Origin of the sequence: Aquisphaera insulae (assembly GCF_011064615.1) — a bacterium.
In the GTDB taxonomy this organism is placed as follows: Bacteria; Planctomycetota; Planctomycetia; order Isosphaerales; family Isosphaeraceae; genus Aquisphaera; species Aquisphaera insulae.
The window spans coordinates 1-57,671 of sequence record NZ_JAALJH010000056.1 but is presented as its reverse complement, the minus strand read 5'-3'; the positions used below and the strand labels follow the sequence as shown (position 1 = coordinate 57,671).

Annotated in this window: 40 protein-coding genes (1 of these 40 running past the window's edge); 22 read left to right on the top strand and 18 right to left on the bottom strand. The window is 69.1% G+C overall.

The features are described 5' to 3' along the window. Positions 1-5,139, top strand: partial view of an FG-GAP repeat domain-containing protein gene (locus tag G6O54_RS24845; protein WP_165229176.1) — the 3' portion only. It extends 1,338 nt beyond the left edge of the window; 5,139 of the gene's 6,477 nt are visible here — the last part of the coding sequence; its start codon lies beyond the left edge, outside the window; its stop codon occupies positions 5,137-5,139. Between the two features lie 114 nt (positions 5,140-5,253). On the opposite strand, the gene G6O54_RS24840 is transcribed toward G6O54_RS24845, so the two are convergent. Further along, complete coding sequence (locus tag G6O54_RS24840) at positions 5,254-5,940, bottom strand: DUF429 domain-containing protein (RefSeq protein WP_165229174.1); 687 nt, start codon at positions 5,938-5,940, stop codon at positions 5,254-5,256. A gap of 426 nt (positions 5,941-6,366) precedes the next feature. Here G6O54_RS24840 and hisD point away from each other — a divergent pair, with 426 nt between their 5' ends. From hisD to G6O54_RS24755, 17 genes are all read left to right on the top strand, one after another. Then, the gene (gene hisD / locus G6O54_RS24835; protein ID WP_165229172.1) at positions 6,367-7,692 is read left to right on the top strand and encodes a histidinol dehydrogenase; all 1,326 of its coding nucleotides are present in this window, start codon (positions 6,367-6,369) and stop codon (positions 7,690-7,692) included. A 40-nt stretch (positions 7,693-7,732) separates the two neighbouring features. Beyond that, positions 7,733-8,287: a hypothetical protein gene (locus G6O54_RS24830; RefSeq protein ID WP_165229170.1), complete on the top strand. Its 555-nt coding sequence runs from the start codon at positions 7,733-7,735 to the stop codon at positions 8,285-8,287. A gap of 64 nt (positions 8,288-8,351) precedes the next feature. After that, positions 8,352-9,692 carry a DUF5009 domain-containing protein gene (locus G6O54_RS24825; protein ID WP_165229168.1) on the top strand — a complete coding sequence of 447 codons (1,341 nt, stop codon included), beginning with the start codon at positions 8,352-8,354 and terminating at the stop codon, positions 9,690-9,692. A gap of 44 nt (positions 9,693-9,736) precedes the next feature. Continuing rightward, a complete protein-coding gene (locus tag G6O54_RS24820; protein ID WP_165229166.1) occupies positions 9,737-10,915 on the top strand; it encodes a PDDEXK nuclease domain-containing protein in 1,179 nt (392 codons plus the stop codon). 77 nt (positions 10,916-10,992) lie between these two features. After that, entirely contained in the window at positions 10,993-11,520 is a 528-nt protein-coding gene (locus G6O54_RS24815) for an RNA polymerase sigma factor (protein WP_165229164.1), read from the top strand. Beyond that, complete coding sequence (locus tag G6O54_RS24810) at positions 11,517-13,097, top strand: LolA-like protein (protein ID WP_165229162.1); 1,581 nt, start codon at positions 11,517-11,519, stop codon at positions 13,095-13,097. The genes G6O54_RS24815 and G6O54_RS24810 overlap by 4 nt, the downstream gene beginning before the upstream one ends. Before the next feature lie 173 nt (positions 13,098-13,270). Beyond that, on the top strand, positions 13,271-15,997 hold the full coding sequence (locus G6O54_RS24805) for a PSD1 and planctomycete cytochrome C domain-containing protein (protein WP_165229188.1): 2,727 nt from the start codon (positions 13,271-13,273) through the stop codon (positions 15,995-15,997). A gap of 49 nt (positions 15,998-16,046) precedes the next feature. Continuing rightward, complete coding sequence (locus G6O54_RS24800; RefSeq protein WP_165229160.1) at positions 16,047-17,501, top strand: DUF1501 domain-containing protein; 1,455 nt, start codon at positions 16,047-16,049, stop codon at positions 17,499-17,501. 525 nt (positions 17,502-18,026) lie between these two features. Next, a complete protein-coding gene (rpsL, locus tag G6O54_RS24795) occupies positions 18,027-18,422 on the top strand; it encodes a 30S ribosomal protein S12 (protein ID WP_165229158.1) in 396 nt (131 codons plus the stop codon). A gap of 59 nt (positions 18,423-18,481) precedes the next feature. After that, positions 18,482-18,955, top strand: coding sequence for a 30S ribosomal protein S7 (rpsG, locus tag G6O54_RS24790; protein WP_165229156.1), 474 nt, complete (start codon positions 18,482-18,484; stop codon positions 18,953-18,955). A 51-nt stretch (positions 18,956-19,006) separates the two neighbouring features. Then, the gene (locus G6O54_RS24785) at positions 19,007-20,281 is read left to right on the top strand and encodes a glycosyltransferase (protein WP_165229154.1); all 1,275 of its coding nucleotides are present in this window, start codon (positions 19,007-19,009) and stop codon (positions 20,279-20,281) included. Between the two features lie 4 nt (positions 20,282-20,285). After that, on the top strand, positions 20,286-21,545 hold the full coding sequence (locus tag G6O54_RS24780; protein WP_165229152.1) for a glycosyltransferase: 1,260 nt from the start codon (positions 20,286-20,288) through the stop codon (positions 21,543-21,545). Between the two features lie 104 nt (positions 21,546-21,649). After that, the gene (locus G6O54_RS24775; RefSeq protein ID WP_165229150.1) at positions 21,650-24,784 is read left to right on the top strand and encodes a PSD1 and planctomycete cytochrome C domain-containing protein; all 3,135 of its coding nucleotides are present in this window, start codon (positions 21,650-21,652) and stop codon (positions 24,782-24,784) included. Positions 24,785-24,793: 9 nt separating this feature from the next. Then, on the top strand, positions 24,794-26,248 hold the full coding sequence (locus G6O54_RS24770) for a DUF1501 domain-containing protein (protein ID WP_165229148.1): 1,455 nt from the start codon (positions 24,794-24,796) through the stop codon (positions 26,246-26,248). 63 nt (positions 26,249-26,311) lie between these two features. Further along, positions 26,312-26,800: a hypothetical protein gene (locus G6O54_RS24765; protein ID WP_165229146.1), complete on the top strand. Its 489-nt coding sequence runs from the start codon at positions 26,312-26,314 to the stop codon at positions 26,798-26,800. Between the two features lie 133 nt (positions 26,801-26,933). After that, positions 26,934-28,118: an Mrp/NBP35 family ATP-binding protein gene (locus G6O54_RS38565; protein ID WP_165229144.1), complete on the top strand. Its 1,185-nt coding sequence runs from the start codon at positions 26,934-26,936 to the stop codon at positions 28,116-28,118. Positions 28,119-28,230: 112 nt separating this feature from the next. Continuing rightward, entirely contained in the window at positions 28,231-28,593 is a 363-nt protein-coding gene (locus G6O54_RS24755; protein ID WP_165229142.1) for a hypothetical protein, read from the top strand. A gap of 31 nt (positions 28,594-28,624) precedes the next feature. Here G6O54_RS24755 and G6O54_RS24750 read toward each other — a convergent pair whose 3' ends face one another. The 6 genes from G6O54_RS24750 to G6O54_RS24725 all read right to left on the bottom strand — a co-directional run bounded on the left by G6O54_RS24750 (position 28,625) and on the right by G6O54_RS24725 (position 35,750). Beyond that, positions 28,625-29,011, bottom strand: coding sequence for a type II toxin-antitoxin system VapC family toxin (locus G6O54_RS24750; RefSeq protein ID WP_165229140.1), 387 nt, complete (start codon positions 29,009-29,011; stop codon positions 28,625-28,627). Then, complete coding sequence (locus G6O54_RS24745) at positions 29,008-29,241, bottom strand: type II toxin-antitoxin system Phd/YefM family antitoxin (RefSeq protein ID WP_165229138.1); 234 nt, start codon at positions 29,239-29,241, stop codon at positions 29,008-29,010. Before G6O54_RS24745 ends, G6O54_RS24750 begins: the two co-directional genes overlap by 4 nt. A 186-nt stretch (positions 29,242-29,427) precedes the next feature. Next, on the bottom strand, positions 29,428-30,075 hold the full coding sequence (locus G6O54_RS24740; RefSeq protein WP_165229136.1) for a DNA-3-methyladenine glycosylase family protein: 648 nt from the start codon (positions 30,073-30,075) through the stop codon (positions 29,428-29,430). Between the two features lie 17 nt (positions 30,076-30,092). Further along, positions 30,093-31,355: a pyridoxal phosphate-dependent aminotransferase gene (locus tag G6O54_RS24735; protein WP_165229134.1), complete on the bottom strand. Its 1,263-nt coding sequence runs from the start codon at positions 31,353-31,355 to the stop codon at positions 30,093-30,095. A gap of 34 nt (positions 31,356-31,389) precedes the next feature. Next, positions 31,390-32,133 (bottom strand): nuclear transport factor 2 family protein, encoded by a 744-nt coding sequence (locus G6O54_RS24730; RefSeq protein WP_165229132.1) that lies wholly within the window; start codon positions 32,131-32,133, stop codon positions 31,390-31,392. Positions 32,134-32,366: 233 nt separating this feature from the next. Then, entirely contained in the window at positions 32,367-35,750 is a 3,384-nt protein-coding gene (locus G6O54_RS24725) for a hypothetical protein (protein WP_165229130.1), read from the bottom strand. Positions 35,751-35,807: 57 nt separating this feature from the next. Between G6O54_RS24725 and G6O54_RS24720 the strand changes: the two genes are divergently transcribed. Together G6O54_RS24720 and G6O54_RS24715 are read left to right on the top strand one after the other, a co-directional pair. Beyond that, entirely contained in the window at positions 35,808-36,245 is a 438-nt protein-coding gene (locus G6O54_RS24720; RefSeq protein ID WP_165229128.1) for a RidA family protein, read from the top strand. Between the two features lie 1,140 nt (positions 36,246-37,385). Beyond that, complete coding sequence (locus G6O54_RS24715) at positions 37,386-38,762, top strand: ELWxxDGT repeat protein (RefSeq protein WP_165229126.1); 1,377 nt, start codon at positions 37,386-37,388, stop codon at positions 38,760-38,762. 177 nt (positions 38,763-38,939) lie between these two features. Here G6O54_RS24715 and G6O54_RS24710 read toward each other — a convergent pair whose 3' ends face one another. Together G6O54_RS24710 and G6O54_RS24705 are read right to left on the bottom strand one after the other, a co-directional pair. Continuing rightward, positions 38,940-39,746, bottom strand: coding sequence for a PEP-CTERM sorting domain-containing protein (locus tag G6O54_RS24710; RefSeq protein ID WP_165229124.1), 807 nt, complete (start codon positions 39,744-39,746; stop codon positions 38,940-38,942). Between the two features lie 727 nt (positions 39,747-40,473). Then, positions 40,474-40,962 carry a c-type cytochrome gene (locus G6O54_RS24705; protein WP_250847062.1) on the bottom strand — a complete coding sequence of 163 codons (489 nt, stop codon included), beginning with the start codon at positions 40,960-40,962 and terminating at the stop codon, positions 40,474-40,476. Positions 40,963-41,124: 162 nt separating this feature from the next. Between G6O54_RS24705 and G6O54_RS24700 the strand changes: the two genes are divergently transcribed. After that, positions 41,125-43,413, top strand: a complete 2,289-nt coding sequence (locus tag G6O54_RS24700; RefSeq protein WP_165229122.1) for a hypothetical protein — start codon at positions 41,125-41,127, stop codon at positions 43,411-43,413. 22 nt (positions 43,414-43,435) lie between these two features. Here the strand turns inward: G6O54_RS24700 and G6O54_RS24695 are convergent, their stop codons facing one another. Together G6O54_RS24695 and G6O54_RS24690 are read right to left on the bottom strand one after the other, a co-directional pair. Continuing rightward, on the bottom strand, positions 43,436-47,455 hold the full coding sequence (locus tag G6O54_RS24695; RefSeq protein WP_165229120.1) for a hypothetical protein: 4,020 nt from the start codon (positions 47,453-47,455) through the stop codon (positions 43,436-43,438). A 128-nt stretch (positions 47,456-47,583) separates the two neighbouring features. Next, positions 47,584-48,306, bottom strand: coding sequence for a hypothetical protein (locus G6O54_RS24690; RefSeq protein WP_165229118.1), 723 nt, complete (start codon positions 48,304-48,306; stop codon positions 47,584-47,586). Between the two features lie 269 nt (positions 48,307-48,575). Here G6O54_RS24690 and G6O54_RS24685 point away from each other — a divergent pair, with 269 nt between their 5' ends. After that, on the top strand, positions 48,576-49,754 hold the full coding sequence (locus tag G6O54_RS24685) for a serine hydrolase domain-containing protein (RefSeq protein WP_165229116.1): 1,179 nt from the start codon (positions 48,576-48,578) through the stop codon (positions 49,752-49,754). A 57-nt stretch (positions 49,755-49,811) separates the two neighbouring features. Here the strand turns inward: G6O54_RS24685 and G6O54_RS24680 are convergent, their stop codons facing one another. The 7 genes from G6O54_RS24680 to G6O54_RS24645 form a co-directional block, all read right to left on the bottom strand. Beyond that, complete coding sequence (locus tag G6O54_RS24680; RefSeq protein WP_205679029.1) at positions 49,812-50,837, bottom strand: vWA domain-containing protein; 1,026 nt, start codon at positions 50,835-50,837, stop codon at positions 49,812-49,814. After that, positions 50,831-51,745, bottom strand: a complete 915-nt coding sequence (locus G6O54_RS24675) for a vWA domain-containing protein (RefSeq protein WP_165229114.1) — start codon at positions 51,743-51,745, stop codon at positions 50,831-50,833. The genes G6O54_RS24680 and G6O54_RS24675 overlap by 7 nt, the downstream gene beginning before the upstream one ends. After that, positions 51,742-52,638, bottom strand: coding sequence for a hypothetical protein (locus G6O54_RS38050; RefSeq protein WP_165229112.1), 897 nt, complete (start codon positions 52,636-52,638; stop codon positions 51,742-51,744). The genes G6O54_RS24675 and G6O54_RS38050 overlap by 4 nt, the downstream gene beginning before the upstream one ends. Positions 52,639-52,640: 2 nt before the next feature. Further along, a complete protein-coding gene (locus G6O54_RS24665; RefSeq protein WP_250847061.1) occupies positions 52,641-53,516 on the bottom strand; it encodes a DUF58 domain-containing protein in 876 nt (291 codons plus the stop codon). A gap of 96 nt (positions 53,517-53,612) precedes the next feature. Then, positions 53,613-54,677: an AAA family ATPase gene (locus G6O54_RS24660; RefSeq protein WP_165229110.1), complete on the bottom strand. Its 1,065-nt coding sequence runs from the start codon at positions 54,675-54,677 to the stop codon at positions 53,613-53,615. A 77-nt stretch (positions 54,678-54,754) separates the two neighbouring features. Beyond that, positions 54,755-57,232 carry a DUF1559 domain-containing protein gene (locus tag G6O54_RS37425; RefSeq protein WP_205679027.1) on the bottom strand — a complete coding sequence of 826 codons (2,478 nt, stop codon included), beginning with the start codon at positions 57,230-57,232 and terminating at the stop codon, positions 54,755-54,757. A gap of 240 nt (positions 57,233-57,472) precedes the next feature. Further along, a partial coding sequence (locus G6O54_RS24645; protein WP_165229108.1) for a tetratricopeptide repeat protein occupies positions 57,473-57,671 on the bottom strand: 199 nt, incomplete at its 5' end.

Here is a 57,671-nt window from a genome sequence, read left to right as displayed (position 1 = left end):
ACGGTGACGGTCCTCGTCGGGAATGGCGACGGGAGCTTCCAGGCGACGAGCCGCCCGCCGCGGCCGTCGTCTCCCAGCGCGGTGGCGAGGGCGGATTTCAACGGCGACGGCGTCCCGGACCTGGCGCTCGCGGACGAGTCCCGCGACGCCGTGCAGGTGATGCTCGGCCGCGGGGACGGCACGTTCCGCGCCCCGATTTCGGTGGATTGCGGGCGGGGGCCTTTCGACCTGGCCGCGGGCGACTTCGATGGTGACGGCCGCCTCGACCTGGCGGTCGCGACCTACATGTCGAACGAAATCGTGACCCTCCGCGGCCTGGGCGACGGGACCTTCGCCCCGATCGGCCGATTGGCGGCGGGCGCCTGGCCGTGCTACCTGGCCGTGGCGGACCTCAACCGAGACGGCCGGCTCGACGTGATCGCGGCCAACTGGGCGTCGAACGACCTCTCGGTGATGCTGGGCCGGGGCGACGGCACCTTCCGGGACCAGGTCGTCTACCGGACGGGTGCGACCCCCGATGGCGTGCTCGTGGCCGACGTGAACGGCGACGGCCTCCTCGACGTCGTGACGCCGAACACCGGGTCCGACGACGTCTCGGTCTTTCTCGGCCGGGGGGACGGGACCCTCGGCGCCGAGGCGCGCTGGGCCGCGGGCCCGGGCCCCTGGTCCGTGGCCGCCGGCGACTTCAACGAGGACGGCCGCCTCGACCTCGTGGTCTCCGACCACGTGTCCAAGGCCCCGTCGTTCGTCTCGATCCTGTTCGGCCGCGGCGACGGGAGCTTCCTGCCCCCGGCCGCCGTGGCCGTGGGGGCGTCGCCTTATCCCATCGCGGTCGACGACTTCAATCGCGACGGCCACTCGGATCTCCTCGTGGGGAACGACGGCTCCGACGACCTCTCGTTGCTGCTGGGCCGGGGCGACGGCACCTTCCTGCCGGAAGCCCGACTCCCCGCCGGCAAGGGGCCGAGCGCGCTCACGGTCGGCGACTTCAACGGCGACGGCCTCCTCGACGCGGTCGCCGCGAACTACAGCTCGGGAGACATCACGGTCCTGCTCGGCAACGACGACGGGACGTTCCGGAGCCCGACCGTCCAGGGGGTCGGCCCCGAGACGCTGCTCATGGTCTCCGCCGACTTCAACGGCGACGGGCACCTCGACGTGGCCGTCATCGACCCCGGGATCGGCGCCGTGACGATCCGCCTGAATCAGGGGGACGGGGTGTTCCGCGACCTGGCCCCGACCCGAGTGGGCGAGGAGCCCTCCGCGATGCTGGTCGCGGACATCAACCGGGACGGCCGGCCCGACCTGGTCGTGGCCAACGCGGGCTCGAACGACCTGTCGATCCTCCTGGGCCTGGGCGACGGGACGTTCCTCTCGGAGCGGCGAGCAGCCTCGGGCCCCCGCCCCGGCTCGCTGGCCACCGGCGACTTCAACGGCGATGGGAGGATCGAGGTCGCCGTGGCCCACGCGGGCAGCAACCGCATCACCCTGCTGGGGGCCAACGGCGACGGGACGTTCTTCCCGTGGCGCGAGCTCGTTGTCGGCACCGAGCCCGTCGCCCTGATCGCCGCGGATCTCAACGGGGACGGGATCCTCGACCTGGCGACCGCGAACCGCTCATCCGCCGACGTTTCGCTCCTGCTCGGCGACGGCAGGGGCGGGTTCTTCCAGCGCAAGATCGAGCTCCCCGGAGCCGGCCCCAGCGGCCTGGTCCCATTCGGCGGGGGCCCGGGCAGCCCCCCCCTTCTGGTGGTCCAGGACGACCTGGGGCGGCGAGTCTGGCTCGTGCAGCTCGCGGGCCTGGGCGGCAGCATCGATCGCATCCTCAGGTCGTACGTGACTTCCGGGGAGCCCGGAACCTACTCCCAGGTGGATTTCAACGGCGACGGCCTGCCGGACCTGGTCGGTGGGACGCGGGGATCCTCGCTCCTGCAGGTCTACCTCGGGCAGCCGGACGGCGAGTCCGCCATACTGGATCCATTCGACGCCGGGATGAACGTCGACGGGCTCCTGGCGGGGGATTTCAACGACGACGGCATCTTCGACCTCGCCGTCGGCTCGCTCGCGACCGGCACGGTTCGCGTCTGGATCGGCGTCGGCGACGGACGCTTCCTCGCGCCCGTCTCCACCTCTTCCGCGCAGGGCCGCAAGCTCTGGCTCGGCGACCTGAACGGAGACGGTGTCGATGATGCCCTGGTGCTCGACGGCAGCGGGCATCCCCTCCTGCGCCTGGGACGCCCCGACGAGCCGGGGCAATTCGGCGCCCCCCAGCTCATCGCCCCGATGTATCCCGGCGCCATCCGGGATTTCACCTTCGTCGCATCCGCGACCGGCATCACGACGGCCATCCTCACGGTCCAGGGGCCGGGGCTCGTCGTGGCCACCTGGAATGCGGACAATACCCAGTCGTACGACCTGATCCCGCTCGATCCCCGATGGCTCGCGTCCCGGGTGATCGCCGGCGACCTGGACCGAGACGGCCGAGAGGACCTGGTCGTCCTGGCCCGCGCGACCGGTCAGGCCCTGATCCTGTTCCAGGGATCGGACGGCCATTTCACCCGGGTCCATTCAGCGATCGACGTGGGGGTCAGCCCCTCGGACGCCATCATCATGCTGACGCCCGGGGCGGCTTTTCCCGAGATCGTGATCACGAACGAAGGCTCCGGAGACGTCAGCGTCGTGAACTGTCTCGCGCTCCGCGCCTTCGCCACGCCGATCCGCCTCTCGGCAGGGCTGAGCCCGGCCGGCCTGACCTGGCACGGAGGCCGCCTCGAACGCACCAGCCCCGATCAACCGACGACGCTCGTGGCCAGCGACTTCAATGGCGACGGCAATCCCGGCCTGATCATTCTCGATCGCGGCTCCAACCGGGTCTGTGCCCTCCCCGGGCTGGCCGGTGGGCAGTTCGGCGATCCGGAGCTCGCCCTGAGTATCCAGGCGGGGTTCGATCCGATCAGGGTCCTCCTGGGCTCGTTCAACGAGGACACCGATCTCGACCTCTTGATCCTGAACCGGGGGAGCCAGGACCTGTGGATCCTGCTGAACGACGGCTCGGGGCACTTCGTGCAAGGGCAGCGCATCTCCGTGGGCAGCCAGCCGAGCGATGTGGCCTCTCGGGACATCAACGGCGACGGCCGGGCGGATCTCCTGGTCTCCAACGATGCCGGCGACCTGTTGATCCTGCTGGGCCGGGGCGACGGGACGTTCGCACCCTACCAGCGGGCCAACGAGGTGGTGACGCTGGCGGTCGGTGACATCACCGGGGACGGCCGGCCGAGCTTCGTCCTGACCAACGAGGCCCGGGATGAGCTGGTCGTCACGAGCCCGCAGGCGGGCCAGACCTTCCTCCAGGGACGCGGCGAGGGCCTGCTCGCCCCCAGCGACGTCAAGATCGCCGACCTGAACGGGGACGGCATCTCGGACCTCCTCGTGGCCAACAGCGGCGGCAACAGCCTGCTCATCTACCTGGGAGTCGGCGGAGGCGTGTTCGCGTCGCCGCTGAGGGTCTTCACGGGGACGAACCCGGTGGAGGTCCAGGTGGGCGGCGTCGACGAATACGGGAGCCGCCAACTGTTCGTCACCAACTCGGGCTCCAACGACGTCAGCGTCTTCATCACCCACGTCGGCGCCGCGGGCTTCCAGATCGAACGGGGACCCCGCCTCGCCGCGGGATTGTCCCCGATCTCCACCACCCTGGGCGAGTTCGAGGGCGACGATCGCCCGGACGTGCTGGTGGTGAACCAGGGCAGCAACACGGTGAGCATGTTGTTCGGAGAAGGGGGCGGGTTCTTCACCGACCGGACGGCGCGCACCTACGCGAGCGGCGACGGGCCGATCCGTGCCTACATGGGCCAGTTCACCGGCGGTCCCGAGAATGACCTGGTGATCGTGAACTCCGTCTCCAGCACCCTGTCCATCTACCCGGACTTCCTCGATCCGCGGACGCAGGCGGTCACCATCCCCACCGGCGGGCTGAATCCGATCGCGGCCGTCGCGGGCGACTACAACGGCGACGGGTTCCTCGACCTGGTCGTCGCGAACAACGGGGATTCCCGGATCTCGCTCCTGAACGGCGGGTGGGCCGGCATCGCCCTGGCCGAATCGTTCGTCCTGGCCGACTCGGGGCGGCCGACCGGCGTCGTGGTCGACGGGCGGCAAGGCCAGGCCCTCCGCTTTTATGTCAGCACCGAGGGGAGCAATGCCGTCCTCGACGTGACCTTGATGCTCGGGCTGGGCGGCTCGCCCCCCGCACAAGCCAACTCGCCGTCGTCCTACGGGTTCGACGTCGGATCGACCGGTGCCATCGCGTCGGTCGAGTTCATATCGACCGCGTGGTCCACCATGTCGACGAGCAATCCGGCGTTCTTTTCCATGTCCCAGAACATCGCGTCGGGCATGCTGTCCGGCCTCTCCAACGTCGCCGGAATGTTCAGCTCCTTCGTCGCCGGACAGTCCGGCATGCCACAGGTCTTGCCCGCGATGGTCGGGGGCTCATTCGCGACCGCGATCTCCAACTTGATGGTCGTGAACTGGCAAGAAACCTCGAACGTGCTCCCGCTGAAGAACGATACGATGCCCGCGGTGGCCGTCCTGCTGCCGACGGCCGACGATTCCGAGGACCCGCTCGTCGGAGACCTCGACCATGAGCCGCGGGCGAGCGCGTCCAATCCGGCGACAATCGACGGGTCCGGGACGGATTCGGGATGGCACCGCGAATCCCCGACAGACTCCCTGTACCGCTTCGTCTCCGGCATCGAGGATCGTCTCGATCGGGTCGGCCAGGCACTGGACGAGGACGGCCCCCCGGACGGCGACAGCGGAGGGATCGAGGCGGCCACCTCCCCGCTATCGCCCCGGCACGCCGGGCCCCGGCGAGACGCGACGCCAGACTCGACCCGCGCCGAACCTGCATCGGGCTTGTTCCTCCTGTGGGCCTCGATCCTCCCGGTCCTCGCGATGCGGAGGCCCCCAGGATCGTCTACCCGCCGGTCGGCCCGCGAACCGCAGGTGAATGACGGCGAAGCCGCGACGAGACGACGTGGGAAAGGCCTCACGGCCGCGATCCGCATCCTCGTCAGGGCACTGATCGCCGGAAGGCGGGATCGCCGCATCCGGCCCCCGCGCGCGATATCCGGGTGACCCGACGAGTGGGGCCGGTAGGCCGGAAGGCGCAAGCGCCCTACCTCGAGACAACGGGATCAACGCGCCGTTTACGCCGGCCCCATGTCCGCTCTGACAACCCGCGATGTCCCATCAACCGCCAAGCCCAGGGCCTCTCAGGCCGCCGCAAAGATCCGGGTCCGGGATCGTCATGACCCCTTCCTCGGGAAGGCCGACACCGCGGGTGCGCCTCTGCCGCCACAGGGATGCCGTTAGCGCACAGACGATGGCGTCGAGCTGGTGCTCGCAGGCGTGCTGACGTTCGAAACCTGGCACCAGGGGCTTCAGGGCCCGGCGAATGCGACGACGCCCGGCCGCGGTGCGCTTGGCCCGCCAGGGCAGGCCGAGGAGCTTGAGGGTGGCGAAAGGGTAGACCTCCAGCGGTTCGTACCCCTCGGCCTTGAGGGCGTCCGCGAGTCGGATCCCCCGGCGAGCGAGGATTTTTATGAGAGCCGTTGCCAATGCCGGGACCCCCATGCGTGCCAGCTCACGTTCGAGGTGGCGACTGCGGGTGCCCGGATCGGTACGGCAGACGCAGTCGTCGTCCAGACAGCAGCGGCCCAGGGGCCGGTTCAGCGGGGCGTTGATCGCGACCGTCCCCCACCGACCCGCCATTCGCGCCAGCTCCAGGATCTCCTCATCCGGCCCGGCCGTCGTCAGTACCTCCAGTCGGCCCGCCCGGAGGATGGCCACGCCGGTCTCCCGGTGCGCGACCCCGGCAAGGTCGATCCCGACGCAGACACCCGGGGCACGCGGCCTTGGTCTCGATCGTCTGCTCACCCGCCCCTCCGACCCGGACCGTCGACATACTGGACATAAGTCCAGAATAAGCACCATTATAGTCTCGGGTCCACCCGAGATGTCGGATGAAGCCCTCCAGGGTGGTCCCCGATTGGGCTCTTGGTGCTCTTGAATTGACGCCGAGGTCACAGCATCGCCGCAGATCCTCTCGCCCGAACGAACGGGATGGCACGACGGCCGGCAAGTTCCGCCCGCCGGGCATACCGGCGCACGAGGGCGACGGCCCTGAGCGAGGCTCCTCCGCGACGCGGCGAGGGGCAAACTTCGAATCCGGACCGGTCGGGCCTTCCCCGGGATGGCTCATCCCCTTAGCCTGTCTCCATTCTCCTCCACGACGGCACCTCGGGACCGTGCGGATCTTCCCCGAGGACGCCTTGACCTCGCGATCGGCAAAGGGGGCCCGCGGTGGAACGCTGGCTGAAGCGGGGCGTCGATCAGGCGGAAACCGCCGCCGTCGACGCGAAGGTCCGCGAGACCGTCGAGCGGATCCTCGACGACGTCTCGAGCCGCGGCGATCTCGCCGTGAGGGAGCTCTCCGTCCGGTTCGACGGCTGGGATCGGGACGATTATCGGCTCTCGGCCGCGGAGATCGAGGCGTGCGTGGGGGGCATCACGCGGCGCGACCTCGAGGACATCGCCTTCGCCCAGGAGCAGGTCCGCACCTTCGCCCGGCACCAGAGACAGGCGATCCACGACGTCGAGGTGGAGACCCTGCCGGGGGTCGTCCTGGGCCACCGGAACATCCCGGTGGGCTCGGCCGGGTGCTACGTGCCGGGCGGCAAGTACCCGCTGCTGGCCTCGGCGCACATGTCGGTGATCACGGCGAAGGTCGCGGGCGTGCCCCGGGTGGTGACGTGTGCGCCCCCCCACCGCGGGGCGCCGGCCGCGGCGATCGTCGCGGCCCAGCACCTGGCGGGCGCGGACGAGATCTACTGCCTGGGCGGCGTCCAGGCCGTGGCCGCGATGGCGCTCGGGACGCCGTCGATCGCGCCGGTCGACATGCTCGTCGGGCCGGGGAACGCGTTCGTCGCGGAGGCCAAGCGACAGCTCTTCGGGCGGGTGGGCATCGACCTCCTGGCCGGGCCGACGGAGACCCTCGTGATCGCGGACGATTCCTCGGACGCCGAGATCTGCGCGACCGACCTGCTCGGGCAGGCCGAGCACGGGCCCGACTCCCCCGCCATCCTGCTCACGAGCTCGGACGCGCTCGCCCGCGGGACCATCGCCGAGGTCGAGCGGCTGCTTGAGGTACTTCCCACGGCCCCGATCGCCCGCCAGGCGTGGGACCGCCACGGCGCCGTCTGCGTGGCGGACGACGACGCGGAGATGGTGCGGATCGCCGACCGCATCGCCTCCGAGCACGTCCAGGTCATGACTCGCGACCCCGACTACTTCCTGGAACATCTGCGCAATTACGGCGCCCTGTTCCTGGGCCCGCGCACCAACGTCGCCTACGGCGACAAGGTCATCGGCACGAACCACACCCTCCCCACCCGCAGGGCCGCCCGATACACGGGCGGCCTCTGGGTCGGCAAGTTCCTCAAGACCTGCACGTATCAGCGAGTCCTCACCGATGCGGCCGCGGCGAGGATCGGCGGTTATTGCTCGCGGCTCTGCGCCCTGGAGGGCTTCGTCGGGCACGCCGAGCAGGCCAACCTCCGGGTCCGGCGGTATGGAGGCCGCGACGTCCCCTATGGCGGCGTGGTGGAGCCCGACGGTCCCACCGGTTGACGCGATCTCGACCCTCTCTACGCGGAAGGATGATGACGACATGGCGGAAGGCAAGCCCCGTTTGGAGACGCTCCACTTCGGCCCCGGCGGCCGGGTCCCCAACAGCCGGTTCCCGGTCCTGCTCTACCGCGGCGGAGTGTCGCCGTCGGTCGAGGGGGGCGACCTGGCCGACGCGATCGAGGCCACATTCCGGCGCCACGACTGGCTGAACAACTGGCGCGAGCTGGGGGTCTACGATTATTACCACTACCACTCCACGACCCACGAGGTCCTGGGCATGGCCCGCGGGCGGATCCAGCTCCGGCTCGGCGGCGAGGGGGGCAAGATCGTCGACCTGGCCCCCGGCGACGTCGTGGTGCTGCCGGCCGGGACGTCGCACACCCGGCTGGACTGCTCGGCCGACTCCTGGATGGTCGGCGGCTATCCCGAGGGCCGGGACTGGGACCTGATCCGCGACGACCGGGTCTCCGAGGCGGAGTTTCGCGCGGCCGTCAAGCTGATCGGCAGCCTGCCGATCCCGGCCCGCGATCCCGTCACGGGCGAGCCGATGACGCTCTGGCGCGACGCCCCGCGGACCTACGGAATCCCGTTCTGATCCGACCATCCCCGGCCTGTCCTTGTCGGGTGACGCGAGCGGGGGGATGCGGTACGATCGTGCCATGACGACACTCACCGCCGACCTGCCGACCCTCGACGAGCCCGCCCCGACGCCCCGCGAGATCCCCGCCTCGCGGGTGGCCTCGGTGGACGTGCTCCGCGGGCTGACGATCTTCCTGATGGTCTTCGTGAACGACCTCGGCGACGGATCGCCCGCGTGGATGAGGCACATCCACCCCTCGAACGCGGACGGGATGACTCTCGCCGACATCGTCTTCCCGATGTTCCTGTTCATCGTCGGCGTCTCGATCCCGCTGGCCTTCGATCGGGCCAGGGAGGCGGGCCTCTCGCTCGGGTCCCGGCTGGGGCACATCGCCACCAGGACCGCTGCGCTCCTGCTGATGGGCGTGATGTCCGAGAATTACCAGCGGGTGACCACCATGGCACCGCGGACCTGGGGCCTGCTCGGCTTCATCGCCCTCCTGCTCGCGTGGTGCTCGCCGCCGCGGGAGGAAGGCACGCGCCGGAAGGTCTTCCTCGGGCTCAAGGTCCTGGGCATCGTCGGCCTGCTCACCCTGCTGGCGATCTACCGCCGCAAGCCAGCCGAGACCACCCTGCCGTTCTACGGCCACGTCGAGGCCTGGACCTGGATGCGGGCCGGCTGGTGGGGGATCCTCGGCCTGATCGGCTGGTCCTACCTGGCGGCCAGCCTGATCGTCCTGGCGATCGGCCGCCGCCGCGAGTGGCTGATGGGGGCGATGGCCCTCTGCATGACCATGCACCTGGCGATGCACCACGGCGGCCTCTTCACCCACCTGGACAGCAAGTCCTGGCTCGCCCCCGCCCGCGGGGCGGTCGATGCGGTGGCCGGCGTCGTCAACGCCGTCGGCAACTACGTCAGCCTGGGTGATTCGTTCGGCTCGCTGGCCGCGATCGTGATGGCGGGCACGCTCCTCGGCTCGATCCTCAAGCGGGACAGCGACGTCGTGACGCCCCGCGACCGCACCTCCTGGGCGGCGATGTTCGCGGCCGGACTCTTCCTGGCCGGCCTGCTGATGGACAACTTCGAGGGGATCAACAAGAACGCCGCCACGCCGACGTGGTGCTACTGGTGCGCCGCCATCGCCTCCGGGCTCTGGATCGTCCTGTATCGGATCATCGACGTCGGCGGCTTCCGCGGCTGGGCCTCGCTCTTCTCCTTCGCGGGGGCCAACCCGCTGGTGGCCTACTTCCTCCACCCGATCCTGACCTGGCTCCTCGGGGTGGTCGGGCTGGGCGTCGTCCACAGCTACACCGGCTCGTCCGATCCGGTCGTGTCCGTGGCCGGTTCGCTGGGGATGGCGGCCGTCGTCTGCGCCCTCACGGGGTTGCTGTCGTGGTCGGGCCTTAGGGTGAAGGTCTAACCCGACAGGGGTATTCCAAGATTCTTTATTAGGTCGAGCGGATCATGGCAAAGAAGCCGCGTTCGACGTCGAACGAGCCGATTCTCGTCTATTCTGCGGACAACTACCACGAACTCATCTCCGGCATCGGATCGCTGCTGGAGGAGGCGAGACGAACGTCGGCACGCGCCGTCAACGCGGTGCTGACCGGAGCCTACTGGGAGATCGGGCGACGGATCGTTGAACACGAGCAAGGAGGGGAGAAGCGTGCCGGCTATGGTGAGGCTCTCCTCATCCGCCTTTCCGCGGATCTTTCCAGGACGCACGGCAGAGGGTTTTCGAAGTCTAACCTCTTCCAGATGCGGGCTTTCTATCTCGGCTGGGAGATATTCCAGACACCGTCTGGAAAATTGACGGCCAGGGCAAGGCAAACCGAGGGGTTGCCTTCCTCCGAACTACCTGCAAGGTCGCCCGACCAACCGCCGCTGCTCGGCGAATCCCTCCTTGGCCTGTTCCCCCTCTCCTGGTCCCATTATGTCCGACTGATGACGGTTGAGAGCGACCAGGCCCGGACCTTCTACGAGGCGGAGGCAATCCGCGGGGCATGGTCGGTCCGACAGCTCGACCGGCAAATCGCCACGCAGTTCTACGAGAGAGTCGCGGCGTCGCGGCGGAAGGATGCGATGCTGGCGAACGGGCAGACTCCGAAGCCAGAGGACGTGGTGACCGTCCAAGAGGAGATACGTTCGCCCTATGTGCTCGAATTCCTCGGCCTGAAGGACGAGTACAGCGAATCCGACCTCGAGGAGGCCCTCATTCGGCACCTCGAGGCATTCCTCCTCGAACTCGGCAAGGGCTTCACTTTCGTGGCCCGGCAGAAAAGAATCCCCATCGACGACGTGTGGTATCGGATGGACCTCGTCCTCTTCCATCGGCGTCTCCGCGCCCTCGTGATCGTGGACATCAAGTTGGGGCGATTCACTCATGCCGACGCCGGACAGATGAATCTCTACCTGAATTACGCTCGCGAGAACCTCGCGGAACCGGGCGAGGGCGAGCCGATCGGCATCATCCTGTGCAGCGAAAAAAGCGACACGGTGGTCCGCTATGCGACCGGCGGAATGAACGCGCAGGTCTTCGCATCTCGATATCTCACCAGCCTGCCGGACGAGGAGGAACTCCGCCGCGAGATCGAGAAGACGCGTCTCGCATTGAACAGTCCGGACCGCCCGAATTCCGCATGAGGGACACCTCGGCTCCTTGTCGCATTTCCGCCGCGACGCGCCTCTCTATGGGGGGATGAACCCCGGGAGAGAGACCGATGCAGAGCGATGGCGAGATCGTGCGGGCCGTGCTCGACGGCCGGCGGGAGGCGTTCGCCGCACTCGTGGCGCGGCATGAGCGCGCGGTCTGGGCCACGGCCTGGCGCGTGCTCCGCGACGGCCACGCCGCGGCGGATGCGGGGCAGGAGGCCTTCCTCCAGGCGTATAGACGGCTGCGCGACCTTCGGGACCCCGACCAGTTCGGGGCCTGGCTGGTGCGGATCGCCGGGCGAGAGGCGACCCGCCTGGCCCGACGCCGGGCCCGCGAGCCGGTCCGGTCGGAATCGCTCGATGGGTGCGGGGCAGGGCCGGCCGACGGCCTCTCCTCGGACTCGGAAGAGCTGCTGGAGGCCGTCGCCCGGCTGCCGGAGCACGAGCGCGTGGTCGTCTCGCTACGATACCTCGAAGGCCAGTCCGTCGCCGAGGTCGCCGCGGCGCTGGGCCGGCCGGTCGGCACCGTGACCAAGCAGCTCTCCCGCGCGATCGAGAGGCTGAGAACTCACGTGAACAAGGGGGTGACGCGATGAGCGACGAACTGGAGGCCCGCTTCGACCAGCTCCGCAAGGAATGGCCGGCCCGGTCCATGGTTGATGACGTGATGAGCCGGATCGCGGTCAGTCCGCCGCACAGGCCCCGCTGGCGAGGCCGGCTGCTCGCGGGGACCGCGATGACCGGGCTGGCGGCCTCGCTGATCCTGGCCTGGCTGCTCCTCCTGAGCACGCCGAAGGACCTGCTGGCGGCGGTCCAGGACGACCTGAGGAAGGCCCAGACGGCGCACCTGGTGACCACCACCTGGGACGATCAAGGCAAGGAGCTCGGCAAGTTCGACCTCTGGTACGGTCGCGACAGGGGCCTACGGGCCGAGCTCCCGGGGCAGATCGTCGTCGAGGACGGCACGACCCAATGGTCGTGGCGGACTGCCGAGCCTCAGGGCGAACAGGTCGTGCTCCGCCAGCGCAGCCCCGGCTTCTTCACGACGATGCTCCCGGGCATGCTCTCCCTTTCCGAGATTCGCGATGAGGGTATCCCGGTCCGCGCCCCCGAGCTCGACCGCGCGGTCGACGGCCACGTCTGCCGGGCCTCGACGATCGCGATCCGAAACGCCACTCCCCCGGCACGGGGGATCGTCCTGGCGGAATCGAATGGGAGGATTCGTGAGATCACCGTCGAGCGTCGCGGGGACGACGGCACCTGGCGCCGGGAGCGTCAGATCCGGATCGCCTACGACGTGCCCATCCCGGCCGAGAAGCTCGCGGCCAGGCTCCCCGAGGGGGCCCGCGTCATCGACCGCGATGCGGCCTTCGAGAGCCTTCATCCGCTCGATCGGTCTCTCCATCGCGTGGAGCTGGGCGGCCTGATCCTGGCGGTCCACGACGTCCAGCCGCTGGTGAATCGCGAGGGATTCTACGTCGTCTCCTCGGTGCGCGGGACGCCGGAGTTCCTGCGGCAGTATCCCCCGCGGCGACGGCCGATCAATCCCGAGGTGGTCGCGCTCGACGTGGCCTTCCAGCCGATGGGAAACGGCATGATGGGGGGGAACTACGACCGCATCGTGCTCGGCACCGCGAGCCGCGATGGCGTGGAATTCTGCTGGTGGCTGATCGTCCCCCGCAGGTTTTTCAAGGTCAAGGACGGCAAGCGTGAGTACCTGCCGGTCGACGAGCCATCGGGCATGCCTGGCGAGCCCGCCCGCCTGGACGACCTGCCGGGCAAGGCCAGGGTGCGACTGGAGGCGACGTACTGGGATGAGACGCACCGCGACGCGCGGGGGGTGCAGCAAGACGTGTCCACCTGGGTCGAGGTCCCGCTACCGCCTGATCGTCCTCCGGCCGCGATCGAGGCCGTCGCCGCACGGGCCCGCCGCGACCTCCTCACCATGGGGTCCGGAGGCGCGGGGAGGCTGCTGGGAATCGCCGCGGATGCGAAGGCGGACGCGAGCAAGCTCCGGCCGATGTCCGGCTTCTCGCCCGAATCAACCACCGACGCCGACTTCGCCGCCGCCGTCCGACGGGGCCTGGACGATCTTCGCCAGTGCGACGAGACCCACGACATCGGCCCGGAGGACATGCTGCCGCCCGGGGGCGCGGACGCCCGGAACCGCTGAGGGAATGCGTGATTTCGGCGACGGCCTCGCGATCCGGGAGGGCTCTCGGCTCCGGATCGCGGGGCGCGGGCGATCTCGGCGATGGCTTGCCATCGCGTGTGCGGCCGGGCCATGATGAGGGCTCTCGCCATCCCTCCCCCGGAACACATGAATAAAGGTGACGCCGCGTGTCGATGGTCTCCGCGGAACCTTCGCGATCGGCGAGTCCTAGCCGGCCGGCCCGAATCCTCGCCGCCGCGAGCCGCGGCCTCGCGGCATGGTGTCTCCTCCTCGCCGCGTTTCCGGGAGGGGCGACGGCGGCGGACGGTCGGGAGGACTATCTCTCGCGGGTCAAGCCGCTGCTCAAGGCTCGCTGCTACGCCTGCCACGGGAGCCTGAAGCAGAAGGGGGGGCTCCGGCTCGACACGGCCGAGCTGATTCGCCGCGGCGGAGATAGCGGCCCGGTGCTGGGCCCGGAGGACAGCCTGCTCCTGCAGCGGGTGTCGGCGGCCAACCCGGCGGAGCGAATGCCGCCCGAGCACGAGGGCGAAGCGCTCACGGCCGGGCAGTTGGCCGATCTGCGAGCCTGGATCGCGGCCGGAGCCCCGGCGCCGGCCGGCGAGCTGCCCGAGGCGAATCCCCGCGACCACTGGGCCTTCCGCCCGATCGTGCGGCCGGAGGTCCCGCGCGTCCGACGGGCCGGTTGGGCGAACAACCCCATCGATGCGTTCGTCGCACGGCGACACGAGGAGCTCGGGCTGGCGGCGAGCCCCGAGGCCTCCCGCACGGAGCTGATCCGGCGGCTTTCCATCGACCTGATCGGCCTCCCGCCGACGCCCGAGGAGATCGCGGCATTCGTGGGCGACAGGGCGCCCGGCTGGTACGGGCGCGCGGTGGATCGTCTCCTCGCGGACCCCCGCCACGGAGAACGCTGGGCGCGGCACTGGATGGACATCTGGCGGTACAGCGACTGGTGGGGACTCGGCGACCAGCTCCGCAATAGCCAGAAGCACATCTGGCACTGGCGCGACTGGATCGTCGAATCGCTCAACGTCGACCGGTCGTACGCCGAGATGGTGCGCCTGATGCTCGCGGCCGACGAGATTCGCCCGGACGACCCCGACGCGCTGAGGGCGACCGGCTATCTGGCGAGGAACTACTTCCTGTTCAACCGCAACCAGTGGATGGACGAGACGGTCGAGCACGTGAGCAAGGGCTTCCTCGGCCTGACGATGAACTGCGCGAAATGCCACGACCACAAGTACGACCCGATCGCGCAGGTCGAATATTACCGCATGCGGGCCGTCTTCGAGCCCTATCACGTGCGGGTCGACATGGTGCCGGGCGAGCCGGACCTGGGCCGGGATGGGATTCCGCGTGCCTTCGACGGGCTCCCGGACGAGCCCACGTACCGCTTCGTCCGCGGCGAGGAGAACCGCCCCGATCGCTCCGCGCCGGTCGGTCCCGCCGTCCCGGCGATGCTCGCCTTCGAGACGCTGAAGCCCGCTGCCGTCGATCTCCCCCCCGGGGCCTGGCAACCGGAGCGCCGGGCCTGGGTCGTCGAGGCTTATCGCGCGGCGGCCCTGGCGAAGATCGCCGCCGCGGAGGCGAGGCTCGACCCCGCCCGCGCGAAGCTCGCCGCGGCGGGCCAGGCCCCCGGCCGGGTCGAGGCGGAGCTGGAGTTGAAGGTCGCCGAGGCCGTGCTGTCGGCGGCGCGAGCCGAGTACCAGAGCGTCGAACGTCGCGCCGAGGCCATGAACGCAGACTCGGCGGAGGTCCGACGCCGCGCGGCCCTCGCCGAGCGTGCCCATGCGACGGCCCGGGCGCGGTCCGACCTCGCCGCGGCCGAATTGCAACGGCATCGCGCGGCGGCCGGCGGCCGCGAGGCCGCCGCCAAGACAGTCGCCTCGGCGCGGGAGGCACTCGGCAAGGCCGAGAAGGCGGAAGCAGAGCCGGGCGAGACCTACACGAAGCTCGTCGGGGCGCAGTGGAGCCCGACTCGCTTCAAGGACTCGAGCAAGGATGACCCGGCGGTCTCGTTCCCGCCCCGCAGCAGCGGACGTCGCAGGGCCCTGGCGGGATGGATCATCGACCGGCGTAACCCGCTTACCGCCCGGGTGGCCGCGAACCACATCTGGGCTCGCCACTTCGGGACGCCCCTCGTGCCGACCGTGTTCGACTTCGGCCGCAAGGGGAGCCCGCCGACGCACCCCGAGCTCCTGGACTGGCTCGCGGCGGAGCTCGTCGACAGTGGCTGGAGCATGAAGCACCTGCATCGCCTGATCGTCGAATCGTCGGTCTATCGCCTGTCGTCGACTACATCTTCGACCTCGGCGGACGACGCGGGGGCGGCCAAGGATCCGGACAACGTCCACCTCTGGCGGCGCACCGCCATCCGCCTCGAGTCGCAGGTCGTACGCGACTCCATCCTGGCCCTGGCCGGGACCCTCGACACCGCGATCGGCGGCCCCCCGGTCGCCACCCCCGACCAGGCCAACTCCGCCCGGCGTAGCCTCTACTTCTTCCACTCCAACAACGAGCGCAACCCGTTCCTCACGACCTTCGACGAGGCCCTCGTCAAGGAGTGCTACCGCCGCGAGCAGAGCATCGTGCCCCAGCAGGCACTCGCGCTGACGAATAGCCGGCTGGTGCTCGACGCCTCGGCGCCGGTCGCGGCGCGGCTCGGCCGCCGGCTCGCCGCGCTCGGCGGCGCGGCCGATGACCCGGCCTTCGCGCGACTGGCCTTCGTGGTCCTCCTGGGGGCCGAGCCGAGCGACGCGGAGGTGGCCGCGATGGCCCGGGCGCTGGGCGAATGGACCCGGCTCCCCGAGGCGGGCCGGGCCGGCGACGCGATCGCCTGGTCCCGGGCCAATCTGGTGTGGGTCCTCCTGAACCATAACGACTTCGTGACCCTGCGATGAGCTTGGGGCCGGGCCCTGGCGGGCGAGGCGCCTCCTCCGGGAGCCAAAGATGTTCGACCACGACGAGGACCTCGCGGGCCGTGCCGGGAACGCCAACCGACGCGGATTCCTGTCCGGATTCGGGGCCCTCGCCCTGGGGGCCATGCTGCAGCGCGACGGCATCGGGGCCGAGGGCACCTGGTCGCCGCCGGACGGGCGTCCCCACTTCGCGCCCCGGGCGAAGAGCGTCATCTGGCTGTTCATGAACGGCGGCGTCAGCCACATGGAGAGCTTCGATCCCAAGCCGATGCTCACGCGCTACGCCGGCAAGACCATCGCCGAGACGCCGTTCGCGGACGTCCAGTCCCCCAAACGGCTGGCCGTCGAACGGCTGGTCGTGCCCGACGGGAACGGCAACCAGCGGAATGTGCTCTACCCGCTCCAGGTCGGCTACCGGAAGCGTGGCGAGAGCGGGATCGAGGTGAGCGATTGGTTCCCCCACTTGGCCAATCAGGTCGACCGGCTGGCGGTCGTGCGGTCGATGTGGACGACCGACAGCAACCACGGCGCCCAGACCCAGTTCCACTCCGGCCGGCACCAGAACGACGGCGACTTCCCGACGCTGGGGGCGTGGGTCCACTACGGCCTCGGCTCGCTCAACGACGACCTGCCGCAGTTCATCTCGCTGGGGACCCGCGAGTACTGGAACAAGAAGGATGGCCACTACCTGGGCCCCGCCCACGACGCGGTGCCCCTCCGCATCGACCCCGAGAATCCGCTCGACTTCGGCCAGCCCGAACGGACCGTCTCCGCGCGGGCGAGGTCGGTCGGCGTGGGCCTCCTCGGCGAGCTGAACGGGCTCCGGGCCGCGCAATCGCCCAGGGACGCGGCGATCGCGGCTCGGGTGGCCTCGTACGAGCTGGCGTTCCGCATGCAGCGATCGGTGCCGGAGGCGGTCGACTTCCGGCAGGAGAGCGAGGAGACCAGGAACCTCTACGGGCTGCACCTGCCGCATTGCCGGGAATTCGGCATGCAGATGCTGGCGGCCCGCCGCCTAGTGGAGCGGGGCGTGCGGTTCATCCAGGTCCAGCACGGCGGCGGCGGTGCCGGCGCGTGGGACGCGCACTCGGGACTGAGGTCCAACCACGCTCAGAACGCCCTGGCCGTCGACCGGCCGATCGCCGGCCTGCTCCAGGATCTGGCCCGGCGCGGGCTGCTCGAGGAGACGCTCGTGGTCTTCGCCACCGAATTCGGCCGCACGCCCGGCTCGCAGGGCTCGGACGGCCGCGATCACCACATCTTCGGCTTCAGCGTCTGGATGGCCGGCGGCGGGATCAAGGGGGGCGTGGTCCACGGCGCGACCGACGAGATCGGCTTCCACGCCGTCGAGTCTCGCCATTACGTAACCGACATCCACGCCACGATCCTCAAGCTGCTCGGCCTCGACTCCCGCCGCCTCGAGATCCCCGGCCGCAAGCGACTCGACATCGACCACGGCAAGGCGATCGACGCCATCCTCGCCTGAGCCCGGAATCCGGCGAGGGCGGAGCTTAACCACAGATTTGAAAGACCCTTACGAACAGGAACCCGGGGACACCGATCGCCCAGATCGAGTCGAGCCCCGAGCGTGAGCCGGCCGCCGTCGCAGGTCCCGGATCGGGCAGGAGGGCAGGGAAGTCCCGGGGGCCCGAGGTCCGGGAAATGACGTCGCGGAGGGTTGACAGGCGGGATAGACTCATTACACTCGTAGCTTCGGCCCTCAGTGTTTGCGCGCCGTGCCCATGGCCGCGCGGGGGACCCTAGCATCCCGATGGGGCCGCCGGACGGATCACGGCGATGGCAGGGCGAGTTGCCGCTCTTGACCCAGGGCTCGACGCGAGCCGGGGGGTTCCGGGACCTGTTTCGACGGGTCGCCGGATCGCATCGCCTTTCGACTCGACGAGTGACTCAATCCCGTAGTTTCTTTCGCACAGTTGGCCCCGGAACGGATGGATGAGGGACGGTTGGGAGCCTGGACGGACGGCTCCGGGGTAAGGGAAACGACCGAGACATGCCCACGATCAATCAGCTCGTTCGCAAGCCGCGCCGGCCGGTGAAGTACAAGACCAAGGCCCCGGTGCTCGAGTCCTGCCCGTTCAAGCGGGGCGTCTGCCTCCAGGTCAAGACCATGACCCCCAAGAAGCCGAACTCGGCCCTCCGCAAGGTGGCCAGGGTCCGGCTCTCCAACAGCAAGGAAATCACCGCCTATATCGGCGGCGAGGGGCACAACCTCCAGGAGCACTCGATCGTCCTGGTGCGTGGCGGCCGCGTCCGCGACCTGCCTGGCGTCCGCTACCACATCGTCCGGGGCGTGCTCGACTGCCAGGGCGTCGCCGACCGCAAGCAGGCCCGTTCCAAGTACGGGGCCCAGAAGAAGAAGGCGGCCGCGCCGGCCAAGAAGAAGTGACGTAGCCCCGGTTCTCGACGACTACCCGAATCGAATCCCCGCAGGACGGATTTTCCGATATGGCCCGCAAGTTCACCGCCAGCAAGACGCACCTCCGACCCGACCCCCGGTACGGCTCGAAGCTGGCCGGCAAGTTCATCAACTGCGTCATGCACAACGGCAAGAAGAGCGTCGCCCAGCGCATCTTCTACGATGCCATGGAGCTGATCCAGAAGCGGCTCCCCAACGAGCCGCCGATCGACGTCTTCACCCGCGCCGTCGAGAACGTCAAGCCGATGATCGAGGTCCGCTCGAAGCGCGTCGGCGGTGCCACCTACCAGGTCCCGATGCAGGTCAACAAGACCCGCCAGCAGACCCTGGCCATCCGCTGGATCCTGATGGCCGCCCGCGAGAAGAAGGGCCGGCCGATGGCCATCAAGCTGGCCGACGAGCTGGTCGCCGCGTTCAACCGCGAAGGCGCCGCGATCACCCGCCGCGAGAACGTCCACCGCATGGCCGACGCCAACAAGGCGTTCGCGCACTTCGCCTGGTGATTCCGGATTCGACCGAGAGGGAGACGGGGAGCGGATAGGCCGAGGCCCGCCATGGACCAGGACCCGCTCCACGTCCTCTGGATCGAGCCCCATTTCCCCGGCCGGCTCGGGGCGATGGCCGACTGGCTGGTCCGCCGTCGCGGCTATCGATGCTGGTTCTACTGCCACACCGCCGAGCCCCGGGAGAACTGGCCGGCCTCCGTGGGCAACGGGCTGGAGCTCCAGAACTTCGGCGTCGGCGGCGTGGCCCGCGATCCGTCGGTGAGCTGGTCCCGGACCCTCGAGCGGAGCCTCTGCTACTCCTACGGCTGCTGGGAGGTCCTGGAATCCCGGCGGCCGCGGCCGATCGACCTGGTCGTCGGCCGCTCGGCCATGCTCGGCTCGTCCCTCTTCGCCCCCGTCTACACCCCCGCGCCGCCGCGGGTCAGCTTCTTCGATTACTACTTCCACGCCCGGCATAATGACCTCGCCGACGAGGACGCTCCCGGGGCACCGCCCGCCTACACGCGGTGGCGGCGGTCGATCAATGCGATCGACCTCCTGGATCTGGAGGCTGCCGACGTCGCGTGGACCCCCACGCACTGGCAACGCCACCTGTATCCGCCCGCCTATCGCGAGACGATGTGGGTCCAGCATGACGGGGTCGCCGCCCCGCGTGAGCCCGCCTCGATCGGCCGGCCACCCGCGACGACCAGGCGGACGATCGCGGGGCGGAGCATCCCCGCCGGGACCAAGGTGATCAGCTTCGTCGCCCGGTCGCTCGACCGGCTGAGGGGCTTCGACCGGTTCTGGAAGATGGCCAACGCGGTGCTGAAGGTCCGCGAAGATGTCGTTTGCGCGATCGTCGGGGCGCAGGTCGTGGAGCGCGGGCTGGACGTCTACCAGCACGGCCGCGACTACGCGGCCAGCCTCGGGGCACAGGAGCCCGCGGCCGACCCCGAGCGGATGTGGATCCTGGGCCGCTGCTCGCCGGCCGCGACGGCCGAGGTCCTGGCCGCGAGCGACCTTCACGTCGCGCCCGGCCGCCCCTACCCGGTCGCCCGATCGCTCCTGGAGGCGATGGGGCGCGGCTGCGTCGTGCTCGCCTCCGACACGGCGCCGCACCGCGAGCCCATCACATCGGGCCGGACCGGCCTGCTCGCCGACCCGGCCGATCCCGAGGCGTTCACGGTGCGGGCCCTGGCCGTGCTCGCCGACCCGGACGGGCACCGGCCGCTCGGCGAGGCCGCCGCCGCGCTCGTCCGATCGAGCTACTCTCGCGAAGCCTGCCTGCCGCGAATCGCGGAACGGTTCGCCGAGCTTGCGGCCACCGGGCGGAGGGGGTGACGCCGTGCACGTGCTCTTCCTCCACGACGCCTTCCCCGCCCAGTTCGGCCGGCTCGGCCTGGAGCTGAAACGGCGGTATGGCTGGCGTTGCTCATACCTGGTCCAGCAGCTCTCGAGCTGCCCGACGCCGTCGCGCGAGATGCTCGAATCGCTGGAGATCCACCAGCTCCCGCTCTCGGCCGATCACCGTTCGAACGACGGCATCCCCTGGCCGCAGATCTTCGGGGCCTACCTCGAGCAGTGCGCGACGGTCGCCGAGGCCATGCGGGCGCGGCCCGGCCTGCGGCCGGACCTGGTCGTCGCCCACGGCGGGCGCGGGGCTCCCACGCTCTTCCTCCGCGACCACCTGGACGTGCCGATCATCGTCTATTGCGAATATTATTTCGCGACCAGCCATCGCGACATCTCGTACCGGATCGACCTGCCGCCGGCCGAGCCGGCCCCGTTCTTCCCCCGCTGCATCAACGCCCCGACGCTCGCCGCGCTCGCGGATTGCGACGCCGGCTACTCGGCGACGCGATGGCAGAGGGATTCGTTCCCGGAGCGGTTTCGGCCCCGGATCGAGGCACTCTTCGACGGCATCGACATCGACCTGTACCGGCCCGGGCCGCCGCCGTCGCCGCTGATCGTGGGCGGCAAGGAGCTGGCGATCCCGGCGGGGACGAAGGTGGTGACGTTCGTCTCCCGCGGCCTCGAATCGATCCGCGGCTTCGACCTGTTCATGGAGGTCGCCGGGCGAATCCTCCGGGAGCGGTCGGACGTGCTCTTCCTCGTGGTCGGCGGCGAGGAGATCCACTACGGCTGGGACAAGCTCCACACCGGATCGCCGAGCTTCAAGCGGTGGGTGCTGGACCGCGGCGATCACGACCTCTCGAAGTTCGTCTTCACCGGCCGGATCCTGCCCGAGGACCTGGCCGACCTCCTGCGCCGGAGCGACCTGCACCTCTATCTCACCGCGCCCTTCGTCGTCTCCTGGTCGCTATTCAACGCGATGGCCACCGGCCTCCCCGTGCTGGCCTCGGACGTCGCGCCCGTCCGGGAGATCATCGAGCCCGGGGTCAATGGTCTCCTCGAACCGCTCTTCGACGTGGACCGTCTCGCGGCGACGGCCCTCGCGGTCCTCGCCCGACCGGGTGATTACGAGGGCATCGGCCGCGAGGCCCGCCGAACGATCGAGGCGCGTTACTCCCTTGACGTCTGCATCCCGCCGATCCGGGACTTCCTCGACCGGGTCGCAGGGGCGAGCAGGAGCGGTGCCGGGTAGAGATCGCCGGGCGGACACGCCTATAGTGTGGGGTATCCATCGGCTCACGGCCTCCGGCTCCATCGCCTTGCCTCTCTTCGCTCCGCCTCGGGAGGTTGCCCGCCATGCCAGATCCAGGAACCCGCCCCACACGATTACGGCGACTCCTCCTGGCGATCCTCGGCCTCGCCACGTTCGGGCTGACGCCGGGCGACTTCTCTCGCCTCCGGGCCGCCGAGGCCGGACCCGACCGCAAGAGCCCGGTCCAGTTCAACCGCGACATCCGGCCCATCCTCTCGGAGAACTGCTACTCCTGCCACGGGCCGGACAAGAACCGCCGCAAGGCCAAACTCCGGCTCGACGAGCGCGACTCCGCCGTGGCCCTCAAGGCGATCGTCCCCGGCAAGGCCGACGAGAGCGAGGCCATCTCGCGGATCTTCAGCGACGACGCCGAGGCCGTCATGCCCCCGCCGTCGAGCCACAAGTCCCTCACCCCCGCGCAGAAGCAGGCGTTCAAGGCGTGGGTAGCCCAGGGGGCCGAATACCAGGCCCACTGGGCCTACGTCCGCCCCGAACGGCCCCCCGTCCCGGCCGTCCGCGACGCGTCCCGGGTCCGCAACCCGATCGACACCTTCATCCAGGCCGTCCTCGAATCGAAGGGGATCACGCCCTCGCCGGACGCCGATCGCCGGACCCTGATCCGCCGCCTTTCCCTCGACCTGATCGGACTGCCGCCCACGCCCGACGAGGTCCGCGCCTTCGAGCAGGACGACGACCCGGGCGCCTATGAAAAGCTCGTCGATCGCCTCCTCCGATCGCCCCACTACGGCGAACGGATGGCCGTCCCCTGGCTGGACATGGCCCGGTTCGCGGACACGGTCGGCTATCACGGCGACCAGGGCCAGCGCGTCTTCCCCTATCGCGACTACGTCATCGACTCCTTCAACAAGAACAAGCCGTTCGACGTCTTCACCCTCGAGCAAATCGCCGGCGACCTGCTGCCGAACCCGACGCCGGAGCAGCTCACGGCGACCTGCTTCAATCGGCTCAACATGATGACCCGCGAGGGAGGCGCCCAGCCCGGCGAATACCTGGCCAAGTACGCCGCCGATCGCGTCCGGACGGTCTCCATCACCTGGCTCGGATCCACGATGGGGTGCGCGGAATGTCATGATCACAAGTATGATCCGTTCACCCAGCGCGACTTCTACTCGCTGGCCGCCTTCTTCGCCGACCTCAAGCAATGGGGCGTCTACCAGGACTACGACTACACACCGAACCCGGAGCTGAAGGGCTGGAGCAACGACCACCCGTTCCCCCCGGAGGCCGCCGTCGAGAGCCCCTACCTGAAGCGACGAATCGCCGGCTTGCGGGCGAAGATCCGCCGGACCTGCCTGGATTCGGCCGCGACCGCCGGCCCCGACGGCCAGGCCTGGATCCGCCAGGCCGCCGCCTTCGTGGAGCAACATCCCACGGGCTGGGACACGCCCCGGGCCCTGGTGGAGAAGGGCCCGGCGCGGGCCGTCGAGGACGGGGCGATCCTGGTGACGGGGGTGTCGTCCTCGAAGCAGCCGCTGATCCTCGCCTTGAGGCCCGGCCCGGGACGAGTCGCCCGGATCCGCGTCGAGGTCCTCCCCCACGCCTCGAACGGCGGCAAGGTCACACGCGACGGCGCAGACAGTGCGACGCTGAAGCTCGGCGCGACGGTGCGGGGCCGGTCCGGCGAGCGCCCCTTGTCCTTCTTCATGGCGGAGGCCGACGCCCACGAGCCGCGCTACTTCAACGGTTACGAGGTCCCGGGCGTCCTCGACGCCTGGCTGACCGAGAAGGCCCGGAAGGACAGGGCCCAAACCGCCGTCTGGTGCCTCGACACCCCGGCGGACCTCGCCGCCGAGGACGAGCTGAGGCTCACCCTCACGACCGATCACGCCGGCTGCGTCCGCCTCTCGGTCTCTCCCTTCGGGCCCGCACCGAGCGGACGGCCCGAGCTCGACGAGGAGGAACGGCGAGCCCTCGCCGAGGCCGCCCACGCCGGCGACGGCAAGTCTCCGATCAATCCCATCGTCGCCGAGCTGCTCGAGCTCTCGCGGGGCTCGCGCGGGCCTGCCTGGGCCGAGCTGAAGTCGTCCTGCCGCGAGATCCAGGAGTGCAGCGCCGGCCGGACGTACGTCATGGTCGCGAAGGCCGCCCCGCCGCGGACCGTCCGCGTGCTGCCCCGCGGCAACTGGCAGGACGAGAGCGGCCCGATCGTCGAGCCGGCGGTGCCCCACTTCCTCCCCGGTGCGAGATCCGCCCCCTCGAGTCCGGGCGACGCTCGTCTCAGCCGGCTCGACCTGGCGAGGTGGATCACCTCGGCGGAGAACCCGCTGACGGCCCGGGTGTTCGTCAACCGGATCTGGAAGCAGCTCTTCGGCACCGGCCTCAGCGCCCAGATCGAGGACGTCGGCGCGCAGGGCGAATGGCCCGTGCACCCGGAGCTCCTGGACTGGCTGGCGGTCGAGTTCCGCGAAGGGGGCTGGGACGTCAAGCGGATCGTCAAGCTCGTCGTGATGTCGGACGCCTATCGCCGCGAGTCGAGGCACCGGGCGGACCTGCGCGACCTGGATCCGAGCAACCGCCTCGTCGCCTGCCAGTCGCCGAGGCGGCTCGAGGCCGAGTTCGTCCGCGACAACGCCCTCTCCATCGCGGGGCTGCTCAATCCCGAGCTCGGCGGCCCGAGCGTCTTCCCCTACCAGCCGCCGGGCTATTACGCCAACCTCCAGTTCCCGGACCGTGAGTACATCGCCAGCCCGGACGATCGCCAGTATCGCCGGGGCGTCTACATGCACTGGCAGCGGACCTTCCTCCAGCCGATGCTCGCGAACTTCGACGCCCCGTCGCGCGAGGAATGCACGGCCGTTCGGAACGTCGCCAATACGCCGCAGCAGGCCCTCACGCTGCTCAACGACCCGACCTTCGTGGAGGCGGCGAGGGTCCTTGCCCAGGGTATCCTCCGCGATCGAGGCGACGAGGCGGCCCGCATCGACCGCATCTATCGGCTCGCGCTGGCGCGCCCCCCGCGCGATGGCGAGCGCGGTTCTCTGCTCTCGTTCCTGGCCGCGCAGCGGGCCTACTTCGGCAGTCGCCCCGCCGCGGCGGAGGAGCTCCTGGGCGTGGGGCTCGCCCCGAGGACGAAGGACGTCACGCCGGCCGAGTTGGCGGCCTGGACGGCCGTCTGCCGGGTCGTGCTCGGGCTCCACGAGACGATCACCCGATATTGAGGGCCAATCATGGACACTCCATCCGATCTTCGCGAGTGGCGGGCGGCCCTGCGGCGGCGGGCCTTCCTGAAGAACTCGGTCTACGGCCTGGGCGGGATGGCCCTGGCGACGCTGCTCGACCCCGGGCTCATCGCCCGCGGGGCCGACACGGCGAAGCCCGCGGGCCGCTGGCGAGGGGTCGTCGACCCGCCGCAGCGGCCGGTCAAGGCCCGCCGCGTGATCCACCTCTGCATGGCCGGCGGGCCGTCCCAGTTCGAGAGCTTCGATCACAAGCCCCAGCTCAGGGAGCTGGACGGCAAGCCGTTCCCGGAGTCGTTCACGAAGGGGCAGCAGCTCGCCCAGCTCCAGAACATGACCCTCAAGGCCCGCGGGCCCACCTGCGGCTTCCACCGCCACGGCCGGTCGGGTCAGGAGATCTCCGACCTCTTCCCCCACATCGCGGGGATCGCCGATCGCATGTGCATCGTCCGATCGATGACGACCGAGCAGATCAATCACGACCCGGCGCACGCGTTCATGAACTCCGGGTCGATCCTCAAGAACCGGCCGAGCATGGGCTCGTGGCTCCTGTACGGCCTCGGGGCGGAGACGGACGACCTGCCGGGGTTCGTCGTCTTCACGTCGGCCGGCGCGACGGGCCAGCAGCCGGTCTCGGCCCGCCAGTGGTCGGCGGGGATCCTCCCCAGCAAGTTCCAGGGGATCCAGTTCCAGTCCCGGGGCGACGCCGTCCACTACATCTCGAGCCCGCCGGGCGTCGACCGCGAGCACCAGCGCGAGAGCGTCGCCGAGATCAACCGCCTCAACGGGATGCTCGCCGACGAGATGGGCGACCCGGAGATCCAGACGCGGATCGCCCAGTTCGAGCTGGCCTTCCGGATGCAGGCCTCGATCCCGGAGCTGACCGATTTCGGCAGCGAGCCGCGGAGCGTCCTGGAGATGTACGGCATCAAGCAGCCCGGGGACGGCAGCTTCGCCTCCAACTGCCTGATGGCCCGCCGGCTGGCCGAACGCGGCGTCCGGATGATCCAGCTCTACCACCGGGCCTGGGACCATCACGGCGACATCGCCCACGCCATGCCCATGGCCGCGAAGGAGGTCGACCAGGCGTGCGCCGCGCTCGTGAAGGACCTGGAACAGCGCGGCATGCTCGACGACACCCTGGTGCTCTGGGGGGGCGAGTTCGGGCGGACGCCGATGGGGCAGGGGACCGGTCGAGACCACCACATCCTGGGGTTCTCCCTCTGGATGGCGGGCGGCGGCATCAAGGGGGGCGTGACCTACGGCGCCACCGACGAGCTCGGCTATCGGGCGGTCGAGGACGTCGTCCACGTCCGCGACCTGCACGCCACCATCCTCGACCTCTGCGGGATCGATCACGCGCGGCTGTCGTACAAGTTCCAGGGCCTGGACGTCCGGCTGACGGGCGTCGAGCCGGCGAGGGTGATCCGGGAGATCCTCGCCTAGCCGGTCGCTGCCCCGGCCGCCGGTTGATCCCGGAGAGGTCAGGCTCTTTCGAAGAGGCCCGCGATGCGGATCGGCGTCATCCTCCACGAGCGGCACGATTCCTGGGCCAGGCAGCTCCGCCCCAGGCTTGCCGGCAGGCCCGTTCGCTGGCTTCAGACGCGGTCCCCGTCCGACCTCAAGGCCGCGATGTCGGGCCTCGCCTGCCCCGTCGTGCTGATCGACCTGGCGCGGGACCTCGCGGGAGGGATGGCCGCCCTGGATCGGCTCCAGGAGATGGACTCCTCCGTCCGGATCCTGGTCCTCGACCCGGACGAGGTCCCGGGCATCCGCCTGCTCGCAAGGGAGCTCGGGGCCACGCATGTCGTCTCCGGGTTCGCCCCACCCCCGGCGATCGCGGATCTGCTCGACGCGTGGATCGCCCAGGCCATTCGGCGGGCCGAGCACGAGGGATGGTCGCGCCGCCTCGAGCCAGAGGAGCCGGAGGACGCGGAAGGCTGGATCGAGGCCGTGATCCACCGCCTGGAGACGGCCGCCGCTGAGACCATCGCGTGAACTCCCGCGGGTGGGCGATCGGGGCGGGTAGTCCTTTCGGGCCCGCACGAATAGAATGGGGTCACGGACCTGGTATCGATCCGCGACCCCGCGAGGGGCAATCGCGTCCCGCTGACAAGGAAACGACGGCCTGATGTTCGGCAAGACGAAGACGACGCTGAGCGAGCGGGATGTGCTCGACGCCCTGAAGGGGGTCAAGGATCCGGACCTCGGACGCGACCTGGTCGACCTGGGCATGATCAAGGACGTGCGGGTCGGCGACGGCACGATCGCGCTGACCGTCAACCTCACGACGCCCGCCTGCCCCCTGAAGGCCCAGATCGAGCGCGACGTCCGCAACGCCCTGCAAGCACGCCTGCCCGGCGAGTGGACCCTGAACGTGTCCATGACCGCCGAGGTTCGCAGCAAGGGGACGGTGGAGGCGGGCGACATCCCGGGCATCAAGAATGTCATCGCCGTGGGGTCGGGCAAGGGGGGCGTGGGCAAGTCCACCATGGCCGCCTCCATCGCCTTCGGCCTGAAGTCCTACGGGGCCTCCGTCGGCCTGATGGACGCGGACGTCTACGGCCCGTCGATCCCCCACCTCGTCGGGGCCAACGAGCGGCCTCGGGCCATCGGCGAGCGGATCCTGCCGATCGAGACCCGGGGCCTGAAGCTGATGTCCATGGGATTCCTCCTGGAGCCGGACCGGGCCGTGATCATGCGCGGGCCCATGCTCCACGGCATCATGCAACAATTCCTCCGCCAGGTCGATTGGGGCGAGCTGGACTACCTGGTCATCGACCTCCCGCCGGGCACGGGCGACGTCCCCCTGTCGCTGGCCCAGAACCTGCCGCTGACCGGGGCAGTCGTCGTCTGCACGCCCCAGGAGGTCGCCCTCCTGGACGCCACCCGGGCGATCACGATGTTCCGCCAGCTCCGCGTCCCGGTGCTCGGCATGGTCGAGAACATGGCTTTCTTCGACGTCCTCGCCTACCTGAAAGACCGGGGCGGCCCCGAGGCCCGCAAGCTCGTGGAATCCCGGAGCTTCTTCGACTCGCCCGGGGATGAGCGGGCCTACCTCTTCGGCCGCGGAGGCGCCCGCCGCCGGGCCCAGGAGCTCGGCGTCCCGTTCCTCGGCGAGGTCCCGCTCAACCTCTACCTTCGCGAGACGGGCGACGCGGGCAGGATGGACAGCGCCCTCGATCCGGGATCGCCGTCGCGCCCTCACCTGCTCGGCGTGGTCGAGCAGCTCGCGGCCCAGATCAGCATCCAGAACGAGCGGAAGGCCCAGGAAGAGGCCAAGGCCCGGTTGCCGAAGCTCGAGATCATCCAGTGAACACGCCTCGTGCCGGCGGCGTAAGGCATGAGGCTCATCCAGCCCCGATGCAAGACAGTCGACGGGGCCGGGATGAATGCCGCCGGCTGACTCGATGGAAGGAGATCCCCAGGTGTCCATCAAGCACGCTCTGATCGCGCTGGTCGTCCTCGCATGCCTCTCCGCCGCACCGAGGGCGGACGCGCAGTACGTCTCCGGGGGCTTCGTCGGCTTCGGCCGGCCCGGCTTCGGCGGGGTCTACGGGTTCGGTGCACCGGTCGTCGCGACGCCCATGGTCGCCGGCCCGGTGGTCCCCTACGGCATGCCCATGGTCGTCCAGCAGCCCGTGGTCGTCCAGCGGCCCATGGTCGTCGGAGCCCCGGTCATGGCCGCGCCGATGGTGACTGGTCCCGTCATGACAACGGGATGGGGATTCGGCCCGCGCTACGTCGTCCCCGGGCCTCCCATGGTCCGCACGTACCGGCGGGTCTGGTGACGATCTGGCGGAGATCAGGGAAGATCTCCCTTTACCAGAGCCGGGTTATTCCGTAGGCATCGAGTTGGGTGTCCGCGCTGACGACTGGCAGGTTCTCGATCATCGATTGCACGACGAGCAGTCGGTCGAAGGGATCCTTGTGGTGGGGCGGAAGCGCCTCGACGGAGGTTGCGTGGATTAGCTCGATCCCGAGGAGGTCGAAGCGGTTCGTCGTCAGCTCCCGAGAGACGAACGTCGTGGCGGGTTCGCCTAGCTCAAGCTTCTTCAGGCCCACCTTGATGGAGATCTCCCAGCAGCTCGCCACGCTGACGAGACAGCGATTCGCCGGGTCCTCGATCAGTGCCTTGGCCGTGGGGGAGAGCTGAGGGTCGTCCCACACGAACCAGAGGAAACTGTGGGAATCGAGGAGCAGGTTCACTCCATGTACTCCTTGAAATCCTCGAGCGGGGCGTCAAAATCGGGAGCCATCCAGTGTGGCCTCCCCTTGGCGCTACCGGCCTTGCGCGGCCACTGGGTCTTAGGCTCGCTGCGGGACAGCCTGGCCACAGGCTGGTTGTTCTCGGTGATGACCAGTTCGTCCCCCGGCGAGAGATTGTGAATCAGATCAGAGAGCCGGCTCTGGGCTTCTTGAATCGAGATCGTGATCATGGCATCTGGTCCGTGGTCCCTGGCCCTTAACGTGACGATCGTTTCGGTGGCACTACTCTCATCATAATCCCAGATGCCGGGGGGGTTAACGCGGATAACGAACGGGGCGACGGCGGGGGCATCAGGGTCATGCCACCATTCACCACCCGCCGGATGAGCCCAGCCTCTCGAGAATATCGCCTCCACTTAGCCCCCATCCCGGTTCCGCCAGAGATACCAGCTCGCCACCGTCCGATAGGGCCGCCATGACTCGGCGAGCGCATGGCAATCGCGCGGCCTCGGGAGATCCTCGAGGCCGTGATGATCGCGGAGCCCGGACCGTATGCCCAGGTCGTGGACCGGCAGGACGTCCGGGCGGTTGAGCGAGAAGATGAGGAACATCTCGGCCGTCCAGACGCCGATGCCCTTGATCGACGTCAACGAGGCGACGATCGCCGCGTCGTCCCACGAGTCGTCGAAGCCCTCCACCGGCACGGCGCCGGAGGCGACGGCCTCCGCCAGGTTCACCACGTAGCGGGCCTTGCCCGCCGAGAGCCCGACGCCGCGGAGCGCCTCCTGGCTGAGGGCAAGCAAGGCCTCGGGCCGATGCGGATCGCCGCCCAGGAGATGGAGCCGGGCGTTGATCGACTCCGCCGCCTTCGTCGAGATCTGCTGGGAGACGATCGCCCGAACCAGCGTCCCGAACCGATCCGGACGCGGCTTCAGCCGGCACGGGCCGACCCGCTTGATGATCGCGCGCAGGCCGGGATCGACGCGGCGGAGATGCCGGACCGCCGCGGCCCATCGGTCCGTCTCCTTGACCTTGTCCTCGACCTTCGCGGGCTTCCGCGCCATGGACGGGTCTCGCCTGCTCAATCCACCGGGTAGGGTTCACGCAGCACGTGGGCCGGATTCGCGTCGAGATAGCGCCGCACGCGGTCCTTGCGGCCGAGCGCCTCGGGCAGGAACGCGACCGCCTGGTCGATCCGCTCGTCGGGCTCCGCGCAACTGAATCTCAGGAACCCCGCGCCGGCCTCGCCGAAGCACTCGCCGCCCAGGCAGGCGACGCCGAATGCGTCGTCCGCGCCCTCCAGCAGGTAGAGGGCCAGCCCGTGCGACGTGATCCCGAGCGCGTTGCAGATCCGGCGGACGTCCGGGAAGACATAGAACGTCCCGGCCGGCATGGCCACGCTCAGGCCCTCCACGCGCTTCAGCCCCTCGGAGAGCCGCTCGACCTTGGCACGGAAGCGGCCCATGTAGTCCTCGCGCGCCGGCCGGTCGAGCCGGAGCGCCGCCTCGGCGGCCCACTGGACGAACGGGGGGCTGCACGAGGCGGTCGTGTTGATCAGCTTGCCGATCGCCTCCACGACCTCCGGGTGGGCGACGGCGAATCCGATCCGCCAGCCGCTCATGCTGTACGACTTGCTGAACGTGTAGGCCGCCACCACGTTCTCGAACATGCCCGGCTGGGCCAGGATCGAGGCGTGTTTCCCGGACCAGACCATGTGGCAGTACGGCTCGTCGGAGAAGACCATCACGTCCGTCCCGCGGACCACGTCGGCGATGGCCGCCAGGTCCGCCGGCGTGGCCACGCCCCCCGTGGGGTTGTGGGGGGAGTTCAGGAAGATGGCCCGCGGCTTCGGGTCGGTCTCGACGAACCGGCGGACATCCTCGGCGCGGGGTCGGAAGGCATCCTCGACCCGCAGCGGGACGACCACCGCTCGGGCCTGCCGCCGCTGAAGGTTCGGGATATACGTGGGGAAGTGCGGGCTGAAAATCAGGACGCCGTCCCCCGGGTCCAGGAGGGCCTCGGCGAAGTACTGCTCGAACGGCTTGGCGCCGGAGGCCACTACGATGTTCTCCGCCGTAGCCGCGTAGCCGAACTCCTCGGACGCGATCCGCGCCGCCGCCTCGCGGAACCCCGGCAGGCCCAGGCTGGGACCGTACCCCGTCAAGCCTTCCTCGATCGCGCGGATGCCCGCCTCCCGGGCGTGCGGGGTGGTCGGGAAGGGGCTATCGCCGATCTCCAGCTCGACCACGTCCTTGCCCCGTGCCTTGAGCGCGCGGGCCAGGGCCAGGACCGTGAACGCCGTCTCCGCGGTCAGGTTGCGAGCAAGCTCACTGAGTCGGATCATGGCTGCGACTTCCTGAGACGGGCCAAATCGCCCCTTAGCGCGAGGCGATCACCTGGGCCAGCGGGCGGACGATCCGCGGGATCACGGAGCGGCGGAGGATCTCCTCGCCGACCTCCTTCTGGCGGCGGAACGACTCCACGAAGCTCCGGTCCGGGCCGGCGCCCCAGTATTGCCGGATCGTGAAATAGACGCTGAGCTGATCGTCCGCGAATTCGTTGCTCCGGACCTGGAACGTGTTCGTCCGGGTCTCGATCGAGAGCCGGCACTGGAGCTGGCACGACTCGTCGAGCGCCAGCGTGATCGAGGGCTCGAAGTTGATCACCCGGGTCCGGGGCAGCTCGAGCAGGCCCTCGATCGCGTTGCCCACCCCCAGGGCCTCGGTCACCACCTCGTCGTGGTTCCCCTCGTAGGTGAAGTCGAACCCATACATGACGTCGAGCGCCTCGCAGTCCAGCAGGCTGATCGTCAGCAGGGGCGGCGCCAGGTCCAGCAGCAGCTCGTGCTGCCGGTAGGCCTCATCCATCGATTCCGGATTGGTGTGGCCGCTGCAAAGCCGCCTCGGCTCGATCGAGACCCACCGGTAGGCCGCCTTCTCCTTGTCCCCCTCCAGCACGAGGTCGCCGTTCTCCCTCGTGTGGAAGTTCCGCAAGTCCGGGAACCCCTTCTTCATCTGCTCAAAGAAATGGAGCACGGTGTCCCGGTTCGTCGGCAGCTCCATCTCGGTATTCAGATGAACATTGACGTAAAAATCGTCGGCGTCGTTGCTGTATGGATTCATCCGTGTCGTCCCGATGCGTCCCTGGGCAAGTGCGACGCCAGTGCCGTCGCGGGGGAGATCCTCGCCCGAGGGCGACCTGATTCGAGAAGGGTTAGGTGCAAGTCGTCTATCCTATCAGAACCCGGAACGGGGCGAAACGAATCCCTGGAGTGGACCGACTTCACAATCACAAACTGTTTTCCAGAAAGGAATTAGGCAAACACTCCGGCGCACCTGAAGGGCCTGTACCGGCGTCAGGCGCGGGTGGCGCCGTCCTCGGGGTGGCGGAGCCGGATGGGGGGGATGGAGGCGGGGTCGGCGAGGGGATCGATGAAGGCTCGGACGCCCGATCGACCGAGCGGGAAGGCGGTGCGGATGGGATGGCTGGCACCGTCGCGGCCGGCCGGGAAGCGGGCGATGACCTCGCCATCCTCGGTGGAGAGCGGGATGGCCCGGAGGTTGGCGACCAGCACCATGGGGGGGATCGGCTCCCCGGGCGGCTCCGTGGACAGGGTCAGCGACCAGGGCCTGCCGGGAAGCCACGGCCGCTTGAGGGCATAGCGGATCGTGATCTCGGGGTGCGGGCCCGGAACGGTGGTCGTCGCGGACGGCTCGTGGCCCGCGGAGAAGGCGAGCTCTCCGCCCTGATCGAGGACCGTGTACGCGGTGATGTACCAGCGATCCAGGGGCGGATGAACCGCAACGGCAGCGGCGACGGCCCCCGTCGCATGGCCGTTGACGCCGCCGTCGGCGCGGTCGTCCGGCCTGGAGGCGGGCGTCCGCGGGCCGGTCGCGGGGAGGCTCAGCGACCACGAGCCGTGCCGATCGTAGTCCTCGCGAAGCACGGTCGTCGCGATCGATCGCGGATCGTCGGGGCCGTCCGGGGGAGCCCCCCAGCGGGCGGCCAGCCGGGTGCCGGTCGCACTCGGGGGCCAGATCCAGCGGAGCGAAACCCGCACGCCGGCCGATCCGTTGACCGATGGCGTGCCGGATCGGGTGGCGCGGAGGTCGGACGGCTCGGCGACCTGGCTGGCGACCGCCGTGCCGCCGAGGGTCAGGGTCGTGCCGATCGCGACGGTTGCCGTGTAGTAGCAGGCGACGGCCGGCGGGTCGGGATCCTCCGCGCGGTTCGGCCCGGTCAGGGCCACCCAGGAGCCGAGCGGCTCCGCGTCCTCGATCCGGATCCGCGCGCCGGGGGGGAAGGGGAGCGGCCGGAGTGTCCGGAGGATCCGCACCGATCCGCGAGGCGGATCGACCCAGTCGAGGACGACCGAACGTCCCGGGCCTCGGGAGAGCCGCGGGGCCCCCATCGGCGGCGACAGATCCTGCCGGCCGGCCGTCGCCAGGACGCCCGGGGACGGGTAGCGCCGGCCTTCCGACGCCCGGTAGATGGCGTAGATCCCGTAATGGACGATCGACCCGTCGGTTGGCCGGGCGTCCGCATCCACCGCGTGGTCGAGCGCGGCGGGGATCCTCGTGCCGTCGCGCGGGCCCTCGGGGGGAGAGCCCAGCTTGCGGACGACGCGGACCTCGAAGACGCCGTGGGGCGGGATCCACGAGAGCTCCACCTCGGACTGGCGCGGCTCGACCCGGACATCCTCGACGTCGGGGAGGTAGACGACCGGGCCGACGGCCACGGCGGCCAGCGACTCCGCCTCCCCTCGCTTGCCGAGGACCGCATAGCCGACGGACTCGCCCGGCCGGACGTGCCGGTCGTCGTATTCGCAGGTGGAGACCTCCGCGATCCTCGTGCCGTCGCCGGGCTGTTCCGGGATGCCGCCCCGCTTCCGGACGATCGCGAAGGTCAGCGGCCCCAGGCCATCGGGCGCGGGGGGAGTCCACCACAGGCGGATTCGGTCCCCGAGGGACTGTGCGCGCAGGCCGGTCGGCCCATCCGGCGGGCACCGCTGAAGTCCCGCCAGGGCCTCGGGGAGATCCGCGGCAACCTCCAGGCTCCTCCTGTAAAGGGCCCGCGCCGCCGACGGATCGACCCGTTCGAGGGCCCGGCCTCGGGCCGCCAGGGACTCGGCCTGTCGAAGTCCCTCGCCGATCGCCTTCCACGCCTGGCGAATCTCGGGATTGGCCGGGTCGTCCAGCCGCCGCCAGGCGTCCGCCGCGCGCCTCGCCGCGGCCAGCCGACGGCCGGCCAGCGCCAGCTCGCAGGCCATCCGGACCTGCTCGATGGCCGCCTGCCGCTCGCGGATCTTCTCGAGCCCGTTCCTCGCCCCCGGGTGGTTGGGGGCGTATCGCTGGACCTGCTCCAGGTGCTCGCGCGACACGGCCAGGTCGTGGCGGCGGAAGGCCTGCTGCGCGGCGGCCACGTGACGCACGACGGGCTCGCGGAGTGCCAGCGGGAAGCCGCAATCGCACTTCGCCCGGTCGATCCCGTGATTCCGGCGGCAGACGGGGCAGTCCCACCGCAGCGTCGCCCCGCAGTGCCGGCAGCGAGCCGCCCCGGAGCGCCGGGCCGTCGGGCTCAGCTCGGTCAGGCCGGAGCAGCTCCGGCAACGGACCTGGGGATAGCTCTCCGGCCCGGCGGCCCTGGCAGCGGCTCCCGCGCGCGCCGCCGGTCCGGCCGGAGCCACGGCGCCGCCGTCCTGCGCGATCCCCAGCTTGCGGCAGGCCCGCCGCAGGAGGCGATCGGCCCGGTCCGCCCGAACGCCCAGCGCGGCCGCCTCCGCGAGGAGCGCCTCGCGGGTGCCGGCATCGAGCCGCGTCAGCCCCCTCAGGGCGAACCCCGTGACCTCTTCGAACCGTTCCTCGGACTCATGGTCCAGCGTGCGGTCGTAGCGGGCCCTCTCCCTGGGCGTGGTGAGGTGCGACTGGGCGTGCGAGATGGCCTCGAGCCACGCGGTCTTCTCCGCCGTCACCTGGGCCTTCCGCATCCAGCGTTGTCGCTCCTCGTCGGCCCTGGCGGCCACGATCGAGGCGGGCGCCTCGCGCGGCAGGTCGAGCGCGTCGTACAGGTTGCGGCGGCCGAGGTGTTCGAGCGCGGCGTGGATTTGCCTCCGCGTCGAGGGGTCGAGGACGTCGGCGGGGCCCTCGTCCTCCTCCGGTGCGTCGTCCATCCGGACCTGCGGGAGGAGGTCGGGGATGTTCCGGGTCAGCCGCTCCAGGGCCTGGTCGTCGAGGCCGAGGCGTCCGGCCTCCTCGCGGAGCAGGCCGCGATCGTCGGCCGTAAGCCCCCCCTTGGCCGACCGGAGCCGGATCCGCCGTTGGAGCCGGTCGAGCTTCTCCTCCCGCACCGCGATCTCGACCGCGGCGAGGTCCGCGTCGTAGGACGCCCGCGCCTCCGGCCCGCCGAGGAGGGCGCGGCGGAGGGCCGGGACCTCGTCGAGATAGAGCTGGTTCGCGTGCCGGGTCTTCGGGTTCCTCGTCCCCATCGACCACGCGGGCTGACGCTTCCGAAGCGCGGCCTCGATCTCGGCCGTCGTCGCCCTCGGATCGACCCCCAGCCTGGCGTAGTAGTCCGGCACCATGCTCGTGGACGAAGCCTTCCGCTCGATCCCCCGGTTGCGTCCCTGGCCGATCCGTTCGACGACGGTCCGTCGGCTGGTATTTTCGAAGGTCCGGTGCGAAACGTCCAGCCCGCGAGGGCCATTGCCGTCGAGTTCTCCCACCGCTAACCTGGGGGACATTCCCCGTCCCGTCACGCCGCCCCCGACCGGCCGGCCACACCACCCGGAGTCCCCTCGATGACCCAGAACGTCAAGATCAGCGTAACCGAACGGAACGGCCGCCCGTGCGCCTCGAGCGGATCCCCCTGGGAGGCCACGATCGGCTACTCGCGGGCGGTCCGCGCGGGGGACCTGATCGCCGTGACCGGCACGGTGGGCCTGGAGGCCGACGGCCACTACGCCCCGAACATCAAGGGCCAGGCCAGGCGGGCGCTCGACATCGTCATCGCGGCGGTCGAGGCCCTCGGCGGCAAGACGACGGACATCATCCGGACCCGGATCTTCGTGACCGACATCAGCCAGTGGAAGGACGTCGGCGAGGTCCACGGCCAGTATTTCGGCCAGATCCGGCCGGCCCTGACCATGGTGGAGGTCTCGCGGCTCATCGACGACGCGGCGATGATCGAGATCGAGGCCGAGGCGATCGTCCGCCCGGAGCGGCTGGACCACATCTGAGTCGCCGACGAACGTCGATCGCGAATCCCCTCGGCTCGGGAGGGCCGGTGTGCCGCGCATGCGACCGCGATCCCGCCTGGTCCCCGGGGACGCTCGCGCCGCGGCACGACGATGGAGGCAGCGATGAACGACGAGATCGCATCACCCTTGGTAGATACTATGTTTGATGCTAAAGAATGATAACGTTTGATCTTCGAAGATTTGTCTATAGCTGCTTGACAACGACTCGTCGCGGCAAGATACTCGTCGTCGCAACGTCCCGTGGCACGCCCCCAGAGGGATGCCATCCATGCCGGCTCACTGATGGCGTACCGCACCGCCCCGGGCGGCGTCGACGTGCCGGCACCATGCAAAGCAGCCTGATGCCTCCTTACCGAGCCGCGTTCCATCCGTGAAGGCACCCCGGCCCAGCGGCGGGTGCATCCTCACCTCCACGATGCGTGGGCCGGGTCGAAGGAAGGCCTCGGCCCTGCACGCAAGAGTGCAATGATGCTCATGTTGTCCAGCGAACATACCGCGTCGCGACGAGGCGGGAAGTCGCGATCGACTCGCAGGAGGGTCCGTCGGCGGGACGACGGGACGCGGCGGGTCCCCGACGCGTCGTCGGGATTCGACGAGAGCCGAGCCGCTCCCATCCGCGACACGCAAGATCACGCTTAGCCTCAAGGCACGACATCTAGCACGTAGCCCGCCGACGATCGGCGGACTATTCCGATCCTCGGCCGGGCCCCCGGCCCGCCGGCAAGCCACGCCGGGACGACATCTCGAATGCATTTACTCATAATAGTACGAGTAGGTACGAACTCGCTTTTATCTAGAAGTTTTCTCTTTTTTGGTTGACATGGGTCGGGGAGGGCCGCATAGTCTGGGGCCGTTCCGCGAAAGGGCCGCGAGGGAACGGCGGGCGTGACCTATGTTTCCGACAGGTATGCCGCGCCCGACCCATCGCCCGGTCCACGGCAAGTCCAGGGTGATGACAGCTTGCAGTCTCGCGTCGAGATCCACGTTTCGATCCCGGCGCAACCAGTCTCGAGGGCCGAGGACGGCTCCCCCCGGCGGGTTAATTTTCCCGATTCCACCGACACCACCGAGTGACCCTCGAGCGTGGATCGCTCCAGCTCGACGACGGGAGACGCATACGTGTTTGAATCCTTGAAGCCGAATTTCCGCTCCTACGGGCCGCAGAAAGCGCGTCGGCGTCGGACGCCCGCCCTCGAGTCGCTCGAGACGAGGAGCCTCCTCTCGGTGGCCCCGATCGACCTCCCGGCGACGCTATCCGGGGGAGCGGTGGCCGCGGGCTCGAATCTGTTCTTCGTCGCCGATGACGGCGTGCACGGCCAGGAGTTGTGGAAGAGCGACGGCACCACCGTCGGCACCGCCATGGTCGCGGACATCAACCCCGGACTCCGGGGGTCGATGCCGTCCAACATGCGCGCCGTCGGCAACACGTTGTATTTCTCCGCCTTCGACCCGTTGCACGGCTTCGAGCTGTGGAAGAGCGACGGCACCTCGGCGGGAACGACCCTGGTCAAGGATGTGGCGCCCGCGACCTCCGGATCCAACCCCCAGAACCTGGTCAACGTCAACGGAACGGTCTACTATTCCGCCTATACCCCGAGCGCCGGCACCGAGCTGTGGAAGAGCGACGGCACAGCCGCCGGCACCGTCATGGTCAAGGACATCAATCCCGGGAACCTCGGCAGCTCGTTCCCGACGAACTTGACCGCATTCGGGTCGCGGCTCATGTTCGTGGCGAATGGCGGATTGCAGGGGAATGAGTTGTGGATCTCCGACGGCACCGCCGCCGGTACGACCCAGGTGAAGGATATCCTCCCGGGGATCACCGGCTCCTTCCCCTCCGGGCTGACGAATGTCAACGGGACCGTCTTCTTCACGGCCAACAACGGGTCCAGCGGGGTCGAGCTGTGGAAGAGCGACGGCACCGCCACCGGCACCGTCATGGTCAAGGACCTCGTCGCGGGGGCGGGATCGTCATCGCCCAGTTGGCTGACCAACGTCAACGGCAATCTCTACTTCAGTGCGACGGACGGCACGAACGGGCGGGAGCTGTGGAAGAGTGACGGGACCGGGGCCGGCACCGTGATGGTCAAGGATATCAACCCCGGAGCGGGCGACTCCAAGCCGAACAACATCCTGGCCGTGGGAGGCACGGTCTATTTCGCGGCCGACAACGGGTCGCAAGGTACCGAGCTATGGAAGAGCGACGGCACCGCCGCCGGCACGACCCTGGTGAAGGACATCTTCAGCGGCCTCGGCGGGTCATGCCCGTCACAACTGAGCTACGTGAACGGAACGCTCTACTTCTCCGCTTCAACGCCGACCTATGGGGTCGAGATGTGGAAGAGCGACGGCACCTCCGCGGGCACCTCGCTCTTGCAGGACACCTACGCGGGGACGATGAGCTCGAATCCAAGCAATGTCGTCGTCAACTCCGGGTTGCTCTTCTTCATGGCGACCGACGCGACCCACTCCAAGCGACTCTGGATCATTCGATAGGCGAGAATCCCGGTTGGGATCGTATCATCGGGAGAAAAGGAGAGCATGGAGTTGCCCGTGCGGGCAACTCCATGCCGAGGGGTAACGCGTGATGAGACGTTTCGACCGGGAGGAGGTAATCCTGCCCTTTAAGAAGGCGGGGACTACCCAGCCCGGTCCCTCAACGGCCGAGAAGCCTCAGTTAATCGCGGAGACCCGACGACGACGCAGCCAGCGCAGGCCCATAAAAGCCACGGGAAGCCCCATCCCCAGCATGGCCACGCTGGCCGGCTCGGGGATGACCGCCGTGACGGTGGTGGAGTGAGTGAACTGGTCGACCGGGGGGCTCGAACCGCCGGTCGTATCGCCGGGCAGGGTGATGACGACGCGATTCGTCAGCGAGAAGACAGGCGTGGAGGGAACCGGAAGCGGAGGCTCAGTCGCGCTGCCGCCTGGTGGGGTCAACGTAGGTGCCGTGGTGAACAGCCCGCTCGTGTCATCCTGTGTGTTGCTCGTGGCGAAGTAACTCGTGCCGATCTGGCTGATCCCGCCTCCTGGGACGAAATTCGCCGTGGAGAAGCTGGTCAAGGTCCCCGGAGCCGAAGCCAGAGTAGTGTAGTCGTTCTGGCTCGCGTCGATGGTAATCGTCTGGTCTCCTCCGCCGGCAGTTGTGCGGAAGACCTGCCCCGTGAGCAAGAGGGTCGCATTCACGCCGCTCGCCGGCGAGTTGGAAATGGCCCCCAGGGCGTTGAAGTTGAAATCGAAGCCGAACGCGTCGAGGAGTGCATTCAGCGCGCCCGTGTCGGCCACGACATTATTGGCCGTCGTTCCCGCACCGAAGTTGCCGAAGTCCAGGCCCACCTGGATGCTGGGTAGCCCGCCCTGGGAGATCGTGATCGAGATGTTGCCGGCACGTGCCGGCTGTCCGGCGAGCGCGAGCCCTACCAGGCCGGCGGCCAGCCCGATGGCGAGGTAGCTACGGCGGCTCGTGAAATGGTGACTCATGTACATAAACTCCTATGTATGTCGGCTCACTTGGTGGGCAAGAAAAGTGGACTGATCACAGCGGAATATAATCCCGCTTGGCTTTACGACCTGCCCGGGTCACGGCCGCAGCCGGCCTGAATCGCCGGACGAACCGGATCCTCTCGAGTTGTCCCGGATCCTGGTGTCTTGAAACGACGGATTGCATCTCGTTGCTCTTCCTAAAATCCTGGCAACCTCACCCCGTCCTTGGGCAAAATGCTCGAGACAAGCCCACCGGCGCAGCAATGAATGCATTCAAACCAGGAGGTTACGGCATGTCCGCGGGCGAACACGATAGCTCGCGCTGGTCCGCGCAAAACGCAGATCTCTCCGTGTTGCTAAACTAGGAGAGCGTGAACGAGATCCAATGAGGCGATCGATTCATCCTTGCTTCGAAATCGCAACGCGCACGGTCTGGCGTGGAGGGCGGAAAAAATACGTCTGGATGGGTTCTGCACAACCACGCAGACATTCCTTCCAGCGATCATCATACTTGTGACGAGATGCCCGAGAAATCAAGCACGTCTCGAAAAAACAACTCCGAGATGTCTCGGACGTGAAGGGACGCTCACCAACGCGGATGACGGCACGCATCAAATCTGCCACCATGCACGCCTAAACTCTCAAACTCAGCCACGAAGTTTCCCCTCCACGTCGGTCGCGAATGGCCTGATCGGGCGAGGCTTCGATCGCAGGCCGCGGGCGGCTACCTGAGGGATGGGATTTCCTCGCGAATCTCCGAGGGGATGGGTAGGCCGGCGAGAAAATAGACGTACCCCGCAACGGCGCGGAGCTGATCCGGCTCCAGGACGGATCCCCACCCGGCCATTCGGGTCTCGGGGACCCCCTTGGTGATCACCTTCAGCACGTCCGCGGGCGCATCGCCGTGCTTCCATCTACCGTCGGCGAGGTTGCCGACCGGCGGCCCGGTCAGGTGTCCGGCGATGGGGCCGTCGCCGCGGCCGGTCGGCCCGTGACAGGTCAGGCAGCGCGCGACGTAGACATTCCGCCCTTCGAGCAGGAGCGGATCGGCGGCGACTTCCGGCGGCGGGAGCGGGGGGGGTGTTCGCAGCAGGTTGAAGGCCGCGAAGCCGGCAAGTCCGAGCAGGAGCATCCCGAGGAACACCCATCGTCCGGGGGCGAAATCGGGCCCGGAGGATGGCTCCGGGCGAGGCGGTTCGTCCTCGGTCGACAAGGTCGCGGATCCTGGGACTGCCGGGGTGGAAGATGGATCGAAGTTCGATCATACATGGCCGGAGCGGGCGGCGGCAAGTCCCCGACCGCGAGCTGGCGCTGTATGCTGAACGCGCCGGGGCCGTCGCGACCCCGATCGCCGCCCCATTCCGGAGACCCTCCCATGTTCCTCGCCCGCCACTCCTCGCGGGTCGCGATCCTCGGAGTCCTCGCGATCGCCATGCCCTCGGCGACGACGGAGGTCCGCGGCCAGGCCAGGCAGAACCCGGACCGGAGGCCCGCCGCCCGGGCCGAGGCCGGCACCTGGCCCTTCCTGCCCGATCGCGACAACTTCCGCCCCGATGCGGTCTTCGACCTCCGCTCCCTGAACGAGGGGACGGCCGGCCAGGGCGGCTTCCTCCGCCTCAGCGCCGACGGCGACTCGTTGGTCACCGGCGACGGCAAGCCCGTGCGGGTCTGGGCCGCGAACACCAATGTCCAGAACAACGCCACGCCCGAGGACCTGGCCCGACATGCCCGCTTCCTCGCCAAGCGCGGGGTGAACATGGTCCGGATCCACGGCGCCATCGAGCCCAAGGCCAAGGACAGCCGGATCACCGACGTCGACCCCAAGTTCCTGGAGGCCGCCTGGAAGCTCGTGGCCGCGATGAAGAAGGAGGGCATCTATGTCACGCTGAGCGCGTACTGGGCCTCCAGCGCCAAGGTCCCGGCCTCCTGGGGGATCGAGGGCTGGCCCGACGGCCGCGATGCCAACGGCCTGCTCTTCTTCAATCCGACGCTCCAGGAAGGCTACCGGGCCTGGCTCAAGGCGCTGCTCACGACCCCGAACCCGCACACGGGAATCCCCCTGGCCAGGGACCCGGGGCTGGGGATCATCCAGCTCCAGAACGAGGACAGCATGCTCTTCTGGACCATGCAGGCCCTGAAGGGCCGGCAGCTCGAAATCCTGGGCGAGCAGTTCGGCAAGTGGCTGTCCCGCAAGTACGGCTCGCTCGAGGCCGCCTCGCGGGCCTGGGGCAACGACGGCATGCCCGAGGACAACTTCGCGCGCGGCGTCGTGGGGATCCGCCTGATCTGGGAGTGGACCCAGCCGAGCCAGGGGGGCCGCAAGCGTCGCCTGGACGATCAGCTCCAGTTCTTCGCCGAGACGATGTACCGGTTCAACCAGGAGACCGCGAGATACCTCCGCGAGGACCTCGGCTGCAAGCAGCTCATCAACGCGTGCAACTGGAGGACCGCGGACGCCACGCTCCTCAACGATGCGGAACGATGGAGCTACACGGCCAACGAGGTGATCGCCGTCAACAGCTATTACAGCCCGGTGCACACCGGCAAGGACGTCGGCTGGAGGATCGACAAGGGGGACAGGTTCCTCGACGACTCGGTCCTCTTCAATCCGCTCGCCCTGCCCCTGGACCTGAAGCAGGTGGCCGGGCATCCCATGCTGATCACGGAGAGCCACTGGGTGCCGCCGCTCGGCTACCAGTCGGAGGGCCCTTTCCTGGTCGCCGCCTACCAGTCGCTCACGGGAACGGACGCCTACTACTGGTTCGCCGCCGGAGAGCCGGAATGGTCCACCGCGGATCGGGCCGAATGGGACTCGGCCTCGAGGAAGAAATGGGAGTTCGCCACCCCCATGGAACTCGGCCAGTTCCCGGCGGCGGCGCTCGCCTATCGGACGGGGATGCTCCGGCAGGGCGACCCGGTCGTCGTCGAGCACCGATCCCTCAGCCAGATCTGGCAGCGGGAGATCCCCGTGATCTCCGAGGAGGCGCGGTACGACCCCAACCGGGACGAGGGGGAGGCCGCCCGCAAGTCCGCCTTCCGCGGCACCGTCGATCCGTTCGCCTTCCTGACCGGACCGGTCCGCGTCGTCTACGACTCCAACGTGGCGAAGACCCAGGTGGCCAACCTCGGGCGGCTCATCGACCACAAGAAGAAGGTCGTCCGCGCCGTGACCGGTGAGATCACCTGGGACTACGGCCGGGGCATCTGCGCCATCAACGCGCCGAAGGCCCAGGGGGCCACGGGGTTCCTCAACCGCGTCTCGAACGTCCCCCTGAAGGACATCACGATCGAGTCCGGCAACGACTACGCCACGGTCATGGTCGTGTCGCTCGACGACCGGCCCCTGAAGGAGAGCCGGCGGATCCTCGTGCAGGTGGGCACGCAGGCCCGCCCCACCGGCTGGACCGAGCAGGCGGTGACCTTCAAGAGCGGCGACGGCAAGGAGACCTACCGCGGCAAGGAGATCCTCAGCACCGGCAAGATGCCCTGGGCCGTCAAGAATGCGAACATCACGCTCAAGGTCGCGAACGCCGGGCTGAAGTCGGCCACCAGGCTCGACGTCAACGGCAACCGCGGCAAGGCCGTGCCCGCTCAGGCGTCCGGCGAGACCTTCTCGCTGAAGCTGCCGAAGGACTCGCTCTATCTGGTCCTGGAGGGGAATTAGTCCCCCCCACTTCGACGCCCGTTCACGACGCCCGCCGGACCCAGGTCTCGGCGATGGACTTCAGGTCGGGCTCGGCCGCGTGGCCGTCGGTCCCGGCGAAGAAGTGACGCTCGAGCTGCGCGATGGAGCTGCTCAGGTCCTGCAACTGCGGCGCGGGGAGGCCGTTGCGATGCTCGATGTCGCGGAGCAGCCCGAGCACGCTGAACGGCGTGAGCTCGTCCGGGACCTGGAACCTCGTCGCGCGGGCCTTCCTCGGCCGGGCCCGGAGGTAGGCGATCAGCGATCCGATCGCGAGCGTCGCCAGGCCCAGCCCGCCGGCCAGCCACCAGGCCCACGCGCGGCTCGGCTCGCCGTATTTCGATTCGAGCACGACTTCCGGCCCGACCTTGGCGAGATCCGCGTCGACGTACCGCTGGTGGATCATCTCCGTGCCGTCCTCGCGCGCCGACGCGAAGCGGAACGTCTTGGCGGGCTGATCCGCGACCGGTGCGCCCCGGAAATGGACCAGCCAGGTCCGCTCCGAATCGACGACGTTCGCCTCGGCGTCGGGGTCGAACTTCGAGACCGACAGCCCCTGGTCGTCGACCTTCTCGAGCTCGAATCCTTCGGGCTTCAGGTCGACGATCTTCTCCAGGTCGGGGACCAATCCCCGCGCGGTGGCCTTCAGCTCCAGGATCAGCTTGCCGTCCTTCGCCTGCCGCTCGTCGAGGATCTGGGTGACGGATAGCTTCTCGTGGGGCCGGACCGGGCCGGCGCCGGTGCCGGCGTCCCCGCCGGCATCGACGGGGATCGCGGCCGACTCGACGGGGAGGATCACGTAGCCGGACGTGTCCATGAAGTCGAAGTCCAATCGCAAGGGTGCGATCCGGTCGACCTTCGGCCCGCGGGCCTTGAGGAGGAGATAGGCATAGGGGGTGATCCGCCATCCGTACTCATTGGTGGATCGCGAGTTCACCTTCTCGTCCTGGAAGGTCACGGAGACGACCTCGAACTGCTCCTGGAGCGCCTGCTTCGCCATCTCGGTGAACTTGTCCCGGTAGTTCTCCAGCGGCCGGCCGAAGTTGTAATAGTAATAGCCCGAATTGTTCTGGTTCTGGAGATAGCGGCCGAAGCCGCCGGACTCGCGCTCGATCTCGCGGGTGTGGCGGATGTTGACGAACAGGCCGAATGGCTTCTCGTGTCCGATCGCGTCGAGGCCGTCCACCTTCGCCTCGAGCTTGATCTCCGTGACCAGGTCCTTGTAGTAGTCGTAGACCTTGCGGGCGTCGTGCGCCTGGGGGTGGTCGCCGACGATATCGAACCCGCCTTTCAGGTAGCGGACCTTGACCGACGGCTTGACCACATTCAGGCGGGTGAAGAGCGCGTTGGCGAACTTGCCGAGGTGCCGCTCGCGGACCTCCGCCGGCAGGGCCTCCAGCGTCTGGCGGATCAGCGGGGGCTGGCGATCGTCGGGATTGGTCGAATCGGTGATGTGCTGGAGGTCGCAGGCGCCCAGGGACGCGGCGTACCACATCTCGTAGGGTTCCACCGTCTCCTCGGCCTGCGGGAGCGTCGGGGCGACGGCGTTGTAGAGCGTGGCCGCGCGGCGGAACTCGGCGAACGCCCTCTGGCGGCGGGGGACGAACTCGGACGACTTCTCGATCTCGGCCCGGTAGTTGTTCTCGTCATGGAGGATCGCCGCCTTCGCCAGCACGAGCGCCCAGTGATCGGGATACTTCTTCAGACCCTGGTCCACGACCGAGGTCGCGACCTCGTAGCCGCGGAGGATCTCGCCGCGGATGTCCTTCTCGCGCCGCTTGGTCTTCTGCTTCTCCTGCTCGTCGGGCCGCCGCCAGACGCCGATGAGGTTGCCGCGCATCTGCTGGATCAGCTCGGCCAGGGTGAGGGGCTTGAGCGAATCGAACGAGCCGAAGACGGTGTTGATGGCGTCCAGCCGGTAGACCTCCGCCGGGCTGTGGCAGGCGGTGAAGGCGCCGGTGAGGAGCTTCTCGTCGATCTCGCCGATCGGCAGGGCCTTCAGCTTCTTCACCCACGAGGACAGCTCCACGAGGTTCCGCTCCTGCTTGGAGCGGGTCAGCGGGATCCCCTCGGCGCGGGACTCGAAGCCGTAGATGTAGAAGAACCGGCTCCGACGCATCTGGTTGGAGTCGGAGTTCGGGTTGTGGTTCCTGGTCCAGGTCCTGAGGAACTCCTCGGCCAGCTCCTTCGCCTGCCGCGGGTGGGTGGCGGCCAGGGACTCGATGAACGGGAACGCCCTGTCCTCCTCGTTGACCTTGATGTAGAGCTGCGCCAGCGTGGTCGAGAACCGCGGCTTCAGGCCGTCGTCGACGGCCGCCAGCCAGGCCTCGCCCGGGCGCTGCTTGACCACGTCCCCGGTGAGCAGGGCCCGGGGCATGTTCCCCTGGCGGGCCATCATCTGCTCGGGCGTCATGTTGTAATTCGAGTAGTACATGTTGCCGAACGGATCGAACTGCATCTGCGGCCCAAGGCTGGTGGCGAAGTCGAATTTCTGGGAGAACTCGGCCTCCTTGAGCCACCCCTCGGCGAGCAGGCCGAGGGTGTCCTCCCAGGCCTTCGCCCGCCCCGGGGCCACCCTGAGGAGGGCCTCGACGGCCAGCTTTTGAAGCTCGATCGATTTGGTGCGGAACTCGGTGTCGAAGGCGTGGCTCTGCAGCCCCTGGGACGTGGCCGAGCCGATGGCGGCGAGGATCTCCATGCCGCGGTCGGGCCGCTCCGTGAAGCTCTTCTCGATCCAGTCGCGGCCGAGCCCCTCCTTGACCTTCGGGGCGAGCTCGACGGCCCGGCGGACGGCCTCGTCCTTCTGGTCGCGGTCCACCTTGCCGGTCGCGAGCGCCTCCTGGGTGACCTTCCAGGCCTGCTCGAGCTGGGCCGGCTTCTTGTCGCGGTCGTGGAGGGCCAGGTAGTGGCGGGCCAGGAGGTTGAGGGCCTCGCGGTCGTCGTCCTTGACGGCCTTCTCCGGCGGCGGGAGGAACGTGCCGGCCTCCACCGGGGCGTTGGCCGCGAAGAGGAGCTTGGCCGCCTGCCGCTCGTTGAGGGCCGCGGACGAGGTGGGCTTCTTCAGCTCCTCGCGGGCCCGGGCGATGAAGTCCTCCACGGCGTTTCCCTGGTCGAACGACTGGCGGAGGATCTGGCCGATCGGGTCGAGCGCCTCCTTCTCCAGGCCGCCGGGGGCGGCGGCGGCCAGGCCCAGGATGTCGCGGCTGGAGAAGACGTTCTTCTCCATGGCGATCTGCTGGGGCATCATCATGACCATCTGGCCGTTCATCATCGTCTGCTGCGGCTGCATCATCCCCGGGCCGCCGTTCTGGCCGTTGGCCAGCGACTGGAGCAACTGCGCGTACAGGGCCTTGCCGTCGTCCTTCGGCAGCAGGGCCAGGAAGGTCTTCACGGCCGGCCAGTCGCCGAGCGTGACATCGAGCTGCAGGCCGCGGAGGCCGCGGTCGAACGGGTCGCCCTTCGTCCCCGGGTCCGGAGCTCCGGTCGCACCGGCCGGCTGGGCCGCCGTCGCAGCCGAGACGGCACGCCGCCGGATCACCCGGACCGACGGGGGAACCGCGGCCGGCTGCGCGTTGTCCTCGGGCTTCTTGCCCTCGTCGAGCATCACCTCGCGCGGCGTGGCCCAGGCCTTGAGGATGGCGGAGGGCCGCCGGTCGAAGCTGGCCTGCTGGATCTTCTGCGTCCTCTGTTGCTTCCGCTGCTGCGCCTCGGAATCGAGCTGCGCCTTCTCCTGCGCGGTCATGGCGAAGACCGGCTCGGGGAGCTCATTCGGCCCCTTCGCCGCCGCGGTCGATGCCGGGCTCGCCTTCGAGTTCGTCGGATTGGAGGACACGGCGCCGGAGAGAGTCACGGTCCCCATCGGGGGCGACGGCACCGTCACGGGGGGGGCGGCGGGAGCGCCCTGAAAGGAGCGGACGCTGATGACGGTCGTCCCGCTCGTCTGTGCCGGGACCGGGCCGGGTTCGAGGGCCGCGAGGGATGCAACGAGCCCGAGGGCCAGCCGGGGGACGCGGAACGGATGCATGGGGTTGCGAGCCTCTCGAGGTGCGAAGACGTGGAATCCCTGGCGGCGGAGCACGTCCCGCCCCGGCTCGCGCCGTGGCGACCGAGGCGGGACGCCCTCCGTTCCTGATCGGACAAGTCGCTTCCCGTTCACGACCCGGAGCCGTCCGGCGGCGGTCCGGCCCCGGCGCTGCGGCCGTCCTTCTTCGAGTTCGGGCTCGGCTTATTCCCCTTGTTCTTGCCGGGGTTCTTGCAGGCCCCGTTGCACTTGCAGCCGCTGCACTGCTTGGGGAGGTCGCGGGCCTGGAGATCGCCGGGTTCCATCCGCGCCAGTCGGATGGCGCTTTCGAGATCCTCGCGATGCTTCTGGGCCGTCTTCTCATCGCCGCGGGCCTCCGCCTGCTCGGCGAGCAGCCGATAGGTCTGGCGGGCACCCTCGATCTCCGGCTCCCAGTCGGCCTCCGGCAGGCCCTCCAGGCGCATCAGCCAGGTCATGTAATACTGCGAGCTCGCGAACGACGACTGGACGTCCTCACGCAGCTTGGGGTCGGCCGACTGATCGGCCTCGATCTGGTCGACGAGCTCCTCGAGCGCCGCGTGGGCCTCGGGCAACTGGCGGTCGAGCATCTGGACCTTGGCCCGCTGGAGCTTGATCCGCCGCGCCTCGTCCACCTTGCCGGCCGGGAGCGCGGCGAGCGCCTTCTCGTAGGCCGCGGAGGCCTTCGACCACTGCTCCGCCGCCGCGAGCTGGTCGGCCGCCGCCAGGGCCAGCCCGGCGTCGTCCAGCTTCAACTTCTCCTGGCCCGGGCCGTAGTGGTAGGCCCCGGCCAGCACGGGAACCATCATCCAGGCGAGCACCTCAAAGGTCCGCATCGGCCATCCCCTCCGACGCCGCAGCGAGGAACCTCGGTCCGCCGCCGCCGCTCGTCCGATCCCCAGGAAATGCGCCGGCCCAGCGCCGGCGTGTCCCATCCGAATCTAACGATTTCGGCGCCGCCTAGGAACCAGAAAACGTCGATCCTGTAACAATTGTCAGAGCCGTACCCCGTGGGCCTTGCCCGGATCGCCCGTCCCACCCCCGATCATGGTATCCTGGAGGGGCATCCCGATCGATCGCCCGCCCGACGAAGGAGCACACCGCGATGAGGCCGACTCGAGCGTCCGTTCCTCTCATCACGCTGGTCGTGGCCCTGTCCCCCGGCGTCGGACCTTCGGCGATGGGCCAGGAACCGGCTCCGGCATCGAAGTCCATCGCCCCGGCCATTAAGCCCTATGTCGATCGGCATGTCCTGGCCGGCGCGGTGGCCCTGGTGGCGGACCGGCAGAAGGTCCTGAGCGTGGACGCGGTCGGTTTCGCGGACATCGCCGGCGGCAGGCCGATGAGGGCCGACGCGATCTTCTGGATCGCCTCCCAATCCAAGCCCATCACGGCGACGGCGCTGATGATGCTCGTGGACGAGGGGAAGGTGAAGCTGGACGACCCGGTCTCGAAGTATCTCGCCGAGTTCCAGCAGATCTGGGTCGCGACCGAGAAGGACAACTCGCATGTCCTGCTGAAGAAGCCGCGGCACCCGATCACGGTCCGCGAGATCCTCAGCCACACGAGCGGCCTGCCGTTCGCCTCGGCCGCGGAGCAGCCGACGCTCGACCTGCTGCCGCTGCGGGTCGGGGCGCTCACCTACGCGATGACGCCGCTCCAGTCCGAGCCGGGCACGCATTACTCGTACTCGAACGCCGGCATCAACACGGCCGGACGGATCATCGAGGTCGTCTCCGGCATGCCCTATGAGCTCTTCCTGGCGAAGCGCCTCTTCGAGCCCCTGGGCATGCACGACACGACCTTCTGGCCGTCCGGCCCGCAGCTCAACCGGCTGGCGAAGTCCTACAAGCCCGACGCCGCGAAGACCGGGTTGGAGGAGACGACCGTCACCCAGCTCCGCTATCCCCTCGACGACTCCAGGCGGCAGCCGATGCCCGCCGGCGGCCTCTTCTCGACGGCCCACGACCTGGCCCGCTTCTGCCGGATGATCCTGAGCGGCGGCGAGCTCGACGGCCGGCGGTATCTCTCGCGAGAGTCGGTCGCCGCCATGACCACCAAGCAGACGCCCGAGCCCCTCAAGGACGGCTACGGCCTGGGCTGGAGCACCGACGGCAAGACCTTCGGCCACGGCGGCGCCTACGCCACCAACATGACCATCGACTCCACCCGGGGCCTCATCACCATCTGGCTCGTCCAGCACGCCGGCTTCCCCGGCGACGGAGACAAGGCCCAGGACGCCTTCCGGAAGGCGGCGGAGGGGGAGTTCGGCGGAGGCCGTTAGCGCCGAGGCTCATCCGGCCTCCGGTCGGAGCCGGCTCCGCCATGGGGCAACCCTCAATCACCGGGCCGAACCCACGGCCATGGTCTTCCGTCGGCTCGCGAGCGGGGTCGACCCGGCGTGCACCCCCGGCCGCCATCGCGTCCCGAAGTACGCGAGGAACACCGGCAGGAACGCCAGGATCGTCGAGCCCAGGCCAATCGCCATCAGCGCATACTCACGCCGGGTCAACTGCTCGAAGGCCGTCTTGCGGGGGATGATCGTCAACCGCGACAGCAGCTCGGTGGGGAGGTGCTTGGAGTTGCCGTCGTGGTAGGTGCCGCTCAACCGGGCGGCGATCTGGCGGAGGGTGTTGGCATCCTGGCGGGACATCTTGCCGTCGATGAACGTCCCGGCGCGGGGGTCGCCCACGCCGACGACGAGGACGTCGGCGATCGACGCCGGGAGCTTCGGCATGCCCGTCGCGGGGACGGTGTCGCCGTCGGTCAGCATGAGCAGGAGCGTGCTCTTGGGCTGCCACGGCGCGGCGATCTTGGCCGCCTCGATCAGGCCGGAGAACAGGTCGGTCTTGCCGGCCGGGAAGGCGTAGTTGAGGGGAAGGTCGCCGAAGATGTTGCGGACGACCTCCATGTCCTTCGTGTCCACCACGACGGGCTTGGCCCCGTTGTAGCAGGCGACCACCGACATGAGGTACATCTCGATCGGGATCCGCTGGAAGAACGACTCCATCACGTCCGAGGCCCGCTTCGCCCGCGAGACGTCGGCATTCGGGCCGGCATCCTTCAGCCGCATGCTCGGCGAGACGTCCAGGACGATCAGGACATGGCGGCGCTGATTGTCCGGGATGGATTCCGCGACGTGGGCCTTCGGCGGCAGGGTGTAAAGCGTCGCGAGCCCCCAGCACACCGCCGCGGCCGAGAGCACGCGCAGGGCGGGCGCAAGCCGGGCCCACGGGGCGGGGCGCAGGTCCGGCCCGAAGGCGAGGCGTGCCAGCCGCCGGGTCCGCCGGGCGTGGAGGACCTCCGCCATGGCGACGACCAGGGCCGCGGCCGCGGTGGCGAGCTCGACCGGGCTGAACTCTACCATGGCGTGTACCTCAGCCCCAGCAGGGTCAGGCCGGTCGCCCCCAGCAGGGTCAGCCCCGCCATGCAGAACGGCCCGAAGTCGTCCAGCAGCTCCGGCGCGGTCTTCTCCATCCGGGTCGCCTTCATCGAGTCGATCCGCTCGAAGACGGCCCGGAGCGCCTGCGGGTCGTCGACCGGGAAGACCTCCCCGCCGGTCAGGCCAGTGATCGTGACGATCTCCGACGGCGGATCGCCGGAGGAGATGTGGATCGAATAGACCGTGATCCCGGCCTGCTTGAGGGTCTGCGCCACCGACTCGTCGTTGCCGCCGGAGAGGTCGAAGCTGTCGCCGTCGGAGACCAGGATGATCATCCGATCCCCCTCCTCGCGGCCGGCCAGGATCTCCTTGCAGGCCAGCAGCGCCTTGCCGATCATCGTCCCGCCCATCCAGGGGGGCGCGTTCTCCGGCTTCATGAAGGGCGGGGCGCAGCGGATCGCCGAGGCATCGCTCGTGAGCGGCACCCAGTGGAGCACGTTGTTGCCGAAGAAGGTCAGGCCGAAGGCGTCCCCCTGGCGGATCTTGAGGAACTCGTCGATCGCCTTCATCGAGGCGTCGTACCGCGTCCCTTCGCCCAGGGGGCTCGTCATGCTGCCGGAGACGTCCACGCAGAACTCGATGTTCGTGAGCACCCGCCGCGACCTCGGCGCGCTCAGGTGCTGCGGCCCCGCCAGGATCAGGATCGCCACCCCCAGCACCAGCGCCGGCAGCGACTCCGCGAGCTTGAGCACGACCGCCCAGGCCCGCCCCGACGCCTGGCCGCCGTGGTCGAACGGCATCGCGATCCGTCCCCCAGTCCGCCTCCAGGTCCATCCCAGCAGCAGGACCGGGATCGCGAGCAGGCCGAGGACCCACGGATAGGCGAAGCTCATCGGCGGGCCTCCGGGGTGGCGGGCGACGTCACGGCCGCGGCCTCGGGGAGCTCGGCCTCCTCGGCCGGCTCCTGGAGATCCTGGTAGGGACGCAGGAGCGCGGCCAGCTCCTCCGCGACGGCCCGCGAGCCGGGCCGGTGCAGCCATCCCTCCAGGCCGCGGAGCAGGGGGGCCGCATCGGGATCCCGACGGATCGCGGCGATCGTCTCCGCGGGGCTCGATCGCTCCAGCCCCAGACGCTTCCGCCAGTAGCCGATCAGGAGCCGCTCGAGCTCCGCATGCTGCCCCTCGCTGAGCGTACCGTCCAGGGCCGAGGCGACGAGCGGCCGGATCCGCTCCGCGACCGTGACCGGCCTCGCCGCGGCCGCCGCCTGGTCGCCGGCCTTGCGTCGCCCCAGCAGCAGGATCGCGGCCAGCCCCGCGCACCAGAGCGAGCCCACCAGCCCGATCAGCAGGCGATAGCCCCCCAGCCACGGCGACCGCTCGATCGTCAGCGCATGCGGCTCGACCTGGCCCGGCGCCAGGATGGGCTCGACGCGGACCGTCAGCGAAGGCAGCCCCGTCGTGGCGGTGCCATCCTTGCGGCGGAGGAAATTCGCGAGGTCGTAGGTCCCCGGCTCCAGGGCATAGTAGGAGAGGTCGTACCGGAACGCCGTGACGTGCGGATAGCTCGCGACGATCCGGAGCACGAAGGGGGCTCGCTTGTCCTCCTGAGGCTTCACCTCGAGCTCGCCGCCGGGGATCACCACCTGATCCAGCTTCGCCGGCATGCCCACGGTCGTGGTAGACAGGGGCGAACCGGCCGGCTTCTCCTCGTCGCCGAAGGCCGCGACCGCCGCGGCAGGCGCGACGATTGCGAGCAAGACCGCGCGCCATCGATGCGATACCATCATGCCTACCGCGCCCCCCGGCCCAGGAGATTTCGCATCTTGAAGAATTGCCGCACCCGCGAGCTGTATGGCTTGTCCGTGTCGATGACCAGGTGATCGATGCCGGTCTTCTTCAGCTCCTGGGCGAGCTTCTCCTGATCGAGCCATCGGGTCCGACTCCTCGCCAGGAACGCGGCGCCGGTCTCGGCTTCGCGGGCCCTCACGAAGCCCACGCCGTGGAGCCGCTCCTCGGCCGGGTCGCGAATCTGGAGGACCACGGCGTCGTGCTGGGCGGCCAGGCGCTTCAGGGCCGGCAGCGCCTTGTCATCGTGGAGGTCGCTCAGGACGATCACCATCACCCGTTGCGACAGGCTCGGGACCAGCTCCGCGAGCCGGCTCCCCAGCGACGTCGGCTCGTCGTGGCGATACGACCGCAGCCGGTAGAGCCACTGCATGACCTGGTCCTTGGACAGGCTCGGCCGCACGTGCAGGCTCTGTCCGCCGACGCCGAGCACCCCGACCGGGCTGATCCGCTCCAGGCACGCCAGCCCCAGCCCCCCCGCCAGGAAGACGGCCGTCTCGTACTTCGTCCGATGATGCGAGCTGATCGTCATCGAGGCCGAGGTATCGATCAGCAGATACACGGGCATCCGCTTGGGGGCCTCGTATTCCTTGACGTGGAACCGCCGCGTCCGCGCCGTGACCTTCCAGTCGATGAGCTTGATCGGATCGCCGAACTGATAGGGCCTCGACTGGATGTACTCCACGCCGGAGCCCAGGAACGGCGAGTGGTCCGTCCCGTAGCTCAGGCTGTCCGCCAGCCGCTTCACCGCCAGGTAAAACTGCCGCGAATCCAGGATGTCGTGCGATTCGATCCGGCCTTCCACGATCTCCTCCAACACGTCCGTTTTTCTTCCTCTCCGTCCCTTCTCCTCTCCTCTCCTCTCCTCTCCTCTCTCCACTCCTACGGTCTTCTCCGTGCCTCTGTGCCTCTGTGGTTAGTCCCGTTTTCCATTCATTGCGATCCCATTTCGGGCCTGTGTCGCACCGTAGGGCCCGAGGATCTCCTGGAGCACGTCCAGCCCGGTCCGCCCCTCCGCCAGGGCCTCGTAGCTGAGCCGGATGCGGTGGAGGATCACGTCCTCGGCCAGGGCGAAGAGGTCCTCCGGGATGACGTAGTTCCGGCCGTGGATGAGCGCCCGCGCCCGCGATCCCTTCACCAGCGCGATGCCCGCGCGGGGGCTCGCCCCCAGCTCGAGCGCCGGGTGGGTCCGCGTCCGCTTGACGACCTCGACGACGTGATCGGTGAAGGCGTCGCTGACGTAGACCTCGTGGACCGCCTCCATGGCGCGGACCAGTTGCTCCGTGGTGGCAACCGGGCCGCCTTCCAGGACGTCGAACTCGGTCTTCGCCACCGCGCCGCGGTCCTCGCGGCGGACTCCCAGGGCGGCGTTCCGCCTGAGGACCTCCTTCTCCTCCTCGGCGGTCGGGTAGACGAGCCGGTGGCAGAGCATGAAACGATCGAGCTGCGCCTCGGGCAGCTCGAAGGTGCCGCTCTGCTCGATCGGGTTCTGGGTGGCGATCACCAGGAACGGGGCGGGGAGCTTGAACGTCTCGTTGCCGATCGTGACCCGCCGCTCCTGCATGGCCTCGAGGAGGGCGCTCTGGACCTTGGGCGCGGCGCGGTTGATCTCGTCGGCGAGCAGCAGGTTGGTGAAGACCGGCCCCTTGTGGATCCGGAACTCGCTGGTCCGCTGGTCGAGGATCTCCGAGCCGAGGATGTCGGAGGGGAGCAGGTCGACGGTGAACTGGATCCGGGCGAAATGGAGGTCGATCGTGCGGGAGAGCGTGGACACCAGCAGCGTCTTGGCCAGGCCGGGCACGCCCTGCAAGAGGAGGTGCCCGCCGGTGAACAGGGCGATGAGCAATCGCTCGACGACGACGTCCTGGCCGACGACCACCGTCCCGACCCGCTCCCGGACGGCGCGGATGAACTCCATGGTCTCCGGCGAGATCGTCGCCGAGCCTGGCGGCGTGTCGGCCGCTCCCTGGGGGCTTGCCATTCTGTGAGTCCTCGAGACGGGGGCGGAAAGACCCTACCGGGTTTACAGTGAGACCTATCGAGCCATTCGCCGCAGCCTCAGAAGTCGTTGGCCTGGATCACTTCCCCGCCCGCGCGAGTGATGAGCGACTTGAAGACCTGGACCGCGACCGAATTCTTGATGAACCGGACCGAGCCATCGGCGAACCCGGCATTGAAGCCGCCGGGGTGCGGCGAGCCGGCGCCGTAGAGCGACGGGTCGGCGGCCGGGTCGAAGGGAAGATCCTCGGGCTTGGTCCAGGGGACGGCCTCGGCGGCCTCGACGATCGCGATCGTGTTCGATGTACCGTCGGTAATTCCGGCGAGGGTGATGTCCTGGTTGGTCTCGAAGATGGCCCCCTGGCCATTGAGGCCGCGATAGGTCGTCTTGGTGGGATCGGCCTTCACGAGGTCCGGGCAGAGGAAGGTCTTCGGCATCCGCTGGAGGAGTGGCTTGTTGTTCGGGCTATCCCAGGGTTCGTCGAGTTTGAACTCGTTGTAGAGCGCCTGGTCCTCGATGTAGGGGAGGATCGCCACTCGCCAGCTCAGCAGCGGCTTGCCGTCCTTGTCGGTGATGTCGCGGGGGAACTTGTCGTTGGCCGACAGGTAGTTGTGCATCGCCAGCATGATCTGCTTCTCGTTGTTGACGCACTGGGCGCGGCGGGCCGCCTCGCGGGCCGACTGCACCGCCGGCAGCAAGAGACCGGCCAGCACCCCGGCGGTGGCCGGCGAGGTGATGCTGGGAAGTGGCTCGCGCTGGAGGATCCGGAAGCCCTGGGCATCCGAGATGATGGACGTCGTCGCGGGGAAGAGGAGCGCCCGCAGCTCATCCGCCTTCGGCAGCTTGTCGGGGTCGACGTGGATCTCCGCGAGCGGATTGCCCGGCCCTTGCGGGATCTGGGCCTTCAACCGGTCGAGGATCCCCGGCAGGTTCGGGATGACCTCCGGCAGGGTCTTCCGCGGGTCGGTCACGCCGAGCATGAAGAACTCGCCGGGCAGCCGCTTCGCCGCCGCGTCGAAGGCGGCGTCCGGCGCCCAGCGGGCGGCACCGGCCTCGGACAGTGCCAGGGCCTTCTCGGCCCCCTCGGCCGTGCCGGCGATCACGAGCTGGTCCTTGCTCAGGCCGATGGTCGGGCTCATCGACGCGAGCTGCGGCGGGATGCTCCCCGGGGGGAGTTCGAGCGTGTAGACCGCGGCCTTGCCCTCCTTCTTCCGGAACTGGGGTGCGTTTCCGCCCGGCCGGCTCATCGCCTGGTTCGCCACATTGACCAGGGTTTCCAGATGCCCGGCGACGGCGGCCTGATCGCGGACCTGAAGCGAGATCGTCATCCCACCATAGGCGGCAACGACCGCCGTCTGAACGTCGAGGTTCTCCATCGCCTGCGGCGGCAATGTGGAGTAGATGGCAAGGCCGGGCCCGAGGTTTTTCAGCAGGTCGTTCTTGAGGTCGAATCCGAGCTGGCCGCGGATGGCGTTCTCCATCGCGTCGAAGCCCTCTGCATTGGCCGGGCTGACCTCCTTGCTGAGCGACAGGAACTGCTCGTAGGTCTTCAGCAGGTCCACGGAGAAGGCCGCGAAGGCCGACTGTCCCGCCGGGATCGGCGGCAACGACTTGAGGCTGATCCCGGGCTGTTCGAGCATCGCCAGCACCCCGCGCCGAGGCGCGGGGGCGACCAGCCGGACCGACGTGACCAGGGCCTCGTCCTGGAAGCCCCACTGGGCCTCGATCCGCTGGAGGCCGTCGAGCCCCATCTTCACCGCATCCGGGGGCAGGGGGGGCAGGGCCGTCACGTCGAGGAACCCGTAGGCCGCCGGCACGACCCCATTCTCCCCCTTCGCGACCGAAGCCAGCAACGGGACGCCGGTCGCGGCCGTGGCCTTGCCGTCCAGGACGTCCGTGATCGCGTCGAAGCCGACCTTGTCGGTGAAGATCAGGTCGTCCTTCTCCGCCCACCAGACGAGCCCCCGGCTGGAGTGGACCGTGCGGCCCTTCTCCGTGGTCGTGGTCGGGGCCGCCGCCGGCTGGCCCTCACCCTCATCGGGCTTCGTCGCCGACTCGACCAGCCCGGTGAAGTCGGGCCGGTTGGCTTTCCTCGCGATCAGGGCCACTCGCGTCTTCTGCGGCGCCTCGCCGAAGATCCCGACCGCGAACCCGTCGCGGGCGGACTGCTTCAGGAGCTTGAGGTAGGTTTCCGCCGGGACCTTCTTCTCCTCGGGCGTCTGCCGCTGGGCGAGCGTGACGACCTGCCCCGCGACGTCCTCCAGCAGCGCCCCGAGCTTCGTCTCGTTCAGCAGCTTCTGGGCCGCGGTCTTGTTCCAGGCCTCGGCCCGGGCGTCGAGCCCGTCGAACGCGAGGTAGGCGATCAGGTCCTTCTGCGGGAAGTAGCGAGCCGCGGCCGATCCCGCCGCATCCTGCGCCGGGGCCGGCCCCGTCCATCCCATCAGTGCGCCCAGCGCCAGGGCGAGCAGCACCATCCGCCGCGAAGTGCGGATCGCCGACCAGCCGATCTCGATGTTTCCGTTCGCGACTCGCGTCATCGACGTGCCTTTCGTCCGGGACCATGGGAGAGGGACCGCCCGGCCGGGATCGCCGAGCCATGACGTTCGTAATAGCATAAGGACTCCCTCTCGGGCATACTACGTAAAAAATCAGCGAGGCGACGCCGACGAGCGACCGTCCCCGATCAGGGCGCCGGACCTTGACATCCCAGGCGGTGACCCGGGTGGCGACGATCCAACCTCGTGGGTCCGCGTGACATCCGGCCGACCTGCCCCTCATCAGGCGTCCTTCCCGAGCCGCCCCCGCGCCTCGGCGTCGGCCGGGCATTCATCCAGGATGTCCCGCCAGAGCGCCCTGGCCTGGACGTGATCCCCTCGCTCCTCGGCGAGCCGCGCGAGGTTGCGCCGGGTGAGGTGGCCGTAGATCCCCTGATCGACGCTGGCGAACTCCTCCGGACGCCGCAGCCCCAGGATCCTT

Coding starts and splice junctions, on each gene's coding strand:
- G6O54_RS24805 (WP_165229188.1), top strand. CDS start 13,271: ATGGTCTCCGCGGAACCTTCGCGATCGGCGAGTCCTAGCCGGCCGGCC.
- rpsG (WP_165229156.1), top strand. CDS start 18,482: ATGGCCCGCAAGTTCACCGCCAGCAAGACGCACCTCCGACCCGACCCC.
- G6O54_RS24720 (WP_165229128.1), top strand. CDS start 35,808: ATGACCCAGAACGTCAAGATCAGCGTAACCGAACGGAACGGCCGCCCG.
- G6O54_RS24770 (WP_165229148.1), top strand. CDS start 24,794: ATGGACACTCCATCCGATCTTCGCGAGTGGCGGGCGGCCCTGCGGCGG.
- G6O54_RS24675 (WP_165229114.1), bottom strand. CDS start 51,745: ATGAGCTTCGCCTATCCGTGGGTCCTCGGCCTGCTCGCGATCCCGGTC.
- G6O54_RS24685 (WP_165229116.1), top strand. CDS start 48,576: ATGAGGCCGACTCGAGCGTCCGTTCCTCTCATCACGCTGGTCGTGGCC.
- G6O54_RS24820 (WP_165229166.1), top strand. CDS start 9,737: ATGGCAAAGAAGCCGCGTTCGACGTCGAACGAGCCGATTCTCGTCTAT.
- G6O54_RS24690 (WP_165229118.1), bottom strand. CDS start 48,306: ATGCGGACCTTTGAGGTGCTCGCCTGGATGATGGTTCCCGTGCTGGCC.
- G6O54_RS24695 (WP_165229120.1), bottom strand. CDS start 47,455: ATGCATCCGTTCCGCGTCCCCCGGCTGGCCCTCGGGCTCGTTGCATCC.
- G6O54_RS24765 (WP_165229146.1), top strand. CDS start 26,312: ATGCGGATCGGCGTCATCCTCCACGAGCGGCACGATTCCTGGGCCAGG.
- G6O54_RS24815 (WP_165229164.1), top strand. CDS start 10,993: ATGCAGAGCGATGGCGAGATCGTGCGGGCCGTGCTCGACGGCCGGCGG.
- G6O54_RS24680 (WP_205679029.1), bottom strand. CDS start 50,837: ATGGTAGAGTTCAGCCCGGTCGAGCTCGCCACCGCGGCCGCGGCCCTG.
- G6O54_RS24660 (WP_165229110.1), bottom strand. CDS start 54,677: ATGGCAAGCCCCCAGGGAGCGGCCGACACGCCGCCAGGCTCGGCGACG.
- G6O54_RS24700 (WP_165229122.1), top strand. CDS start 41,125: ATGTTCCTCGCCCGCCACTCCTCGCGGGTCGCGATCCTCGGAGTCCTC.
- G6O54_RS24785 (WP_165229154.1), top strand. CDS start 19,007: ATGGACCAGGACCCGCTCCACGTCCTCTGGATCGAGCCCCATTTCCCC.
- G6O54_RS38050 (WP_165229112.1), bottom strand. CDS start 52,638: ATGATGGTATCGCATCGATGGCGCGCGGTCTTGCTCGCAATCGTCGCG.
- G6O54_RS24710 (WP_165229124.1), bottom strand. CDS start 39,746: ATGAGTCACCATTTCACGAGCCGCCGTAGCTACCTCGCCATCGGGCTG.
- G6O54_RS24830 (WP_165229170.1), top strand. CDS start 7,733: ATGGCGGAAGGCAAGCCCCGTTTGGAGACGCTCCACTTCGGCCCCGGC.
- G6O54_RS24740 (WP_165229136.1), bottom strand. CDS start 30,075: ATGGCGCGGAAGCCCGCGAAGGTCGAGGACAAGGTCAAGGAGACGGAC.
- G6O54_RS38565 (WP_165229144.1), top strand. CDS start 26,934: ATGTTCGGCAAGACGAAGACGACGCTGAGCGAGCGGGATGTGCTCGAC.
- G6O54_RS24745 (WP_165229138.1), bottom strand. CDS start 29,241: ATGATCACGATCTCGATTCAAGAAGCCCAGAGCCGGCTCTCTGATCTG.
- G6O54_RS37425 (WP_205679027.1), bottom strand. CDS start 57,232: ATGACGCGAGTCGCGAACGGAAACATCGAGATCGGCTGGTCGGCGATC.
- G6O54_RS24810 (WP_165229162.1), top strand. CDS start 11,517: ATGAGCGACGAACTGGAGGCCCGCTTCGACCAGCTCCGCAAGGAATGG.
- G6O54_RS24800 (WP_165229160.1), top strand. CDS start 16,047: ATGTTCGACCACGACGAGGACCTCGCGGGCCGTGCCGGGAACGCCAAC.
- G6O54_RS24725 (WP_165229130.1), bottom strand. CDS start 35,750: ATGTCCCCCAGGTTAGCGGTGGGAGAACTCGACGGCAATGGCCCTCGC.
- G6O54_RS24825 (WP_165229168.1), top strand. CDS start 8,352: ATGACGACACTCACCGCCGACCTGCCGACCCTCGACGAGCCCGCCCCG.
- G6O54_RS24735 (WP_165229134.1), bottom strand. CDS start 31,355: ATGATCCGACTCAGTGAGCTTGCTCGCAACCTGACCGCGGAGACGGCG.
- G6O54_RS24775 (WP_165229150.1), top strand. CDS start 21,650: ATGCCAGATCCAGGAACCCGCCCCACACGATTACGGCGACTCCTCCTG.
- G6O54_RS24730 (WP_165229132.1), bottom strand. CDS start 32,133: ATGAATCCATACAGCAACGACGCCGACGATTTTTACGTCAATGTTCAT.
- rpsL (WP_165229158.1), top strand. CDS start 18,027: ATGCCCACGATCAATCAGCTCGTTCGCAAGCCGCGCCGGCCGGTGAAG.